We start from the raw sequence: 57,671 nt of genomic DNA, 5'->3' as shown, positions 1-57,671 counted from the left end.
AGCTCCTTTGATCCAGTCGTTAAAAACAAATGATGATTTTCTTCCTGCGTCTCATTCAATGCTTCTTTATAAGACAGGATTGTACTGACTTCACGGGCTGTTTCATCACCAGAGCTGATAATTTTCACCTTGGGTCCCATATAATCCTCAATTAACGTCTTTAAGACCGGATAATGCGTACATCCAAGAATAAGTGTATCAATCGGCTGATCTTTTAAAGGAAAAAGAGATTCACGTACGATGGATACAGCATAATCGTTTTCATAATCTCCGCTTTCTACAAGCGGAACAAATGCAGGGCATGCCAAGCTCTCGACTTCAACTGTCTTCTTAATCGTTTTAAGAGCCTTCTCATATGCACGGCTTGCAACTGTATTGACCGTTCCAATTACGCCGATATGATTGTTTCTGGTAACTTTAATCGCTGTTCTGGCTCCAGGGAAAACGACACCTACTACTGGGATATCAAGCTCTTCCTGGATTTCCTGCAAAGCAATGGCTGTTGCCGTATTGCAGGCGATCACAAGCATTTTTATATGGTGATTTGACAAGAGATAATTCGTCATTTGCCAAGTAAATAACCGAACCTCTTCAAGCGGTCTCGGTCCATATGGGCATCTCGCCGTATCACCTAAGTAGATGATGTCTTCGTTTGGTAGCTGCCTCATGATTTCGCGTGCAACGGTCAGCCCGCCTACACCGGAATCAATGACGCCAATTGCTCTGTTCAAAAAATCGCCTCATTCTTCTCTCATTTCTAGGTGTAATTTCAATAATGAGCTTTCAAGCTGGATGATTTCCTGCATATCATAATTTTTGATTACATTTTTTAAGTATTGTTGACGCTTTTGTATAACTTCTTCAATGATGCGCTGTCCTTCTTCAAGCAGATGCACTCTCACAACCCTTCGGTCATTCGGGTCTTTGATCCTTACCACCAGTTTGTTTTTTTCCATTCGGTCAACAAGATCTGTTGTGGTGCTGCATGCAAGGTACATTTTATTAGATAATTCACCGACTGTCATGTCGCCATGTTCGGAAAGCCATTGGAGCGCTACGAATTGAGGCGGTGTAATCGGAAATTGATTAAGGATCTCCCGTCCCTTCTGTTTGACCATTACAGAAATATGTCTCAGGGATTTCTCCATATCAGCGACCATTTTATCACTTACTACATCATTATGAACTGTCATCAGCAACCCTCACTCATTCAATCTGACCGCACAGAACGCAACTAAACAGTAAGAATGTGCGTATCATATCCATTTTCTATCTTTTCGCGGAAAATTGCAAGTTTCATATTTTAGATGTCCGATTTGATAAATAAGAAATGGCATAGTCAGATTGGCGCAGCCCCGATTTTTCTGCACAGAAATAATAACCGGCTACCCTTAAATCAAGGTCAGCCGGTACGTATTAGAGCTCAAGTTCACCCATACGAAGGAGCTCAACAACAGCTTGTGATCTCCCCTTAACACCAAGCTTTTGCATCGCATTGGAAATATGGTTCCGAACTGTCTTTTCACTAATAAAGAGCTCGCCCGCTATTTCTTTCGTTGTTTTGTCTTGAACTAATAATTCGAATACTTCTCTCTCTCTTTTTGTGAGTAATGGCTTTGATTGAAACTCTTTCTCTTTCAAGAATTGTAACCCTCCTTGCTAGGTGCGAGCCGATCTAACGAATGGGTATAAGATTAGTCAACATATAGTATGTGCACACTGTATTGGCGGTGACAGGAATCTTAGTTGAAAGCAAGAAATTCCGTGTCTATTTTTCAAGTGGCAAATATGGCAGTTTGAGCAAGCATCTTTTTCTCCACTTCCAGAAACGGTACACTTTTTCCATTGTATTTGGATATTTGCACAACGGTGCCTCGTCCTGTAAAACAAACTTCATTTTTTTCATTCACCGCACAATAATGCAGATCCATCGATGAATTCCCGATTGATGCTACTTTTACATAAAGGCGGATTTTCTCATCAAAAAAGACCTGTTTGACGTAATCACACTGAATATCTGCAACGACAGGAATCAGCTCTCCGTCTTTTTTCAGCCAATTATCCATAAGACCTGCGTGCTTAAAGAATTCAATTCGTGCTTCTTCAAAATAAGAAATTGGTGCGGTATTGTTCATATGCCCGAACATATCTGTTTCGGAAAAACGAACTTTTACCTGAAAATAAAAAGAAAAAGTATCCTTCCATTCCTTGAACGGCAGCTGTATGTATGAGATTTGTTTCATGTTTGTTTCCTCTTTTCATGTTTATGTGAAAAAACACCTCTTCATCGAAAGGAAGAGGTGTTTTCTTATTAAATGATATCCGCTGATTTCTGCCTGGATATCTTTGTTTTAAACTTGATCGCTTCCGAAGAAATTACGGAACGCCTGGAACGTTGTATCTCTGTTGAGTGCAGCAATAGAAGTCGTTAAAGGAATTCCTTTAGGACAAGACTGCACACAGTTTTGAGAGTTTCCGCAGTTTGCAAGGCCTCCGTCGCCCATAATGGACTCCAGACGTTCTGCTTTATTTAATGCACCTGTTGGATGTGCATTAAACAGACGAACTTGTGAAAGCGGAGCTGGGCCGATGAAATCTGAATTGCTGTTTACATTCGGACATGCCTCTAAGCAGACACCGCAAGTCATGCATTTTGATAATTCATATGCCCATTGACGTTTTTTCTCAGGCATACGCGGGCCAGGGCCTAAGTCATAGGTTCCATCAATCGGAATCCAGGCCTTTACTTTTTTCAGTGAGTCGAACATTCTGCTGCGGTCAACCTGAAGGTCGCGGACAACAGGAAATGTTCTCATCGGCTGAAGACGAATCGGCTGCTCAAGCTGGTCAACAAGGGCAGTACAGGACTGGCGCGGCTTGCCGTTGATGACCATAGAGCATGCTCCGCACACCTCTTCGAGACAGTTCATATCCCAAGTAATCGGAGTCGTTTCTTTCCCTTGTGAGTTAACAGGATTCCGTCTGATTTCCATCAATGCAGAAATCACGTTCATATTTGGACGATAAGGAATCTCAAATGTTTCATCATAAGGGGCAGCTCCAGGCTGGTCTTGACGAGTAATAATAAAACGAACTACTTTCTTTTCGCTGTTCATTTTTTATTCCCCCTTTTTCTTCTTCGAATAGTCGCGCTTACGCGGTTCAATTAAGCTAACGTCCACTTCTTCATAATGGAACTTAGGAGCAGCTTTTGGACCGGCAAATGTGGCCATTGTCGTTTTTAGGAATTCCTCGTCATTACGTTCAGGGAAGTCCGGTTTGTAATGAGCACCGCGGCTTTCATTGCGGTTATAGGCGCCAAGTGTAACAACACGGGACATTTGAAGCATGTTTTGAAGCTGACGTGTAAACGTCGCACCCTGGTTGCTCCATTTAGCTGTATCATTAATGTTGATATTTTCATATCTTTCAATTAGCTCTTGAATTTTTTCATCTGTTTTAAGCAATTTATCATTGTAGCGGACAACCGTTACATTGTCCGTCATCCATTCGCCAAGCTCTTTATGAAGAACATATGCATTTTCAGTTCCATTTAAGTTCATGATGTTCTGCCATTTTTCTTCTTCCTGTTTCACATGACCGTCAAATAATGAAGAAGAAAGATCTTCAGCAGATACATCAAGACCGCTCACATATTCGACTGCTTTCGGTCCTGCAACCATACCGCCATAGATGGCAGACAGCAATGAATTCGCTCCTAAACGGTTGGCTCCATGCATCGAGTAATCACACTCGCCTGCTGCAAATAGTCCAGGGATATTCGTCATTTGATCATAATCAACCCAAAGTCCGCCCATAGAATAATGAACAGCCGGGAAGATTTTCATTGGAAGCTTGCGGGGATCATCGCCCATGAATTTTTCATAGATTTCAATGATTCCGCCAAGTTTGATATCAAGCTCTTTCGGATCTTTATGAGAGAGATCAAGATAAACCATGTTTTCTCCATTGATTCCAAGCTTTTGTGATACACACACATCAAAAATTTCGCGTGTTGCAATATCACGAGGCACAAGGTTTCCGTATGCAGGATATTTTTCCTCAAGGAAGTACCAAGGCTTACCGTCTTTATACGTCCAGACACGACCGCCTTCTCCGCGTGCCGACTCACTCATCAGACGAAGTTTATCGTCTCCAGGAATTGCTGTTGGATGAATTTGAATGAATTCTCCATTTGCGTAATGCACACCCTGCTGATAGACGATTGAAGCAGCTGATCCTGTGTTAATGACAGAGTTTGTCGATTTTCCGAAAATGATTCCAGGTCCGCCTGTTGCCATAATAACGGCATCCGAACGGAATGCTTTCATTTCCATTGTCGTTAAGTCCTGACCAGTAATACCGCGGCATACGCCATCATCATCGATAACAGCCCCAAGAAATTCCCAGCCCTCATACTTCGTTACTAAACCGGCAACCTCATAGCGTCGCACCTGCTCATCAAGTGCATATAGCAGCTGCTGGCCAGTTGTTGCTCCGGCAAACGCTGTACGGTGATGCTGCGTTCCTCCAAAGCGGCGGAAGTCCAGAAGACCTTCAGGAGTACGGTTGAACATAACTCCCATCCGGTCAAGCAAATGGATAATGGAAGGCGCTGCTTCGCACATTGCCTTTACAGGAGGCTGGTTTGCGAGGAAGTCCCCGCCGTATACTGTATCATCGAAATGCTCCCAAGGAGAATCGCCTTCCCCTTTTGTGTTAACCGCTCCGTTTATTCCGCCCTGAGCACAAACTGAATGAGAGCGCTTAACTGGAACTAAAGAAAATAAATCTACATGAACGCCAGTTTCTGCAGCTTTGATCGTAGCCATTAGGCCCGCTAAGCCACCACCGACGACTATTATTCTACCTTTACTCATCTGGCCCACTCCCTTTGGTTCTATTACCTATTAAACAAATGCAAAAATAGTGCTGACTCCAACGTAAGATAATGCTAGGAAAAGTGCGATCGTCACATAAGTTGAGATCAGCTGAGATCTTGGTGTCACAGTAATTCCCCAGCTCACAGCAAATGACCACAGTCCGTTTGCAAAGTGGAAAATCGTTGAAACGACACCGACAACATAAAATACAATCATGAATGGATTACTGAAAATGGAGGCCATCATGTCAAAATTCACTTCAGCGCCAAATGCGGCTGCAATTCTTGTTTCCCATACATGCCAGGATACAAAGATAAGTGTAATCACGCCAGAAATCCTTTGAAGCATAAACATCCAGTTGCGGAAGTAGCCAAACTTGCTTACATTATTTTTAGCTGTAAACGCAATGTAAATTCCATAGATCGCATGGTACAAAAGCGGCAGGAATATAATAAAAGTTTCCAGAACAACTCTAAATGGCAAGCTTTCCATAAAATGTGCAGCATTATTAAATGCTTCTTCTCCTCTTGTTGCAAAGTTATTTACAACAAGATGCTGAATTAAGAAGACGCCAACCGGAATAACTCCAAGCAAAGAATGAAGTCTTCGGTTCAAATACTCTCTGTTTCCAGCCATCTCAACATAACCCCCTAGTAATCTTAAAATCTTTTTTTTAATGTTTCTCCTATTCCCGGCAATCTTTTAAAAAAATAAACATTGTATGATAAAATGTGACAAATTTATTGTACTCCCAACGAGTTACAGCGTCAAGAAAACGCGTTCATAAATTTTAATTTTGTGACAAATCTTATTTTCTCCCTATTTTTATTTTCCTGAAATACTTTCAAAGCGGTTTTAGAGCTTGTAATTTACTTTTATTGCATGTTCTTACCAGACCAACTTGATATATAATAAAGTCAGAAAGAGGGGAAGAATGTGAAAAAAACCAGCGAACAAATCGATATGACGCAGCTGAGGGACATGCAAGTGCCCGCATTCGCCTATGAGCTGCTGCGGGAAGTTCTTATTCCTGATATTCTTGGAAACGAGTCCGCATCTATGCTTTACTGGGCAGGCAAGAGCCTTGCGCGCAAATATCCTGCAGAATCAATTGAAGAGCTTATTGCTTTCTTTTCATTAGCCGGCTTTGGAACTCTTACATTGGTACATAAGAAAAAAGATGAAATGGAATTTCAGCTTGAGAGCGAACTGATCAAAACAAGATTCAAGACGATGAAAGAGCCTTCTTTTCAGCTTGAAGCGGGATTTCTCGCCCAGCAGGTGCAGCGGATGAACAAGCAGATTACAGAAACCTATGAACAAGTAAAAAAACGTGCAGATAAAGTGCATTTTACAGTGAAATGGGACTACAAAGACATGGAATTCGGCAACGATTAAAGGGATGGGTATCTATATACCCACCCCTTTTTTATATCGCTTACAGCACCTGTGCAGGCTGCTGTGATAATTCGAAAGCATCATGCAGCGCTTCAACCGCTTTTACCATGTCAGCATGGCTGATAACAGTTGACACTTTAATTTCAGATGTGCTGACCATTTTCACTTCAATTCCTTCTTGGGCAAGAACATCGAACATTTCTGCCGCTACACCAGGATTTGATACCATGCCGGATCCGACGATGGAGACTTTTGAAAGGCCGCCTTCTGATTCTATTTTTTCAAAGCCAAGCTCTGATTGATAGGTTTCAAGGACGTGAACTGTTTCTTCGACATCACCTGTTTTCACAGAAAAAGATAGAGAGGCGAGGCTGCTGTCTGTTGAACTTTGAATAATAATATCCACATTAATTCCGTGGCTTGCAAGCGTTTTGAAAATGGTTGACAGGGCGGAAAGGCCGCTCGGCAATCCGCAAACCGTTATTCTTGAAACTTGATCTTCAAACGCAATTCCTCTAACAACTAAATTCTGTTCCATTTTTGTTTCCTCCTCAATTAACGTGCCTCTTTCTTTTTCTGAGCTTGATCTGACTTCCAAGGGAACTCCGTAATTTTTTGCAAATTCAACAGCACGGGGGTGGAGAACGCCTGCTCCAAGATTAGCAAGCTCAAGCATTTCATCATAAGAGATGCCGTCTAGTTTTCTTGCACTTTTTACAAAGCGCGGATCTGTCGTAAAGACACCTGTTACGTCTGTATAAATATCACATTTATCAGCTTTTAGAGAAGCAGCAAGGGCAACAGCTGTCGTATCTGAACCGCCGCGGCCGAGCGTTGTTATTTCCTGTCCGTCTGCTAGTCCCTGAAAGCCTGCAACGACAACAATTTTTCCAGCTTGGAGCTGATTTTTGATTTTTTCCGAATCAATCCCTGAAATCCTCGCATTGCTGTGGACATTTTCAGTCTTAATGCCGGCCTGCCAGCCAGTGTAAGAAACAGCATCGCATCCTTGAGCCTGAAGAGCCATCGTCAAAAGAGAAATTGTCACTTGTTCACCAGTTGACAGAAGCATATCCATTTCGCGCTTGCTTGGTTTTTGAGTGATTTCAGCTGCCAGTGAAACTAAATGATCCGTTGTTTTCCCCATTGCCGAAACAACAACAACGACATCATTCCCGTTCATTTTTTCCTCGATTGTTCTTCTTGCAGCATTCATGATTTTTTCCGGAGATCCAACAGATGTGCCTCCAAATTTCTGTACAACTAAACCCATATCAGCCTCTCGCCTTTCAAGTTTATATTGATCGTCAGCAGGTAAAAGGGAGAATCTCAGAAAACGCAAAAAAGCAATGAGATTCTCTATCTCATTGCTTGCATAAACGAATAATGGAACTTCATTCATACAATGAGATAGCGCTCCAAGAAAAATACATCTTCTTGACAATTTTACGTCTATTAAACGTAAAACCAGCAAAAGAAAGAAATGGCTCTTTTTTTTGCTTCGGCGACTCTCCCCTTTCACCCATCTTCAAAGGATTCCATTTTCCTCGGAAGGGCTACTCTTGAAGTTCGCACCTCTACCATCATTTAACGAACTAAACGATCTGGTTATCAAATTAGTTAGAATTGTAGCAAAGAATTTGTCTTTGTGCAATCTATTCTTTCAATTTTTCTGCAATAAGCTGTGCCGTGTTTGCCGGAATCCCTGCCGCCATCAGCTCTTCGAGGCTTGCTTCTTTCATTTTTTTAACAGATCCGAAATGCTTGAGCAAAGTTTTGCGCCGCTTTTCCCCGACTCCTGGTATATCATCCAGGATCGATTGAAAGGCTGTTTTTCCTCTTGTCTGCCTGTGAAAAGTAATCGCAAATCGATGCACTTCATCCTGAATTCGCTGCAGCAGATAAAACTCCTGGCTGTTGCGTTCAAGTTCAATGACAGTCGGAGGGCTCCCGATCATTAAATTAGAAGTCCGATGCTTCTCATCCTTTACAAGCCCTGCGACAGGGATGGATAAACCGAGTTCATTTTCCAGTACATCCTGAGCTGCAGCCAGATGCCCTTTTCCTCCGTCAATGATAATCAAATCAGGAAGCGGCAGCTCCTCTTTTAGCACGCGCGTATACCTTCTGCGGACTACTTCACGCATAGACTCGTAATCATCTGGTCCTTGCACTGTTTTAATTTTGTACTTACGATACTCTTTTTTTGCAGGCTTGCCATCTATGAACACAATCATCGCAGATACAGGATCTGTCCCTTGTATGTTTGAATTATCAAATGCTTCAATTCTTGCCGGTGTATAGATTCCCATTTTTTCACCAAGCTGATCAATTGCTTTGATCGTTCTTTCTTCATCACGCTCAATGAGTGAAAATTTTTCTTTTAAAGCGATTTTGGCATTTTGATGGGCAAGCAATACGAGATCCTTTTTCTTTCCACGCTTTGGATGGATGGCTGAAACATGAAGGAGCTGTTCTGCCATTTCATGATCAACGCTTTCAGGCAGCAGTATTTCTTTAGGCAGAATATGATTGTTCTTGGAGTAAAACTGTCCAAGAAACGTTAAAAATTCTTCATCGGGTTCCTGGTACAGCGGGAACATGGCAATATCACGCTCGATCAATTTCCCCTGACGGATGAAGAAAACCTGAACACACATCCAGCCTTTATCATAGGAGTAGCCAAACACATCACGATCGACGAAATCATTCAGCGTCATTTTCTGTTTTTCCATGGTAGCATCAATATGGGCGATGGAATCACGGTATTCTTTTGCCCGTTCAAAATCCAGATTCTCAGCAGCAGCCAGCATCTTCTTTGAAAGTTCTTCTTTAATCTGCTTAAAACCGCCTTTTAAGAAACGGGACATTTCATCGACCATTTGCCGGTTTTGCTCTTGTGTTACTTTATAGACACAGGGGGCCAAACATTGTCCGATATGATAGTAAAGACAAACTTTATCAGGAAGCGTAGTACATTTTCTTAGTGGATAAAGACGGTCGAGCAGCTTTTTGGTCTCTCTCGCCGCCTGGACGTTTGGATATGGCCCGAAATACTTCCCATTATCTTTTTTGACATTTCTCGTAACAATCAGACGAGGGTGCCGTTCAGCTGTAATTTTAATAAAAGGATACGTTTTGTCATCCTTCAGCATGACATTGTATTTAGGATCATGCTTTTTTATTAAATTTAATTCTAAAATCAATGCTTCAATATTTGAAGACGTGATGATATATTCAAAATCCTTGATTTCATTTACGAGCCGTTGTGTCTTCCCGTCATGTGATCCGGTAAAGTAAGACCGCACCCGGTTTTTAAGAACTTTTGCTTTTCCAACATAAATAATCGTTCCGAAACGGTCTTTCATTAAATAACAGCCCGGCTGGTCTGGCAGAAGTGCCAGCTTTTCTTTAATTAGTTGCTCCATAGCGGACACTCCGTTTCCTTGAAGATTAGCGCAGAATAAGTATCGGTCATCAGCGGCAAGTTATACCCTTTATTGTACCATTTTAGAGAACTGGAGTCTTTTGTTTGCCTCCAAGGATTCTTTACCTTCGGCTTTTTTGCATAGATTGTTGTTTTTAATTATAAATGTTGCCCGCTGCTTTCCGCTTCAGGCACTTGCCTTCCTAAATTTTAGGTCTATTGCACCAAATCATTTCCTGAGCAATAATTGACAATTTTTTCGGCAGATGACCTGTTTTGCAGACATAAAAAAAGATCCGGAATACCGGATCTTCTCTCCATCATGATTATGCGTGTTTATTTAATAGATCAGCTAGAGCTTCTTTAGGCTGGAAGCCAACTGTTTTGTCTACAACTTCGCCGTTTTTGAAAACAAGCAATGTTGGAATACTCATAACACCATATTTGCCTGCAGTTTCTTGGTTTTCGTCAACATCAAGCTTAACGATTTTCACTTTATCGCCTAGTTCCTGATCAAGCTCTTCAAGTACCGGTGCAATCATTTTGCAAGGTCCGCACCAAGGAGCCCAAAAGTCTGCCAGTACGACGCCTTCGCTAGTTTCAGCTGTAAAAGTTTGGTCTGTTACATTAGTAATTGCCATTATATTTTCCTCCTAAATGTTCAAGTGATGCTTAAAGTATAGCATTAAAGAATGTGACCTGCTAATTTTTTGCTCACTATTCCTTTTCCCTTACTTTGTGATGAAAAACATATTTTCATTCAAATTAAAAACACGCCGCTAAGAGCGTGTTTTTAGGAATCAAGAATGAACTTTTAATTTCTTAAACTCTTCCGTCAGCATCGGTACAACTTCAAATAAATCTCCGACAATGCCATAATCGGCTACTTTGAAGATGTTTGCTTCAGGATCTTTGTTAATTGCAACAATAATCTTTGAGTTAGACATACCGGCTAAATGCTGGATTGCTCCAGAAATACCGCATGCAATGTACAAGTCAGGAGTGACAACTTTTCCTGTTTGGCCGATTTGCAGCGAGTAGTCGCAATAATCAGCATCACAGGCACCGCGGGAAGCTCCGACCGCTCCGCCGAGAACATCTGATAACTCCTTCAGCGGGTTAAAGCCGTCTGTGCTTTTTACTCCGCGTCCGCCGGCTACAATGACTTTAGCTTCAGAAAGATCAACACCTTCTGTTGCTTTGCGCACCACTTCTTTTACGATTGTGCGAAGATCTTTGATCTCCACTGAAACAGAAGAAACTTCACCCGTTCTTGTTTCATCCTTTTCAAGAGGAGCAATGTTATTTGGTCTGATTGTTGCGAAAATCGTTCCATCTGTCACAATCTTTTTCTCGAAAGCTTTTCCTGAATAGATCGGACGTGTGAATACGACATTTCCGCCTGCTACTTCTAAATCTGTAGCATCTGAAATTAATCCGGATCCAATCTTTGCAGCGATTTTGGGTGATAAGTCTTTTCCAAGAGCTGTATGCCCGAAAACAAGGCCTTCCGGTTTTTCAGCTTCGATAACGGCAAGCAATGCCTGTGAATAGCCGTCAGGTGTATACGTTTTCAATTTTTCGTCTTCAACTGTAATGACGCGGTCTGCACCATAATGAATCATTTCTTCAGCTAAAGCTGCTACACTGTCGCCAACTAAAACAGCTGTTACCTCGCCGCCTTCGGATATCGTTTTACCTGCTGCAATCGCCTCAAAAGACACGTTGCGCAAAGATTGATCGCGTACTTCTCCCAATACCAGTACTTTTCTTGCCATTATAAAGTCCCCCTGTTATACGTTTGATTGAAAAATCTGCTTTCAGGTAAATACTTAGATTACTTTTGCTTCGTTGCGAAGAAGAGATACCAATTCCTTCACTTGTGCATCTAAATCGCCTTGAAGTACTTTACCCGCTTCTTTTTTAGGCGGCATATAAATTTCGATTGTTTTCGTTTTAGGCTCAACTTCATCTTCTTCAAGATCAAGATCATCCAGTTCCAGTTCATCCAAAGGCTTTTTCTTTGCTTTCATGATACCCGGCAAAGAAGGATAGCGCGGTTCATTCAGACCCTGCTGTGCTGTAACAAGCAATGGCAATGTCGTTTCAATGACTTCTGAATCACCTTCAACATCGCGGACGACTGTCGCTTTGTTTCCATCAATCTCAAGCTTTGTAATCGTTGTTACATAAGGAATATCCAAAAGTTCAGCAAGACGAGGTCCTACTTGTCCAGATCCGCCGTCAATCGCAACATTTCCTCCTAAGATTAGATCTGCATCTTTATCTTTGAAGAATTCAGCAAGAATTTTTGAAGTTGTGAATTGATCTCCATCTTCAAGATCATCTTCCGTATTAATTAATACAGCCTTGTCACACCCCATTGCAAGAGCTGTACGCAATTCTTTTTCAGCTTCTTCCCCGCCGATTGTCACAACGGTTACTTCGCCGCTGTTTGCATCGCGTAGCTGAATCGCTTCTTCAATCGCATACTCATCATAAGGATTAATAATGAATTCTGCGCCATCTTCATTGATTTTGCCGTTTTGAAGCGTTATTTTTTCTTCTGTATCAAACGTTTTCTTCATGATTACATAAATGTTCATGTCCATCCCCCTATTTACGTTAAGCATTCAATTTAGTTGTATAGAAAAAACGTCAGGAACGTTTTATCACATCATTTATTCGCCTTTGAACTGCGGCTGCCTTTTCTCAAGAAAAGCACTGATTCCTTCTTTTGCATCTGCGCTTTCAAATACAGTCCCGAAATAGCCCGCTTCTTTTTTCACCCGATCATGATACGGAAGTGTTTTAGACGCATTGATTAAATCGATGGCTGCACTGACAGATATCGGGCTTTTTGCAGCAAATTTCTTCGCAAGCTTCATCGTCTCATCTAATAAGGCTTCTTCTGCAAAAGCATGGTTGGCAAGACCGTATTGGGCTGCCTCTGCTCCTCTGATCGGTTCACTTGTCAGCAGCATTTCAAGCGCTTTCGCTTCTCCTACATACTTAGGAAGACGCTGCGAGCCTGCGAAGCCTGGAATGAGTCCAAGCTGAAGCTCAGGCAGCCCGAGCTTTGCATTCTCGGTAACAAGCCTTACATGGCAGCTCATTGCAAGCTCAAGGCCCCCGCCTAAAGCAGCTCCATGAATCGACGCGATGACTGGTTTTCTGAATGTTTCGATTCTCTCAAAAAGTTCCTGTCCGTTTGCAGCAAGCTTAGAGAACTCTTCCCCGTTCGGCACTGAAACAAATTCCTTGATGTCAGCCCCTGCTGAGAAGAATCTTCCCTCTCCATTAATGACAATGACCCTGACGTCTTTATTTGTTTCAAACTCATCCATCAGGGATGAAAGCTCTTTCAAAACATAAGATGAAAGGGCGTTTGCGGGAGGTTGGTGAATGGTTACGACCGCAACATAATCTTCTACTTTAACATTTAAATAATTCACAGCTCAGGCCTCCTTATACATTTAAACAGTTACGTCAGGAAGGATTTTGTTAAACCCTTCCGCAGCCTTTGATCATAAGTTCATGAACGCTTCCTGCAAGTGCAGTCAGATCAAATTTCTGATCATTCATGACCCATGTTGTCACCGTTTCATCAATGGTTCCAAATATCATCTGCCTCGCCAGACGTGTATCCAGGGCTTCACTGAATTCGGATGTTTCTTTTCCTGTTTGAATAATCGAATCAAGAATGTTTAAATACCCTCTCAGAACCTCATTGATTCTCAGGCGAAGATCTTTATTTGACTGCCTGAGTTCAAGCTGGGTAACAATGGCAAGATGATGATCTTCGGCTAAAAGAGAAAAATGTTTTTCTATCAACATGTATAACTTCTCCGCCGCCGTGTCCTTTCCTGCTATTTCTTGTTGAATTTTTTCGATAAATACGCCCATTTTTTCCTGAAACAAGGAAATCAGGATATCTTCTTTATTTTTAAAATAAAGATAAATGGTTCCATCTGCGACTCCTGCCTGCTTGGCAATCTTCGAAACCTGTGCATGGTGATAGCCATTTTCAGCAATGACAATGACAGCCGCATCTATAATTTGGAGATATTTTGGTCTTTTCTGTTTCAATATGAATTCGTCCCTTCAAACTGAATGAATCATCATTCATATTTTAATCATAAAATTACATCATCCATCTGTCAAGAAAAAAGATTGATTTTATCTTTCATCATAATAGATGAAAAGAACCCTCTCAGCAATAGAAAGAGATGGTTCTTTATCATTTTTCTATTCTTATTGCTTTCTATTTTATCTAATACGGCGTTTTAAGAGAAATGGCTTTCCTGATTAATTGGCATTTTTCAATTTTTCTTTTTCTTCTTCTACAAGTGAGCGCCTTAAAATTTTCCCGACTGCTGTTTTGGGAAGCTCTTTGCGGAATTCATAGATTCTCGGGATCTTGTATGCTGCCATATGCTTGCGGGCGAATTCGTCAAATTCCTGTGCAGTCGCTTCCGCCCCTTCTTTTAAAACGATATATGCCTTCACCGTTTCACCTCGGTAAGGGTCCGGTATACCGGCTACTACTGCTTCCTGCACTTTTTCATGCTCATATAAAACCTCTTCAATTTCACGCGGATAAATGTTAAATCCCCCAGCGATAATCATATCTTTTTTCCGGTCTACGATATAAAAATATCCTTCTTCATCCATATAGCCAATGTCACCGGTTAATAGCCATCCTTCCTTCAATACTGCTTCTGTTTCCTCTGGTTTTTTCCAGTACCCTTTCATAATCTGCGGACCTCTCACAGCAATTTCTCCAAGCTCATTGTATTCTGCCTGCTTGCCCGTTTCAAATGAGAGAATAATAGATTCTGTATTAGGCCATGGCACACCTATACTTCCTTTTTTCCGGTGTGACCAGAGGAAGTTTGAGTGCGTAACAGGAGATGCTTCTGACAAGCCGTAGCCTTCCACAAGCTTTCCGCCAGTCTCGCGCTCGAATTTCTCCTGGACTTCTACCGGAAGCGGAGCTGATCCGCTAATACATGATTCAACAGATGAAAGATCATAGTTTTTCAAATCAGGATGGTTTAATAATGCAATATAAATAGTAGGTGCTCCAGGGAACAGCGTAGGCTTTAATTTATCAATGGCTTTAAGCGTATCTGTCGCATCGAATTTGGGAAGCAGGATCATTTTAAAGCCTTGCATAATCGATAGATTCATAACAGCTGTCATCCCGTAAACATGGAAGAACGGCAGTATGCCAAGCACTGATTCCTCTCCGCGTCTGCATTTATACATCCAGGATGAGCACATGGACGTATTTGCAACCAGGTTTTCATGCGTCAGCATAACTCCCTTTGGAAAACCGGTTGTTCCTCCTGTATACTGCAGCAAGGCAATATCTTCTTTAGGATTTGTCTCTATTTCCTCAATAGATGTGCTTTCCCGTTTCATGATTTCCTTGAATAAATGCGTGTGGCCGCTGTGCTCAATTTTTACAACGATTTGATTCTGCTTTTTCTGCACAAAAGGATATAAAAGGTTTTTCGGGAAAGGCAGATAATCTTTTATACTTGTCGCAATGATATGCTCAATGCTTGTCAGCGCTTTCATTTTTGAGACTCTTGGATAAAGGAGATCAAGCGTAATAATGTATTTCGCATCAGAATCATTCAGCTGATACTCAAGCTCCCTTTCCATATAAAGAGGATTCGTTTGAACGACAATTCCTCCGGCAAATAAAATTCCATAATAAGCAATGACTGCCTGCGGGCAATTCGGCAGCATAATAGATACTCTTTCGTCTTTCTTTAACCCAAGATCCTGGAGGTAGCCGGCAAATTTTAAAGATTGTTCATAAACCTCTGTAAAAGTCAGTTCCTTGCCTAAAAAATGAATAGCTGTCTTTGCCGGAAATTCTTGTGCTGCCTGCGCGAGATAAGATTGAAGAGGCTTGTTGTCAATTTCAGCATTATGAGGTATTTCTTCAGGATATAGATGAAGCCAAGGTTTTTGAACTTCCATTTTATTTCCTCCCTTTGTTGCCATCATGACTTTTGGCTTATAAAGAAAGTATACCAAAGTTATATTCAGAATATAAAATACTTTTAATTATTTTAATTGTATTAAAAAAATCCGGATTCATGTCATGAAATCCGGATTTTCTTCATAATATTCATTTTTTCAAGCGAAAAAAACCATAAAAATAATGCCTACTACAATAAACAAACCGCATATGCCAAGCAGTACTTTCGCTAATGTTTCCACTGTTTTCTCCCCTTATATGCCTGCGCCGATCACGTAGGACAGACCAATTGAAATGACCATGGAAATAAAGCCTACCGCACGATTGTCATTTTGAATTTCATCATCGATTCTGAATTTAGGCGTTAAAAATTCATAGATAAAATAGCCTAAAAGCAATAATACGAAACCAAACATTCCCCAGCCGACCATCTCAAATAGCGTATCATGCTGTCCGATTGAAAAACGGAACACGTTGGCAATTCCAAATATCTTGCCGCCCGTCGTCATCGCAACTGCAAGATTGCCTTTTTGAATTTCTTCCCAGTTATTATATTTGGTCACAAGTTCAAAAATGGTCAGAAACACAACGATACATAAGATGACGACGCTATAATAAGCTGCAGTCTGAACGAATTCATTCTCCCAAAATTGATTCATTTCATATCTCCCATATTTCGATTATTTTAATTCAACAATCGTAACGCCTGAACCGCCTTCTCCTGATTCCCCGTAGCGGGTGCTCTTAACGTTTCTGTGCTTTTTCAAATATTCCTGCACACCTGTCCGAAGTGCTCCTGTCCCCTTTCCGTGAATGATGGAAATTCGCGGATAGCCGGCAAGTACGGCATCGTCCATATATTTTTCTACTCTAAGGAGGGCATTTTCATACCGTTCGCCTCTTAAATCAAGTTCAAGGGAGACATGATAATCTTTTCCTTTTACCATTGCAAGAGGTTTCGTTTCGACAGGCTTAGGTCTGCTGATGTACTGCAGATCATCTTCTTTTACCTTCATTTTCAGAATGCCTATCTGCACCTGCCATTCCTTATCGCCTACTTTAGAGAGCAAGTGGCCTTTTTGATTGAAGCTGATGACCTTCACTTCGTCGCCTTCTGCATACTGATGCTTCTGCGTCTTCGTTTTCGGCTGTTTGCTGCTTTTTTCAAATTCAGGCACCGCTTCTTCAAGACGTTTTTTAGCATCGATTAATTCATGTTCTTTAATACCAGTTCGGTGTTCTTTTTGCATCTTTCTTAATTCGCGGATAATGGACTCTGCTTCCGCTTTTGCCGCTTCAACTTTTTCTGCCGCCTTTTTTTCTGCCTGTTCGTAAAGTTTGTCGCGTTCTTCGTTGAATGAAAGAATTTGATTTTGCAGCTCTGAATGAAGCTTTTCTGCGTCTTTGCGCAATTCTTCTGCTTCAGTAAGCTCTGAGTCTGAGCGTTTTTTGCTCTCTTCAAGCGACGCAATCATTGAATCTACTTCATTGCTCTCAGCACTCATATGGGATTTTGCACGGTCAATGACTGTTTGCATAAGGCCAAGCCGCTTTGAAATTTCAAATGCGTTGCTTCGGCCGGGAACGCCGATTAAAAGCTTATAAGTAGGGCTTAATGTTTCAATATTGAATTCAACGCTTGCATTAACAACACCTTCACGATTATATCCGTATGCTTTTAGTTCAGGATAATGCGTTGTGGCGATCACTCTAGCACCGCGATGATGAACTTCATCCAAAATGGAGATGGCAAGTGCTGCTCCCTCCTGCGGGTCTGTTCCTGCACCAAGCTCATCAAACAATACCAGGCTGTTATCGTCAACACGCTTTAAAATATCCACAATGTTTACCATGTGAGAAGAAAATGTACTTAAGCTTTGCTCTATCGACTGTTCGTCTCCGATATCCGCATATACATTTTCAAACACTGCCATTTCGGAGCCGTCAAGAGATGGAATCTGCAGTCCGGATTGCGCCATCAATGTAAATAGACCGACTGTTTTCAGGGTTACTGTTTTTCCGCCTGTATTCGGCCCTGTTATAACAATTGTCGTAAACTCAGCGCCAAGTTCAATGTCATTTGCGACAACTTCTTCCGCGTTCAAAAGCGGATGTCTTGCTTTGAAAAGTTTAATTCTTCCGCTGTTATTCATTTCAGGCTTTGAAGCTTTTATTTTTTCCGCGTACGCTGCTTTCGTAAACATAAAATCCATTTCGCTGAGCGCTTCTACGTTAACCAAGAGAGGCTCGGCTTCTTCAGCCACTTTCACCGTAATTTCTGTTAAAATGCGGTCAATTTCAATCTTCTCTTTCATGCGCGCCTGCTGAAGCGTGTTATTTAAGTCAACTACTGCCTGAGGCTCGATAAATAACGTTGCTCCTGATGAAGACTGATCATGGACAATTCCGCCGTATGCTGAACGGTATTCCTGCTTAACAGGAATCACATACCTGTCATTACGTATAGTAATAATAGCGTCAGAAAGCATTTTTTGAGCAGAAGAAGATCGGATCAGCGACTCAAGCTTTTCTCGCACCCTTGACTCTGTTGTTCTTAATGATGTCCGAATCGAACGAAGAGCATCGCTTGCTCCGTCGAGAACTTCTCCATTATCGCCAATACAGTGAATAATGAGCTGCTCCAGCTCCTGCAGGGGCTGAATCTCGGCTGCAAATCCGTCCAGATGAGGAATATCGATTCCATTTTCCACCATGTCCTCAATAAACCGCTTCATATGCTTGCCTGCATAAAGAGTTCCCGCAATCTCCATCAGCTCGTGAGGATTCAGCATACCGCCGATTTTAGACCGTTTAATGCTCTTTCGAATATCAACGAGACCGCCAAAAGGAGCATTTCCTTTCAGCCTAAGGACTTTTGCAGCTTCATCTGTCTGTTCCTGCCATTTTCTTACCTCGTCATAATCAGTGGATGGAACAAGCCTCTCCACTTTTTCCTTTGCTAATGAAGAAGATATATGCTTTAAAAGCTGTTCTTTAACTTTATTGAATTCTAATACTTTTAACACACGCTGCTGCACGATATACAGCCTCCTTGCTGTCTTTTAGGCTACTTATTATGCCTGTTAAAAAAGGATTGCAGCTGATTCAGATCCCACGTATTGATTACGTTTTCTGCTTTCACCCATCCTTTTATTGCTGTTGAAACACCTGTTTTCATATCTTCAAGCATGTCTATATTATGTGCATCTGTATTGATTGCAAGTTTTACACCTGATTCATGCGCTTTTTTAATATGCTCAGCACTCAAATCCAGTCTGTTCGGATTTGCATTCAGCTCTAAAACAGTATTTGTTTCTTTTGCAAGCTGAATCAGCATGTCAACATCCGGCTCATATCCGCTTCTTCTGCCGATCAGTCTGCCTGTAGGATGTGCAATCATATCTACATGATGATTTTCAAGAGCCGTTTTCAGGCGCTGCATGATGATATCCTGTGATTGAGAAAAGCTGGAATGAATCGACGCGATGACAAAGTCCATTCCTTCTAATACTTCATCATCATAATCAAGTGAGCCATCCGGCAAGATGTCCATTTCAACTCCTGCAAAAATTTTAAAATCCTTATACTGTTCATTTAATTTGTCAATTTCATTCCGCTGTGCTTTTAATCGTTCAGGAGTCAGGCCATTTGCAACTTTAAGATATTGTGAGTGATCTGTAATGGCCATATACTGATACCCTCGCATTCTGCACGCCTCTGCCATTTCACTGATTGTAAAGGCTCCATCACTCCAAGTCGAGTGCATATGAAGATCTCCTTTTATATCATCAGCAGATATCAGCTTGGTATCCTTCAGATATTTTTCTACTTCCGTCCCGTCTTCGCGGATTTCAGGAGGGAAGAAAGGCAGATCAAAGTGAGCGTAAAATTCTTCTTCCGTTGAAAATGTTGTCATTTCACCTGTCTCACTATTTTCAACCCCATATTCACTGATTTTTTCTCCGCGTTCTTTTGCCAGCTGCCGCATTTTTACGTTGTGATCCTTTGAACCAGTGAAATGATGAAGTGTCGTGGCAAATTCATTAAGAGTCACTAACCGGAAATCCACTCCGATTTCATATTCATACTGCAGCTGTACAGAGACCTTTGTGTCTCCATTTGCAATGATTTCTGAGATATTCGGGATTTTTACGAGCTGATCTCTGACATATTGGGGATGCTCAGTTGCGATAATAAAATCCAGATCTTTGACGGTTTCTCTCATTCGTCTGAGACTGCCTGCTCTGCTGTATTTTTGAACCTCTTCACAAGTTTCTAAATACGTCTCAATTTCCTCTGCAATCGGCAGTGCAAATGATAACGGCAGCCTCTCAGGACGGGTTCCAATTTCACCAATCGCAGCGAGGATTTTTTCTTCTGTTTTTTTCCCGAACCCGGCAAGACTCTGTACCTTCTCTTCAAGACAAGCTTTTTTAAGAGAATCAACGTCCGTTACCCCAAGCTCTTTATATAGCTTTGCAATTTTTTTACCGCCAAGTCCAGGCAGCTTCAGGAGCGGAATAAGCCCCTGAGGAACTTCTGACTGAAGCTGTTCCAGTGTTTTTGATTTTCCTTCTTGGATATACTCAGTAATGACCGCAGCTGTTCCTTTTCCGATTCCTGCGATTTTTGTAAAATCCTCGATTGAAGACAAGCTTCTTTCATCTGTTTCGAGGGCATTGGCAGCTTTCCGGAAAGCTGCGATCTTAAACGGATTTTCTCCTTTCAGTTCCATGTGTACAGCTATATATTCAAGTAATTTAATGACATCTTTTTTATGTACGCTCATTGTTCCTTCACCTCGGGTCAAGTCGTTTTTCCATCTATTGGGGCTCATTTAAAATGATACAAATATTTTCTTCAAAAGTACAACAAAGGGATAAAAGACCTTTTACCAAAAAAACTTCTCCTAATTGGAGGAGAAGTTAATTCGGTGCATATTGCAGCCATAATTCCTGAACTTTATCAGAAAAATACGGCGTGTGATGAACGATAACCTTCGCAAGTCCTGAATTCCCCATTGCTGACTGGACTTCCGGAATAGGAAGAAGCCCCCCAATAAACAGCATGATGAAAAGGATTAAATAGATTTCGAGAAATCCTAAGATGGCGCCAGCCCATTTATTCAGCTGTTTAAGAACTGGAAGGTATGTAACAAAATCAAGCATAGATCCTACTACCTGCAGCAAGATCTTTGTGCCGATAAATAAAATGACAAACGCTACTGCTCTATAGTAAGCATCTTCAAGATTTCCGCCTGTAAAAAAGGAAATAGCGGATCCGCTCTCGCCAAACGATGGGTAAGGAACCCACAGCTCTAACTTTGGCGCTAAAACACCAAAGTATTTGTATGCTACAATATAGGCGATGATAAACCCTGTAAGATGTATGAATTGAAGAATAAAGCCGCGTTTTAATCCGACTAATAGGCCCATGGCCAAAATGATGAAAAGTGCAATATCAAGCATTTACCGCGTCAATCCTTTTCTATGATTTGTTTCTCTAGTTTTTCAAATTCGTCTCTTAATTTTAAATAGTCATGCACAACATTCACTGCAGTTAAAACTGCCAGCTTATTAATATCCAGATTAGGACTTTTGCTGCTGATTTCACGCATTTTATCATCAACAATAGAAGCCACCAGGCGCACATGACTTGTGCTCTCCGTGCCTACTATTGAAAATTGCTGTCCATATATATCAACTGTCGTTTTCTTTTTTGAGTGGTTATCCAACGAAAAATCCTCCATTCTTGAGAATCCTAATCTTTATCATAACATGATATCTAGTATAATGGAAAGATAATGCCAATCAATATCCAGTATCAATCATATTTTAAAAGAGGTGTCATCTCTTGTCCAATGCCGTTATTAAAATTGATCAGCCGACCATCCTGAAAATGAAATCCTACTACTCTTCGGATCTAGGCTCAAAGCTCCCGCCGGGTGCTGTATTTACTGCTAAATCAAACGGGTGTACCATTACTGCCTACAAATCAGGCAAAGTTCTGTTTCAGGGCAATCTGGCCGCAGAAGAAGCAGAAAAGTGGTCAAAGCCTGAACAAAAGACTACTAAGAAACCTTCGAAGCCTCTTACTGTTTTTAGTCCGCCGGCGAACATATCAACTCTCTCCATTATAGGATCGGATGAAGTTGGAACAGGCGATTTCTTTGGGCCGATTACTGTTGTAGCAGCCTATGTGAAAAAAGAGCAGATTCCCCTGCTTCAGGAATTGGGAGTGAAAGATTCAAAGCATCTGAATGATAGACAAATTACGGCCATTGCCAAAGATCTTCTTTCTATCATTCCTTACAGCCTGCTGGTTCTGCATAATGAAAAATACAATCAGCTGCAGAGTACAGGAATGTCACAGGGGAAAATGAAGGCCATCCTTCATAATCAGGCGATCAACAAACTTTACGATAAGATCGCACCTGAAATTCCTGAAGGTGTTTTAATCGATCAGTTTGCAGAGCCTTCCATCTATTTCAAGCATCTTAGCGGAAATTCCTACCGTAAAGAAAATACTTTTTTCAGTACAAAAGCAGAAGGAATCCACCTGGCGGTTGCAGCAGCTTCCATTTTGGCAAGATATGCTTTCCTCAAGGAAATGGATCGTCTGTCTGAAAAAGCCGGGATGATACTCCCTAAAGGTGCTGGAGCAAAGGTTGACGAAGCGGCAGCAGCCATTATTATAAAAAAAGGTGAAGACATATTGAAAAACTTAACAAAGTTTCATTTTGCCAATACTGATAAAGCAAAAAAATTGGCTGCCAAGAAAAAAAGATAGATTAAACCTAATAAAAACAGCGGCAAAATCTCATTGATTTTACCGCTGTTTTTTTAATATTTGATCGATGGGAATAAGAGGCTCACGATTTAATAAACTTTCATATTTCCCCTTCGAGTATGGAATTTTCCCAATTACAGGAACGCCGCTCAAAATCTCAATCATCCTAACATTGTCCTGCTCCATCAGAGACTCTTCCTGAGACATGTTGTTGAGGATAAATCCAAGAACGGCTATCCCGTTTTTCTTTGCATATTCTGCTGTCAGCAAGGAGTGATTAATCGTTCCAAGTGCGGGATGAGTAACAATCAGGACAGGAATGTTCAGCTCATTAATAAGATCTTTCGTTAAATAGAATCCATCTTCATTTTCAGCAAGAGGCACTGCCAGCCCGCCTGCCCCTTCTACGATCACAATATCGTTTTCCTTTTGAAGCTTGAGATATTGATTGACCAGTCGATCCTTATCAATTTTAGTGCCTGATATTTTCGCGGCTAAATGAGGGGACAGTGGTTCTTCCAGACAGTAAGTACATAGGTCATCTTGCTGATAGGGCAAATTTGCGGCAAGGCGATATTCTTCAATATCCTCTGCAACCAGACAGCCTGCTTCCCGCCTTCCGCCGCTTTGAATAGGTTTGTACGGAACGGCTTTTATCCCGGAACGCTGAAGCATTCCGATTAAATATGCGGTTACAAACGTTTTTCCGATGCCTGTGTCAGTGCCAGTAATAAATATCCCGCTCATCCCTTCGCTTCCCCTGAATAGGAGACATTGACCAATGGCCTGGGCACGGATTTATACAATCTTAGTGATAATAGAGAAGCTCCGAAACACAGAAGCAAATCGCCGAATACACTCAGCAGAAAACCGCTGTAAAATGCTGCGCTAAATGAAATCCCTGTTCCAATCCAGGTGTTTAGCGAGAGATATAAATAGCCTACGCCAAATAAATATACAATGATAAGACCAGTAAAATGAGCAAATAGAAAATGCTTCAGCTTTGGCTGATTGCATCTTTCAAGTATATAGCCGATGACAAAACTTGCAGCAGCAAATCCGATTAAATAACCGAATGTCGGCTGAAAAATATAGGAAAGTCCTCCTCCGCTTGAAAATACCGGAAGCCCGGCAAGTCCGATCCCAATATACAGCATTTGACTCATTGCACCAAGCTTGCTCCCCAAAAGGGCACCTGCAAGGTAGACAAATAGAATCTGCAAAGTAAATGGAATAACCGGCATCGGTATTTTAATAAAGGCTCCTACTGCTGTTAGAGCAGCAAACATTGATACAACTGAAATGGAATAGACCGACAGCGAACGCTTCATCCTTTTTCTTCCTCTCTTTCTATTTTTCTTCATTTTATCTACATCAAAACATATATGTCAACTTAATTATTTTTTTGGTTGACATATAGTGTTTTCTGTTTATACGATAGAGTTATAAAAAATTCTTACAGGGGGCTCACCATGTACAAAAGTCCGGCACTCACTGATATCAGCTACGAAGAACTGGCAGCAAAAAACAAGCAATATATTTGGCATCCTTTTACCCAAATGAAAGATTACATAGAAGATCAGCCTGTTATTATCGCTGAAGGGAAAGGGCGAAAACTGATAGATGTAAACGGCAAAGAATATTGGGATGGCGTCTCTTCCATCTGGTTAAATGTACACGGTCACAATGTAGAAGAATTAAATGAGGCAATCAAACAGCAGCTGGAAAAAGTAGCACACTCCACCCTGCTTGGCATGGCAAATGTTCCTGCCATTCTTTTGGCCGAAAAAGTCATTAACCTTATGCCAGAGGGACTCACAAAGGTGTTTTATTCAGACTCAGGGGCAACTTCTGTAGAGATTGCTGTTAAAATGGCCTTTCAATATTGGCAACATAAAGGAAAAGGGAATAAGAAACAATTTATTACGATGAAGGAAGCTTATCACGGAGATACGATAGGTGCGGTTTCAGTAGGAGCCATCGACCTGTTTCATAAAGCCTATTCATCACTCCTTTTTGACTGCATTAAAATTCCATACCCTGCAGTATACCGTTCACCATTCGGCAATTCTGAAACTGTCATCGTTCGTGAATCGTTAAAAGAATTAGAGAAGCTATTAGCAGAACGTTCTGATGAAATTGCTGCTCTGATTATTGAACCGATTGTTCAAGGTGCAAGCGGTATTATTGTGATGCCGGAAGGTTACCTGAGGGGCGTGAGAGAGCTTTGTACAAAATATGAGGTCCTTATGATTGCGGATGAAGTCGCTACGGGGTTTGGCAGAACAGGGAAAATGTTTGCATGTGAGCACGAGCATGTAACTCCTGATCTTTTAACCGCTGGAAAAGGACTGACAGGCGGATATCTTCCTGTCGCTATAACTGTTGCTTCTGAAGAGATTTACAATGCATTTTTAGGGGACTATGAGGAGCAAAAAACGTTTTTCCATGGTCACAGTTACACAGGAAACCCTCTAGGCTGTGCTGTTGCCATTGCAAATCTTGAATTAATAGAGAAGCGGAATCTCATACAAGAAGTGGAGATCATGTCAGAATATCTGGCAGCTCAATTATCAGCTTTTTCACAGTTGGACCACGTGGGTGATATTCGGCAAAAAGGCTTTATGATCGGGATTGAATTAGTGAGAAATAAGGACACAGCCGAGCCGTTTGATTGGAAGGACAGGGTGGGAGTTAAAGTCTGCAGACGGGCAAGAGAACTCGGCATGCTCCTCAGACCACTCGGAAATGTCATTGTATTTATGCCGCCGCTTGCAGCTGCAAAAGAGGAATTGGATGAGATGGCTGACATTCTTTATCAGTCTATCAGAGACATTACAGAGAAAAACTGAACAGAAAAAAGCAGTGATATCTAATGAGATTTCACTGCTTTTCATGTCAATCATTAACCTCTCAGCACCGCTGCATATTTCTCTTCAACAGCACGAAGCACTTTTTCATGAGCCTTCGCTACTTCTTCATCTGTTAATGTGCGCTCAGGATCGAAATAGCGCAGAGAGAAGGCAAGCGACTTCTTATTTTCTTCGAGTCTATCGCCTTCATATAAGTCGAATACAGACACTTCTTTTAGAAGCTTGCCGCCTGCTTCAGAAATCGTTTCTTTAAGATCGCCTGCAACAATTCCTCTGTCAACAACAAGGGCAATATCCCGTGTCATTGAAGGGAAACGAGGAATCACAGAAAACTTTAATTCTTCAAGATTCGTTTCCAAAAGCTGCTGTAAGGCAAGTTCAAATACATATGTTTCAGTCAGGTCCATTTGTTTTTGAAGTTTTGGATGAACTTGGCCTATGAATCCGGCAGTCTGGCCATTAAGCAAGATTTCAGCCGTACGTCCCGGGTGAAGCCCATCGCGCTTAGCCTGTTTGTATGTGATCTGCTCTTTCAATCCAAGGACATCAAACAATCCATCAAGAATTCCTTTTACTACATAGAAATCTACCGGCTTCTTTTCGCCCTGCCATTGATTTAAATGCCACAAACCAGTAACAGCACCGCTTAACCGTTCTTTTTCAACAGGCTGTTCGCCTGCTCCCTTTGAAATGAAAACCGAGCTCATTTCATAAAGTGCCACTTGGTCATTTTGACGAGCAAGATTGTATTTCAGTGTTTCCAGCAAATGCGGAACCAAGCTTAAGCGGAGCACGCTGCGCTCTTCGCTCATCGGCATAGCAAGACGAGTATAGTCTGATGCTTCAAGAGCAAATTGAGATGCTTTTTCTTCGCTTGTTAATGAATAGGTAATCGCCTGGTACAAGCCTGCTCCTTCTAAGTAACGGCGTGCTTTGCGGCGGTTAGACTGATATTCAGTCAGCCTGCCTGGTGAAGATGCACTGACCGGGAATGTGGAAGGAATATTATCATACCCATACAGTCTGGCTACTTCTTCAATTAAATCTTCTTCAATCGCAATATCCCCGCGTCTTGTCGGAACAGTAACCGTAAATAATCCGTTATCTTCCTTGACTTCAAAACCAAGTCGAGTGAAAATCGACTGAATTTCATTAACTGAAATGTTCATTCCAAGCACTTTGTTGATTTTATCTGCATGAATGCCGACTACAGCCGGTTCTGCCTCTAAGTAATTTACTTCTGCAGATCCATTAAGAACCTCGCCGCCTGCAAGCTCAATCATTAATTGTGCTGCACGTTCTGCTGCAGCGCGCACACGGTTTGGATCAACGCCTTTTTCGAAACGCGCGCTTGCTTCACTGCGGAGTCCATGATCTTTAGAAGCTTTTCGGACAGTTTGACCATTAAAGTACGCAGACTCAAGCAGGATCGTTGTTGTATCTGAATGAACTTCAGAATTTTCTCCGCCCATCACGCCTGCAAGAGCAACTGGCTCTTTTCCATTTGTAATAACAAGATGTTCAGAAGTCAGGATACGTTTCTGGCCATCCAGTGTGACGATTTCTTCAGAAGCTTCAGCTAGACGGACAAGAATTTCTTTTGAACCTAAGCGGTCATAGTCAAAGGCATGCAAAGGCTGACCGTATTCAATTAATACATAGTTGGTAATATCCACAACATTATTATGCGGGCGAATTCCTGCAGCCATTAACCGCGTTTGAAGCCATAGAGGTGATGGTGCAATACGCACATTGCGGATCACTTTCGCTACATATAAAGGATTCTCTTCTTTAGCCTCGACTGATACTGAAATATAATCTGCAGCCTTTTCAGAAGCTTCCACATGTGTAAGGTCAGGATATGTGACACTTCTTCCTAAAATCGCAGCTACTTCGTGTGCTACACCAAGCATGCTTAAGCAATCTGAACGGTTAGGTGTTAATCCAAGCTCAAGAATCTGATCATCACGGCTCAGCTCAGCAAGAGCATCTGCACCTGGCTGAACGTCATTCGGGAAAACAAAAATCCCTTCAGAAAATTCTTTTGCCACAAGCTTTGACTCAATTCCGAGCTCCTGCAGAGAACAGATCATTCCGTTTGATTCTTCGCCGCGCAGCTTAGCTTTTTTAATCTTAAAGTTTCCAGGAAGAACGGCACCCACAGTTGCTACCGCTACTTTTTGGCCTTTATCAACATTTGCAGCACCGCATATTATTTGTACAGGCAGTTCTCCTCCGACATCTACTAAGCATTTGTTCAGCTTATCAGCATTCGGATGCTGTTCTTTTTCAAGCACATGACCAATTACAACACCGCTCATGCCTTCGTTCAGTGTTTCAACACCTTCTACTTCAATCCCGCTTCTAGTGATTTTTTCTGCCAGTTCTTCTGCTGATATTCCGCTGAGATCAACGTAATTCTGCAGCCATTTATATGAAACAAACATCGGTAAACCTCCTTTTATGCTCTTTTAAATTGTTTTAAGAAACGAACATCATTTGTGTAATAGTGTCGAATATCGTCAATGCCGTATTTCAGCATGGCAATGCGCTCAGGGCCCATTCCAAATGCAAATCCGCTGTATTTTTTCGAGTCAAATCCAGCCATTTCTAGAACGTTCGGATGAACCATTCCTGCACCTAAAATTTCAATCCAGCCAGTGCCTTTACATACATTGCACCCATGTCCTCCACACGCAAAGCATGAAACATCTATCTCTACTGAAGGCTCTGTAAATGGGAAGAAGCTTGGACGCAAACGAATTTCGCGGTCTTCTCCAAACATCTTTTTAGCAAAGGCTTCCAGTGTTCCTTTTAGATCGCTCATGCTGATGTTTTCATCGATTACTAACCCTTCAATTTGAGTGAATTGATGGGAATGTGTCGCATCATCGTTATCGCGGCGGTACACTTTACCCGGACAAATGATTTTAACAGGTCCTTGCCCTTTGTACTTTTGCATCGTTCTGGCCTGAACAGGAGATGTATGTGTGCGCAGCAGCGTTTCATCTGTAATATAGAACGAATCCTGCATATCCCGCGCAGGATGCCCTTTTGGAAGATTCAATGCTTCAAAGTTAAAATAATCCGTTTCAACTTCAGGGCCCTCTTCAACTGAATAACCCATGCCAAGAAACAGATCTTCAATTTCCTCAATAACTGCTGTAATAGGATGATGATTACCAGCTCGGACCGGACGTCCAGGAAGAGTCACATCGATTGTTTCTGCAGCCAGTTTTTCCTCAACTGCAGCTTCCTCAAGGCTTTCGTGTTTTGCTGCAATGCTCGTCGCAATGCTTTCACGGACCTCATTTGCAAGGGCCCCCATTAACGGACGCTCTTCTGCAGATAATTTTCCCATACCGCGCAGCGCTTCTGTGATCGGTCCTTTTTTGCCTAAGTATGAGACACGGATGTCATTCAGGCTTTTTAAATCATTTGCTGTTTGTATTTTTTCAAGTGCTTCTAACTGAAGCTGTTTCAGTTGTTCCTGCATGCTGTTTCCTCCTTTATTTCAAATGAATATTCATTTTTTTCCAAAATAAAAAACCCGCCCAAAAAAGGGACGAGTTGAATATCGCGGTACCACCCTTGTTAACAGCAAAAAAACATAAGCTGTTCACTTCGTTCTAAGATAACGGAATTGATCCGGAACATCTTTACATTCAAAAGCCGAATGGTCCTGATGCCAGCTAAAGAGGTGAATTCATTTACCGCAGTCAAAAAAATGCTCTCAGTCACCGGCATTTTCTCCCTGATTGACGCTCCCGTAAACTACTCTTCTCTATCATCGCTGTTAGAGTATGTAACTGTATCTTATTATAATGAAAAGAAATTGTTCATGCAAGACTAGAAAAGCGGAATCGCCCGGTTAGCGCAGACAGACAGATAAGGATCCGACAGAAAAGGCGCTTTTTGCCAATACTGAGCCGTTCTGGCCGAGGAGTTGGGCGATGGAGCTAGACAACACCGAAAAGCGGAGCCGACTGGTCAGGCCCGACAGACAGATAAGAATTCCCCCGAAAAGTCCGGGTTTGACTTTTTGGGGGAATTTGTTCTGGCCGAGGGACTAGGAGGCGGAGCTAGACAACACCGAAAAGCAGAGCCGACTGTTCAGACTAAGGCAGACAGATAAGAAATCACCGGAATAGGCCGGTTTTGCCTTTTTCGGGGATTTTGTTCTGACCGAGGGGCTGGGAGGCGGAGCTAGACACCGCCGAAAAGCAGATTGAAAGCTAAAATCCCCATAAAACTAGGAATCTGCCTCCGCTCAGAATCAACATCTAGCGGAAATTGATCTCTTTTAGCAAAACTCTTAATTTATTTTCCAGACACACCGGAATAAATCAGGAGCTGCGAAAATTCCGTTCTTATTGATCCCCTATACAGTGATACATAAGAATTCCCGCTGCAATTCCTGCATTAAGGGATTCTGCTTTTCCGAGGATTGGAATGTACAGATTTTGATCAGTGAGCTGTAAATATTCTTTATTTACTCCGCTTCCCTCATTGCCAATGAGCAGGCCAAACGAAGATGCTGCTTCCGTTTTGCGGTAATCAACACCATTTTGGAGCGAGGTTCCGTATATGGAGACATTTTGCTGTTTAAGCTCTGAGATTGCCTCATTCAATTTCCTTTTTACAATTGGAATGTGAAAGATTGATCCCTGACTTGAACGGACTACTTTAGAATTGTATGCATCAACGGTCCCGTCACCAAGAATGACTCCATCCATGCCCGCAGCATCTGCAGTCCGGATGATTGTCCCTAAATTACCAGGGTCCTGGATTGCATCTATCAGCACAACCTTTTTCCAGGCAGTGATTTCGTGCTTTTCTGATTGAATACAGACTGCCGCTGCGCCCTGAGGCGATTCCGTTTCAGAGATAGCTTTCATGATTTCTTTTGTGACATATGTAATTGACAGGTCATCCGCATTCCAGTGGGTTGGGATGGACGCTTCTTCTGAAATAATCAATTCTTTAATCACCGATTTATCCTTTAAAGCTTCTTCTACTAAATGCAAGCCTTCAATTAAAAATGTATTTGTTATGTCACGTTCTTTTTTTGTATGTAATTTACGCCACTGCTTAACCTTCTGATTTTGTACAGATTCAATTCGTTTCACGAGTATACTGCTCCTTTACTGCTGCATTTCTTCTATATAATTAGGTGATTCTGAAGTCACTTTTTTCACTTGTTCAGCTTTTCTATATTATATCTTATAAAACATACATAAAAAACACAAAATAACACAGGATATGGATAGGTAAATATTATAAGATATGGAGTGAAAATGATGGATTTAAATTTAAGAAATGCCATTATCTCAAATGTATCAGGCAATGATCAAGGTCAGCTGGAGGATACAATTGTAGATGCCATTCAAAACGGAGAAGAAAAAATGCTTCCTGGCTTAGGCGTTCTGTTCGAGGTAATCTGGCAGAATTCAAGCGAGGATGAGAAGAATGAAATGCTGACAATTCTTGAAGAAGGATTAAAGAAGAAATAAATGCTGGGCAATCTGCCCAGCATTTTTTATGATTAATCGAAGGTAATTGTTTTAACAGTTTCTTCGTCTAGACGTTTAATAACCTCAGTAATCAGTTTTACTGCATTTTCATAATCATCGCGATGAAGCATAGCTGCATGAGAGTGAATGTATCTCGTTGCAATTGTAATGGAAAGCGCTGGCACACCATTTGCTGTCATATGAATGGCTCCTGAGTCCGTTCCGCCGCCAGCAATCGCGTCAAATTGGTATGGAATGCTGAGTTCATCGGCAACCCCGACAACAAAGTCACGCAGTCCTTTATGAGATACCATGGATGCATCATAAAGAATAATCTGCGGGCCTTCCCCCATTTTGCTTGAAGCTTCTTTCTCTGTAATCCCAGGTGTATCGCCTGCAATCCCGACATCGACACCAAAACCGATATCAGGCTGGATCACGTGTGCTGAAGTACGCGCTCCGCGAAGGCCTACTTCCTCCTGAATTGTTCCGACACCATAAACAACATTTGGATGATCGGCGTCTTTCAGCCCTTTAAGGACATCAATTGCTATTGCACAGCCGATGCGGTTATCCCACGCTTTCGCGAGGAGCATCTTATCATTGTTCATAACTGTGAATTCAAAATAAGGAACGATCTGATCTCCAGGCAAGACCCCGAACTCCAACGCTTCCTCACGGCTCGAGGCACCGATATCAATAAACATATCTTTAATATCGACCGGTTTTTTTCTTGCTTCAGGAGGAAGAATGTGCGGCGGTTTAGATCCGATCACACCAGTCACGTCCCCTTTTTTGGTGCTGATCGTCACACGCTGTGCGAGCATGACCTGCGACCACCATCCGCCTACCGGCTGAAAACGGAGAAATCCTTTATCATCTATTTTTGTAACCATAAAACCTACTTCATCTAAATGTCCAGCAACCATAATTTTTGGGCCGCCTTCTTTGCCTGTTTTTTTGGCTATTAAGCTCCCAAGACCGTCTGTTGTTACCTCATCGGCATATGCCGTTATGTATTTCTTCATGACTTCTCTCGGCTCTCTTTCGTTGCCGGGAATGCCTTTTGCATCTGTTAAATCTTTCAGCATCTGCAGTGTTTCGTCTAATTTCACCATCAGTTTACCCCCCTCTTTTACTAATTACTATTATACTAGACGCTGGAAAGTAATTCAAAAATTCTCAATACCCTTGTTTTTGCCGATCGTGGTTGACTTCATTTTTTTTAACATAAGCAGCCTCAATCTCTTCAGGTGAAAATCCAAGAGCTTCTCCGAGCAAAAGATACTGCCGAAACAGTTCTAGATAGTGTACTTCTGAACGGCTTTTTTCAAACTGCGCAATTTTTTCATAGACAAGCACAAAATGGGCTGTTAAGGAATTCTCATCAGCTGCCAGGTCAAACTCAACACCATCTGTCACGCCTATCTCAATTCCAAGCGATAGAATGAAATGTATGCCATCCACATACTCCTCAAGAATAACGCTTGCTTCAGCCGGAGGCTTTAAACTCCAAAATTTAAAGCATCTTGTTTCATTGGCAAGTTCGCCTACCTCAACAAGCAAAGCTAAAATTTTCTTTTCAAGCAGCGGTTCTTCTTCCAAACCGTGCTGTTTTTCAATTTTCGAATCAAGATCATTCTGCATCTCAAACAGCTTCAAAAAATTCATTGTAATCACTCCTATACTCGCCAAGTTTAACACTTGCACCTTTTTTCTTCAAAATAAATCTGAACTTACATAAAAAAAACTGAAACTTTATGAATGCTTCAATCGTATTGTAACAAAATACGTTTGGGAGGCACTACCATGATAGTAATCCTGTTACGATTACTTTTGCTTGCTCTTATTGTCTTTGTCCTTTATTCTCTTGTAAAATATGTGCTGAATCCCAAGCGGAAGCTTGAGCTTGCACAGGAGCAAAAGGAGTATTTCCTGCTTGATGACCGTGACAACGTGCGCAAAAACTTTTTGTTAACCTACAAGGGTGTTTTGTTCGAAGGCGAGAAATACCTTGGAACAACAGATCAGGCGTTTGAGGTTGTATCCATCTTTATGTGGACCGGCAGTCCAAGTAAACTCCAAGGACTTTCTCTCTCTGATTTTGAATTTGTTGAAGAAAAAGTGAGGGAACAATATCCTCATGCGGCACTCGATTGGAAAAGTCCAGTAAAAGAATTATTATTAAAAAGCAAAAAGCCGTGACAGAGGTCACGGCTTTTCCATTGATTTTATAAAGAAATCGTTCCATTTTATGACCACTCTTTTTTCCCTCAGCAAATAAACAAATAAAATCAGCGTTCCAATTAATACAATTGTTGTAATAAGCGAGAATTTTCCAAAGTAAGCCCCAAAGGATGTAAAACAAAAGGCTGCAGGGATATGAGTCCAAAAAGAAAGCTTTGCGTAATCTTTAAATGATGTCGACCGGTCAAGAATGCATAATGATAAAATGGAAAAGTTAACGAACGGGATCATTCTGAGAACAATTATTTGTCCTACAGAAAGTCTCGTGTATTTACCAAGCCATTTTTTCCTTAATCCTGAAAACCGCTCCAAAAAAGAAGGGAATTGTTTTGATAGGATATAAAAACTTATGCTTGCGACAGTCAGCCCGATAATCGAATAAAAGGTCCCAAATTGAGTTCCAAATAGTATTCCTCCAATGATACAGATGACAACCACAGGAATGAATAAAAACTGTCTTAAGATGTGCATAAAGATAAAAAAGAGCGGTGCCAGAAAGCCTGTTGACTGAACCGTTGAAACGACTGCTGAAGTTGCAAGATCGATTGTCCTCACCTCTTTCATGCAGTTCATAAGATGACTTTTTGTGAGCAACGTGTGTACTAAATTGTATCTGTTTTATAGCGGCATTATGACATCTTATATAAAAAATAGCTGATCAGAACGAGATGAATCACCATCAAAACAGGCAGACCGACAACAAACGATTGATGCTTCGTTTTATGCCTGAATGCATTCATTCCAATTGTCAGCCCGATCGCACCCCCAATGAAGCCAATAAGCCAAAGAGTGTTTTCTTTAATTCTCCATTGTCCTTTTTTGGCTTTATTTTTATCTGCTCCCATTAAATAAAAGCCGTAAATATTCAGTATTATGTAATATCCAATCAGAAGCGCCATCAACTTGCACCCTTTCTATAAATAAATGTGAAAAAAGGCCATTCTCGGGACGGTGAGAATGACCTTTTCAGCAATGATTAGCTGTTTAATTTAGCTTTAGCAGCGTCTGCTAATTGAGCAAATGCTTGAGCATCTGTTACAGCAAGCTCAGCAAGCATTTTGCGGTTTACTTCGATGCCAGCAAGCTTTAAGCCATGCATTAAACGGCTGTAAGAAAGACCATTCAAGCGAGCAGCTGCGTTGATACGAGTAATCCAAAGCTGACGGAAATCGCGTTTTTTCTGACGGCGATCGCGGTAAGCATACATTAATGATTTCATTACTTGCTGATTAGCAACTTTGTATAATGTATGTTTTGAACCGTAATAACCTTTAGCTAATTTAATAACTTTTTTACGTCTTTGACGTGAGACAGTACCGCCTTTTACTCTTGGCATGTCAATTCCCTCCTATGTGAAAACGAATTATTTAATATTATCTAATAAATGACGGATGCGTTTGAAGTCGCCTTTGCTTACTAAAGTGCCTTTGCGAAGTTTGCGTTTTGCTTTTGTAGATTTGTTAGCAAATAAATGGCTAGTGTAAGCGTGTGAACGTTTTAATTTACCTGATCCAGTCTTTTTGAAACGCTTTGCAGCGCCGCGATGAGTTTTCATTTTTGGCATAAGGTATTCCTCCTCGTATCTTTACTTTTCTACTTTAGGTGCTAGAACCAAGAACATGCTTCGTCCATCCATTTTTGGATGAGACTCAATTGTACTTAAATCTTCACAAGCTTTAGAAAAACGGTCTAAAACACGTTGACCAATTTCTTTATGAGTGATTGCACGGCCTTTAAAACGGATAGAAGCTTTCACTTTATCGCCTTTTTCAAGGAACTTGCGTGCATTCTTAAGTTTTGTGTTAAAATCATGCTCATCAATTGTCGGGCTGAAGCGAACCTCTTTAATACTGATGATCTTTTGATTTTTACGTGCTTCTTTTTCTTTCTTTTGCTGCTCAAAACGGAATTTGCCGTAGTCCATTATGCGACATACAGGTGGTTTCGCATTTGCAGCAACTAAAACTAAATCAAGATTCGATCTGGCAGCAATCTCAAGCGCCTCTTGGCGAGATTTAATTCCAAGCTGGTCGCCATTTGCACCAATCAGACGAACCTCACGGGCGCGAATTCCATCGTTTACCATCATGTCTTTGCTAATAATTAGCCACCTCCAAGGATTTTTAACTGAACAGATGAATTGTTTGTGCTACACTTTCTTGAAAAACAAAAAAGTGTGGGCGCACAAAACACCCACACTACGATTTAGTATACTAAGTATATATAGTCGTAAACCTGCAGACTGCAATGATGCGTCGATCAGGTGAGAAGCGGGTGCTTCTGCTTGCAAGACAAACTTCTATTCAATTACCCTGCAAATTATATCACGAAAAAATTTCCGCTGTCAAGTCATGCTGGTTTTATTGCAACAAAATGAATTGTATCAAACATTTACTGGATGTGCAATAGTTTTTTTCGAGAAGATTTTACCTCTTCACTTCTTTAACAATTCCATCGATAAATTCTTTAAGAGCAATTGTCTCTGATTTTTGTTCTCCATATTTGCGGACATTAACAGCAGTCTCCGCCGCTTCATTGTCACCGACAACAAGCATATAAGGAGTTTTCTGTATTTGCGCCTCACGGATTTTATAGCCGATTTTTTCATCGCGTGCATCAAGCTCTACGCGGATTCCTTCAGCCTGCAGCAGTTCTTGAACTTTTTTCGCATAGTCAAGATGTACAGAAGGCGAAACCGGAATAACCTGCACTTGAGTCGGAGCGAGCCAAGTCGGGAAAGCTCCTTTGTATTCTTCAATCAAGAAGGCTACAAAGCGTTCCATTGTTGATACGACCCCGCGGTGAATAACAACCGGGCGATGCTGTTTGCCGTCCTCGCCGACATAATTTAAATCAAAACGCTCCGGCAATAAGAAGTCAAGCTGAACTGTAGACAGTGTTTCATCTTTTCCAAGTGCTGTGCGGACCTGCACATCAAGCTTTGGACCGTAGAACGCTGCTTCGCCATCTGCTTCAAAATAATCAAGCTCGAGCTCATCCATTGCTGACTTCAGCATGCTTTGAGCTTTTTCCCACATTGCATCATCATCAAAGTATTTTTCCTTATCCTCTGGATCGCGGTAAGAAAGACGGAATGAATAATCGTTGATTCCAAAATCTTTATAGACTTCTTCAATCAATCTCACCACTCGGATAAACTCATCTTTAATTTGATCAGGGCGGACAAAAATATGTGCATCATTAAGTGTCATTGCACGCACGCGCTGAAGGCCGCTCAGTGCACCAGACATTTCATAGCGGTGCATCGTTCCAAGCTCAGCTACACGAATCGGAAGTTCGCGGTAACTGTGAATATCGTGTTTATAAACCATCATGTGATGCGGGCAGTTCATTGGACGAAGAACTAAATCCTCATTGTCCATAGACATAGCAGGGAACATGTCATCCTGGTAATGGTCCCAGTGACCTGATGTTTTGTAGAGCTCCACACTTCCCAGAACAGGAGTGTAAACGTGCTGGTAGCCCAGGCGCTCTTCTTTATCCACAATGTAGCGCTCAACGATACGGCGGATTGTCGCACCTTTTGGAAGCCAGATTGGAAGACCCTGACCTACTTTCTGGGACGTAGTGAATAAGCTCAGCTCTTTACCCAGCTTGCGGTGATCGCGCTCTTTCGCTTCTTCTAATAAACGAAGATGCTCATCTAAGTCTGCTTTTTTAATAAAAGCTGTGCCATAAATGCGCTGCAGCATTTTATTGTTGCTGTCTCCGCGCCAGTATGCACCTGCTACACTTAAAAGTTTAAATTCTTTTAATTTTCCAGTTGAAGGAACATGTATGCCGCGGCAAAGGTCGAAAAATTCACCCTGCTCGTAGATTGTTACTTTTTCGCCTTCAGGAATAGCATCCAGAAGTTCAAGTTTCAGATTATCGCCAATCTCTTCATAGATGGCTTTTGCTTCTTCCCTTGTAACGATTTTGCGGACAACTTCGATGTTTTCATTGATGATTTTTTTCATTTCTTTTTCAATAGCCGGAAGATCTTCAACAGAAATCGATTGTTCCATATCAATGTCATAATAGAATCCATTCTCGATGACCGGTCCAATTCCAAGCTTCACATCTTTGTAAATCCTTTTTATAGCCTGCGCGAGCACGTGTGCAGAACTATGCCTTATAATCTCCAATGCGTCAGGACTGTCAAGTGTGACAATTTCAATGCTTCCATCTTGATCGATCGGTGTTTTCAAATCAATCAATTCACCATTGAATTTTCCTGCTAATGATTTTTTTCTAAGCCCCGGGCTGATGGATGCCGCAATATCTTCAGTTGTTGTGCCTGCCTGATATTCCTTTACAGCTCCGTCCGGAAATGAAATTTTTACAGCGTCTGACATCCTTGTCACTCCTTTAATAATTTTTGAATAAGAAAAGCGCAAGCGCCCGTTTAGCTCCGACAGACAGATAAGGATTCGCCAGTAAAGGCGCTTTTTGCCAATACTTTCGGAGCCGTTCTGGCCGAGGAGTTGGGCGTTGGAGCTAGACACCAATGCGCAAAGTTTTATACTTTCTTATCTCTAAATAAAAAACTCGTCCCTAAAGTAAGGGACGAGTGATTATTCGCCGTGGTTCCACCCTTGTTTCCATTCACGTCGTAAAGTGAATGGCTCAAAAAAATCTGTAACGGGAATACCCGTCAGCAATTACTCGGCATCATGCCTTTCACAGCTGAAGTTTAGAGGTGGTAAGCGGGTTATTCATGCCAGGAAGCTCTCAGCCGTGACTTCCCTCTCTTTGCGCCGTGATAACACTCTCATGTCCTCATCATAACTTATCATGTATTTATTACGTATTATAAAATCATTTCCAGGGGAAATCAAGATTATTCAGCTTTTTTTTAAATACCCGCCATTTTTCTCGGATAAATGTTTACTCTCTCTAAAAAAATATTCTGTATGGTTCTAACCATGCCAAAGTCTGGAGAATCGGTATATAAATGAATTTTGTTAGGAGCAATTGACACCAGCGGCGCCAAAAGCGAGGCGTCAATGTACATAGGATGCTGATGAATAAAGGACCTGTCAATATACTTCATCAGCTCATCCTGGCTCAGTTTTGCAAACTGTTCATTGTAAACTGTCAGCTCTTTTTCATGCACGATATGAAGCACGTTCACTTTCGTTTCTCTGTTCATGGCATAATCTCTTAAACTCTGAATAAATGTCTGGTATTCCTGTTCGAGCTTGTACTCTTCAATGGCAATCTCAATATATTTATTTAAACGCTCCACATACTGGTGAAGACGGAATTTTATAAAGGATGGAAGCGCAAAAGACAGATTAGGCCTGATAAATTCAGCCAGAGCTTCATAGATCGGAGTTTCCCTTAATGGAAGCTGATCAACTTTCGGAATCTCGCTGCGTTCTCCTTCAATAATCGCCTCGGCAATATGTATGATTTGCTGCTGTTCCTCTGGCTCTTGGAAATAGAATCTGTCTTTAATGATGGACAGCATCAGGTGAGATTCTTTGTACTTCAGGATGTAGCGGACGATCACCGGAATCAGAAGGACGTTAATCATCTCAATTGGATCATTGCTCATAATCTGAATTCCATGTTCCTTTATTCTAACAATCTCAGCTTTCCATTTATCGCGTTCATGATCAAGCATATTGTGGACTGTTTCTGCTTCATGCGGAGAATTGAAAAATATTTCGATCATGGTTGTCCCCCCTTTTTAGCCAATACCTGATTTCATGTATATGGCGGACAACCGTAAAATAGAATCGTTTTTTAAGGGAAAATAAAAAACACAGTCCTTTTAGAACTGTGTCCTGCTGCGCCTATTATCTCTCCCGCCAATTTCGGCCTTTTAATTCATAAGGATCGGCAAGATATTTAATTCTCTCCATGATCCGTGCGGATTTGACAGGTTCTTCCTCCCCGCGCTGTGTAACACTTAAATGGCTCTGCAGATCTTTCATGCTGAAGTTTGATGTGAAAAATGTCGGCAGATTTTCAAGCATGCGGTATTGAAGAATAGAGCCTAATATATCATCCCGAATCCAGCTGGACATCGCTTCTGCACCAATGTCATCGAGCATAAGCACTTTCACTTTTTTAACGGCATCAATCTTGTTTTCAAGTGAATTGTCATGGAGTGAGCTTTTCAGTTCTCTCATAAATTCGGGAACATAGACGAGCATGGAAGGAATTTTTTTCTTGGCGAGCTCATTTGCAATGGCTCCAAGTATATAGGTCTTGCCCACTCCAAACGAACCGTACAGATACATTCCCTTCACATTCTTTCCTGCTTCATATTCTTCGCTGAAGCTGAGAACCGTATTGACAACTCTTATTCTGCTGTCTTCTTTTAAATCAATATCTTCAAGCTTCGCATTTAAAATATCACGGGGAATAAACATGGATTTAATTAAAGCCTGATGTTTCTTACGCTCATCCTCCGCTTCCTTCATTGGGCAAACCTCATATTTTAAATCTATCGTTTTTCCCTGAAGAATAAGCTTGGGATGATATCCTTCAACTAGGTTCTTACATTCTGAGAGGCTCGGACAATCTGCACACCGCTTGCTTTGGCCAATGTATTCATACAGCTTGATTAGACTTCTGTTAATCATCGCATCATCAATTTCCAAACGATGTTCACTCAGAAATTTTTGAATGTCTGGATTCTTCATAATTTGTGCTTTCATCGCACTCATCCGTTTTTGAAAATCTTCACGGTTAGCAAGTCCGCTTAACGTTTTATTAATCGATTCCAATTGATTTCACCTCCACAGGTTATTCTGACTGCTGCTGTCTGTATTGTTTTATTTTTTCTTCAAGCCTTTTTCGCTCGAGATCCACTTCTGTTTGGTTGATTTCTTCTTTTGTTTCAGGTTTTTCCAGATCTTCTTTAAGCCATTGAGGCAGCTTCTCTTTTCTTATCAGCTTTCTGCCAGTTTTAGAAACAGTTTTCTTTTCTGCCCACTCCTGGTATTGCCTGTGCTCCTGCTTTGCAAGCTCCATTGCAGATCTGACAGTGGCTACTTGTTTTCTGGCCCAATGACTTGCAATTTTCTGCACATATGATTTCGATAGCTTCATATCTGTTTTTAACATAACATAGTAAATTAAAACATTAACGACGCCTGGGTGAAGCTTCTGCTTAAACATGACTTCTTCAACAATCTGCAAATCAGCTGCCGCTGGCTCAATTCCATCTGCGAGATCCATTAAAAACTGCTTTGGCGAAATCGAATCAAGCTGTCTGATCAGCATTTCCTCCTGAGACAGTTCTTTTTTAGGGGAAGTTTCAGACCTTAGAAAAGCAGGCTGGATTTTATCGGCAAGTGCAGGCAATTTTTCGCCGTGCTCAAATTGATACCAGTCTCTTGCAGCTTTTCTCAAGCTGTCAATTTGAATCATTTCATTTGCGTCAATGGCATTCATCACGACATTTTTCATTTCCATTGCATTAATCCCATACAAGTATGAAAGCTTTTTAATAGTTTCTTTTACTTTCTTCGTAATCGATTTTCTAGGAATGACCGCTTCTGACAAACCTGCAAAAAATAAATCAAAATCAAACACATCATCTGTCATTAAAGGAGATGCCGCTTCTCCAGAATGATAAAATTCTGTTCCTTTTTCAGGTTCAAGGTCTTCCTGCACTTCATCTGTGAGTCTCGAAATCATTTCACTCGGCTGCAGAGATTTAAACACCTCATTAAACGGGCGCGTAATTTGAACGAGATCCGAAGACAGGCTGCTGTCGGCAAAAAACTTCTTCAGCTGATTGTATTTGTTTTTCCCGACGCGATTATATAAATAGATGTTCAGTACCCCATCCTGAAAAAAGTCAGCAGGCTTCAGGGGAGGCATCAATTCATAGATATACAGCTTTGTGTCACTTTGTTCTTTTTGAAACGTCTTTAATAATCCGATCCCCTCAAGCTTAATCCGTTCTTCATAGATTTCTCTCAGGTTGCTCTGCATAAGGGACATCAGACCATGATGTGTCGTTTCCTCGCTCCACATCCGGTCCTGTTCAAGCTCCGCCCAAAGCGTCATATAAAGACCATAGCATTTTGCACCTAATAGCGGCTGATAGAGCAGCGTCAAAACTTTCCTGTCAAAATCCTGCAGGACACCATTCATTTTGACCAAATACCGATCAACAGGCAATAACTGATTCCAATGCTTGTCCATTACTTTCCCTCTATTTCATAAGTTAAAAAAAGAGCCTGAAGCGATTCCTTCACGAGCTCTTTATTTCACCTTTTTAATCAGTTCTGATAACTCTTGAATGAAAACATTAATATCTTTAAATTGACGGTAAACAGAAGCGAACCGGACGTATGCAACTTCATCAACATGCGCAAGTCTGTCCATGACCATCTCGCCGATATCTTCACTGTTTACTTCTGAGATTCCTTGATTTCTTAATTCCTTTTCAATATCCTGGACGATTTCCTCTAATTTCGGAAGAGGCACAGGACGTTTTTCACATGCTTTAATCAAGCCCCGCAGGATTTTGTCCTTGCTGAACTCTTCTCTAACGCCTTCTTTTTTCACAACAATCAGCGGAATTTCTTCTACTTTTTCAAAGGTTGTGAATCGGTATTGGCATTCCTCGCATTCACGTCGTCTTCTAATTGATTTCCCTTCATCAACAGGCCGAGAGTCAAGCACTCTTGTTCCATTATGCTGACATGTTGGACATTTCATACTACCAGCTCCAATCCAAAAGCATCAGGGTTGTATCTTTATTTTATGAAAATAAAAAATATGCAGCAAGAATCACATTGAGTGCAGTCCTGTTCCTATAAAAGGCAGTGCCTTGTTCAGCTTTTCATAGGAATCAATAATCAGCTTACGGCTGAATCCGAAATCACTTGCTAATTTAGTATCTGTTGATACATTAAAATCAATGGCTGTTTCATAAGGTCTTACCGAAACGATCGTGATAATCATCAGCGCTTTTTTCGGTTTGTCAATTACAACGCTGATTTCGCCGCGGTCTTCTGATACAGACGTAACCGCCGCACCGGGCTGTTTGCTGAATGAATTTTCAACTGCTTCAATTGCCTTTTTCGCAGTTGTTTTATAATAATGGCTTTTTAAATCGTCGTCATAATGATTTTCGGATGTTTCCTGACCTGTAGAAAGAAAAACCTTCATTTTTCGCAGCATGCTCATAGTCGAAGTAAAGCTCCTTTTATTGTTTTCTGTATGTAAATTTGTCATTCTTAATCAATTGTGCAGTCAGCACTGAGTTTTTTATCATTTCAAAAAATAAATATGAAGCATAAGAAAAAGAGGTGCAGTTCGCACCTCTTTTATTTTACATTAAAATCATTCATCATTAAAGAGCTTTTACTTGAGCTTGTTTAACTTGTACAGGACCCATGCCGCGCGGAATTTCGATATTCTCGCGAGTTTGTGCTCCAAGAGCTTCCGCAATATAGTCTGCAGCAATATTCGGATTTAAGTCACCGCATGTGTATACATCGATGCTTGCATATCCGTGTTCAGGAAAGCTGTGGATGGTTAAATGTGATTCAGAGATGATAACAACTCCGCTTACACCTTGTGGAGCAAATTTATGAAAGGCAACCTCGCGTACTTCGGCACCTGATTTTAAAGCAGCATTTACAAAAGTCTTTTCAATGTATTCCATATCGTTCAGCTTATCAAAGTCGCATCCCCATAATTCTGAGATAACGTGTCTTCCCATTGTTTCCATTTTTAATGGATCCCCCTTTAGCAAAATTAGTTTACATGAATTCTTCGCAAATGGATTGTTCAACTACCACGGGGGAAAGTTAGTCCAAAGAGGTCCTAACCCTTTAAGTAGCCACAAGGCCGCGCTTAGTAAGAAGTTCACGAAAAATAGTATACTTCCTTTAGTTTGTTTTTGCAACAAACTTTTTTTGAAAAAATACAGCACCTTTTCTTACATGAACCGCAGAGCCCGTCAAAACTGATTTTTTAAGCAGCCCATTTTTTTGATTACGATACTAAGGTGGCGATAACCTGTTAAAGCTGATTGACTGGCAATATCCAGACATTTACATAACTCATGCGTAACTAATCATCATTCTAAGGAACAAAAGCTCAGAGCGCCTTTGTCAGATCCGACAGACGGATTCGTTCTGACCGGAGACCTAAGCGCTACTAGCGCTTGCCGTAAATAACTTTATTTTATTAAGCACAGCCTATTAAACAGCAAAAAAACAGGCTGCAAGCGCAGCCTGTTTTCATTTTATTATCCTATTAAACTGCAGACAGCTTCTTCATTTTTGAAGCAACGAACTGGACTAAGTCAACGACTCTGCAAGAATAACCCCATTCATTGTCATACCACGCAAGCACTTTTATCTTGCGGCCCGCCATCACAATTGTTGATAAACCATCAATGATTGCAGAATGAGGGTTTGTGTTGAAATCGATGGAAACAAGCGGTTCTGTCGTGAAGTCAAGCACTCCTTGTAAAGGTCCGCTTGCAGCAGTCACAAATGCGGAACTTACTTCCTCAACCGTTACATCCCTCTTCACATCCACTACAAGATCTACCAGTGAAACATTTGGTGTCGGCACTCTGAGCGCCATGCCATGCAGTTTCCCTTGAAGATGCGGCAATACAAGCGACAGCGCCTTTGCGGCTCCTGTCGTTGTAGGAATAATGGACTGTCCGCAGGCTCTTGCTCTGCGAAGGTCTTTATGTGGATTATCTATGTTTTTTTGATCATTTGTGTAGGCATGCACTGTCGTCATTAATCCGTTTTCAATTCCGAATTGCTCATCGAGAACTTTCACAACTGGAGCGAGACAGTTAGTTGTGCAGGAAGCATTTGAAATAATAACGTGCTGCTCATTATTGTAAGCCCCTTCATTTACGCCCATCACAATTGTTACGTCCTCGTTTTTGCCTGGTGCCGTCAAGACAACTTTTTTGGCCCCTGCCTGTACATGGTACATGGCTTTTTCGCCGTCATTGAACTTACCCGTTGCTTCAATGACGATATCGATATCCATCAATCCCCAAGGCAGATCCCTTGGATCTCTGAAATTCAGCAGCTGAATTTTTTGTCCATTTACAAGTAAATAATCATCGAATGGAATAACTTCTCCCTCGAATTTCCCGTGATTTGTATCATATTTTATCATGTGCGCCAACGTCTCAGCCGGATAGCTTGCGTTAATCGCTACAATCGATAAATTCTCTTCAAAGATTGCTTTTCTAAATACCATTCTCCCAATGCGACCAAAACCGTTAATGGCAATCTTCGCTTTCATACCATTACCCCTTCCGGATTATGTGATATACTAATATATGCTTAATTTCATAAATAGTATATCACATTTAACCACTATTAGGATGATTAAATTCGTTTTTTTTCAAAAAAAAAGAATCAAGCTTCATTCAGAAGCAAGATTCCATTTTTTCATCAGATCTTCGAATTGTTTTTTTGTTGACTGAAGCGAGCCGTTGTTATCAATTACTTCGTCTGCTTTCTCTTTTTTATCCTTCAAAGGCAGCTGAGACTGAATCCGCCATTCAGCTTCCTGCTTAGTCAATTGATTCCGGTTCATCAGCCGCTCGAGCTGCACATTGGGGTCTACATAAACAACAACCGTAAGGTCTGCCATATGTGATAACTTGCTTTCAAATAAGAGAGGAATATCCAGCACTACTGCAGGTTCATTTCTTTTTTCAGCATCCTCTTTTTGCTGCAGCATTTCCCTGCGGACTGCAGGATGAACGATGCCGTTCAGTTTTTCTCTCTCTGTTTCATTTTGAAAAACGATGCTGCCTAACTTTTCACGGTCAATTGAGCCATCATCTTTTAAGATGTTCGGGCCAAATGTTTCCACCACTAAATGATAAGCAGGTTCTCCCGCTTCCACTACTTGTTTGGCGATTACATCTGCATCAATTACCGGGATATTTGCTTCCTTAAACATGTTTGAGACTGTGCTTTTACCGCTTGCTATGCCTCCTGTTAATCCAATCGCCAATGTCACTTTGAATCCCCCTTGCCTAAAGCTTCCAGATGCCTAAAATAATGAGCAGGACACCTGGTAAAAAAGTGAGTTTATCCATCCAGGCAAACCGTGAAAACAGATGGCCCGATTTGATTCCAAACGCCACAAACAATGAGCTCATAACAGCTACCAGCAAACTGGTCATTATTGGTGAATAACCTAATAGAGCAGCGCCGATACCCGCTCCAAATGCATCCAGTGATAACGCAAAACCAAGCAGCAGTGCCTCTATTCCTGTAATGGTTCCGGATTTATCTATATCTGCCGCAGTTGGCCTGCTCAATATATTTATCACGATGCCAAACGATTTAATCTCTAAGTTGAGCAGAGTTTTCTCCGATTCTTCCTGAGTCATTTCCTTTACCGGACGAAAAAACTGATAAAGAACCCAGGCTCCAATAGCAATTAAGATGATGCCTCCAAGTTTTGCAGTCAGACTATGAGGAAGAAAGGACGTGAGCAGATGCCCAACTCCCATCGCTAAAAGCAAAGTCACTGCTGAACAGCAGGCAATAATAATAATTGACTTAAACGGCATGCTCATTTTTCTTAATCCATAGGTAAACCCGACTGAAAAACTATCCAAACTTACTGCAAATGCTAATATAAAGAGTGATGCAGCTGCAACCATAAACCATGCCCCTTCCGCAAAAGCTACGGTAGTATATGACAATGGCCTATGAGTTGTTAAAGTCTTATCGCTGGCAGTTTTCACAGTAGTGTGTTCCTCTGCCCCCTACAGCTATTTTGATTAGTGTTTTTCCGCAAACTTTACACGGTTCATTCGTTCTTCCGTAAACAAACAATTCAAGCTGGAACATACCAATCTGTCCTTGCGTGTTGACGTAAGATCTTATGGTGCTTCCGCCTTTTTCAACCGCTTCGCTTAAAGTAAGAATAATCTCATGGTGCAGCTTTATCAGTTCCTCATCCGACAATTCGTTTGAAGGGCGTTCAGGGTGAATGCCCGCACGGAATAAAGCCTCATCAACATATATATTCCCAAGCCCGACCATCACTTTTTGATCCAGCAGGACAACTTTTATTTTACGATTTGTTTTTTGGAGCTTTTTGCTTAGATAACTCACTGTAAAATGCTCAGAAAAAGGCTCAGGTCCTAAATGAGATAAAGGAAGATCGAGTTCTTCCTCTCCCTTTTTAAAAAGATGCATTGTTCCAAACTTGCGTACATCTTTATACCTCAGTTCTGTGCCGTCTGTCATTACAAATACAACATGTGTATGCTTATCAATCGGGTCTGAGTCCTTGTAAAGGCCGTATCTTCCTTCCATTCTCAGATGTGAAACGAGCACATAGTCATCAAGGAAAAATTTAAGAAACTTTCCCCGTCTCCCTACATCATGGATTGTCTGGCCAATTACAGCATCCTGAAATTGCTCGGTCACTTCGGGTCTTTTTATTATTTTAGGCCAATGGATATAAACCGCGGCGATTGTTTTTCCTTTTACAAGTTCAATAAGTGTCCGTCTGACGGTTTCAACCTCTGGCAATTCAGGCATCCTATCACTTCCTTATTTTGCGTCATACCAAGATGATCCGAATGAATAATCAACTTTAAGCGGCACCTTCAGTTCAACTGCATGCTCCATTACTTGCGGAACCAGTTTTTCAAGAATTTCAATTTCATCTTTAGGAGCTTCAAAGATCAATTCATCATGCACCTGCAGCAATAATCGCGTTTTCAGTTTTTTCTCTTTCAGCTGTGCAGCCATATCAATCATCGCTTTTTTAATGATGTCAGCGGCGCTTCCCTGTATCGGAGTATTCATAGCCGTTCTCTCGGCAAAGCTGCGCACATTAAAATTCCTGCTTGTAATCTCAGGAATATAGCGGCGGCGCTGAAGCAGCGTTTTTACATAGCCATTTTGCTTTGCTTCCTGAATGATTTCCTCCATGTACTCTTTAACGCCTTCGAAGCTTTCGAGGTAACGCTTAATAAATTCCCCCGCTTCTTTTCGGGTAATATTTAAGCTTTGAGATAAACCATAATCACTGATTCCGTAGACGATTCCAAAGTTTACGGCTTTTGCCTGTCTTCTCATATTGGAAGTCACGGCGTCAGCTTCAACATGGAAGACATCCATTGCTGTTTTTGTATGAATGTCCAGATCATTTTGAAAGGCTTCAATCAAATTGCTGTCTCCTGCTATATGGGCAAGAACTCTGAGCTCAATTTGAGAATAGTCAGCAGCGAACATTACCCAGTCTGATTCAGATGGAACAAAGGCCTGACGAATTTTCCGCCCTTCTTCTAATCGGATTGGAATGTTCTGCAGGTTCGGGTCTGTTGAGCTTAACCGCCCAGTCTGCGTTAATGTCTGAACGTATCTTGTATGAACTTTATTTGTGTCGCGGTGAACAACTTTAAGCAATCCTTCAATATAGGTTGACTGCAGCTTCCCAAGCTGACGGTAGTGAAGAATTTCCTGAACGATTTCATGCTTATCCGCAAGTTTTTCCAGGACATCAGCCGATGTAGAATAGCCGGTTTTCGTCTTTTTAACTGCAGGAAGCTGAAGCTTATCAAATAAAATGACTCCAAGCTGCTTCGGAGAATTAATATTGAACGCCTCACCGGCTAAGCGATGGATATTCTCTTCAAGAGTTTTTAACCGTTCAGTCAGCTGCTGCCCCATATCGTTTAAACGGTTCACATCCACCGTTACACCAGTTGCTTCCATCTCAGCCAAAATGATTGAAAGCGGCATTTCAAGATCCTGATAAAGCTCAAGCTGTTCATTCTCTTCCAGCTCAAGCTGCAGTTTTTCTCTGACTGTCTGCAGAGCAATGCCTTTGCGCACTAAGTGTTCCGCAAGTTTTTCTGTGTCAGGAATTCCCCTCTTGGCTCCTTTTCCATAAACAGCCTCATTTGACTGAACAATATGTATGCCTTTATGGCGGGCAACACTTGCCGCATCATCAAACGTTTGTGAAGGGTCGAGGATGTATGCAGCAAGCAAAACATCAAATTCAACCGCATTCAGATCAATCCCCTGCCAATGAAGAGCCACAATCGATTGTTTAGCATCATACACAGTTTTGCGCTTCGTATGATCTGATGCCCACTTTGAAAACTTTTCAGAGGTTAAAGCCAGATCAGTCGGAACGTAAAAGTTTCCGTTCTCATTTATGATCGCAAGACCGATAATGTCGCTGTTATGATAATTTTCATCCAATACTTCAACGATTAAAACAGCTTCATCTGTAAGCAAATCATCTGTTATGTTTTCTGCGATTTCATATTGGACATCCTCAATTGGCTGTTCCTCAATCTCTGCTTCCGCTCCAAGCTTATCCAGCAATGAATTGAACCCTAGTTCTTTGTAGATCCCTGCAACATTCTTTACATCGTAGCCTCCGTACTGCACATCAGCTAATGTTATTTCTAGAGGTGCAGCACAGTTGATTGTTGCAAGCTCCTTGCTCATGATGGCCTGATCCTTGTTTTCTTCAAGCTTCTCTTTTAACTTCTTACCGGTCACCTGATCCAGAGATTCGAGGAGACGTTCAAGCGTTTCGTGCTCCTTCAGCAGCTTAATCGCTGTCTTCTCTCCAACACCGGGTACACCTGGGATATTATCCGAGCTGTCACCCATTAATCCTTTCATATCCACAATCTGAGCCGGAACAAGTCCATATTTCTCCTGAACAAACTCAGGTGTATAGGAATCCACGTCTGTAATTCCTTTTCTCGTTATATCAACCGTGATATGCTCTGAAACAAGCTGGGTTAAATCTTTATCACCAGAGATGACCTTCACTTCAAATCCATCCCGTTCAGCTTGCTTTGATAGAGTTCCGATAATGTCATCCGCTTCAAAATTCGGAAGTTCATAGCGTGATATGCTGTAGGCATCCAGCAGCTCGCGGATAAATGGAAACTGCTCCGAGAGCTCAGGCGGGGTCTTCTGTCTTCCGCCTTTATATTCTTTATACGTTTCATGTCTGAAAGTAGTTTTCCCTGCATCAAATGCAACAAGAAGGTGTGAAGGTTTTTCATCCTCAAGTATTTTCATAAGTATCATAGTAAATCCATATATAGCATTCGTATGTACGCCTTTATCGTTATTCAGCAATGGCAAGGCAAAAAAAGCGCGATAGGCAATGCTGTTCCCGTCAATGAGAACGAGTTTTTTTGTCATTCAACCGAACCTCCTGTATGTAAGAAATACACCTTATTCATACGTTTTTCATAAGAAAAAACCCATGATTTATCTTTCTCTATTCTACCATGAGAGGCAGAAAGAAAGAAAATCAAGGGCTTATTATTTCTGTTTAGCTGATTAGGTTTATTCCGTCTCACCCATCAATGTTTTGGCATATTCGGAGTCAAACGGCATGATGATGACTGTTTCATTGCCGATTGTTTTCTTATAGGATTCGAGTGTTCGATACAGCTCATAGAATGCTGGGTCTTTTGAATAAGAGCTATTGTAAACTTTACCTGCTTCCTTTTCACCCTGGCTTCGGATGACGTCTGCGTCTGCAGCTGCTTTAGCAAGCATTTCTTTTACAGCCCTGTCTGTCTCTGCAATGATCGTATTTTTTCGTGCATCTCCCATGGATAAATACTCCTGTGCCGTTGACTGTCGCTCTGAAATCATTCTGGTGTAAACCGATTCCTCATTATCTTCCGGCAAATCTGTCCGTTTAATCCGCACGTCCGTTACACTGATGCCGTATCCGTCTTTTTCAAGAAGAGAATTCACAATCTCCGTTACTTTATCGTTAATGCTTCCCCTGGATGATTTTTCATCGTTGATGATCTCATCATAGTTTAATTTACCAAGCTCAGAACGAACGGTTGAGAACGTAAATTCTGCCATCTTTGTTTCAGCGTTTACAAGCGTTCTTGCATTGGCAATCAATTTTTTCGGGTCATCTACCTTCCACACAGCATAGTTGTCTATCAAGATCCGCTTTTTATCTTTTGTGTTTATTTCTGCCTCTTCTACATCAAAAGTCATTTGGTATTTTGGAATGGAAGATACCGTTTGGACAAATGGTATTTTAATATGCAGACCAGGTTTTTCAATAATTTTAACAACTTCCCCAAACTGGCGGATTACTTTGTACTCATTTTCTTTCACGACAAACAGATTTGTAAGCAGGACCATGGCAAGGATGAGCGTTAAAATAAGCCAGATCCCAGTGCGGATATATTTTCGGTATCCGCTGAAATCTTTGCGCTGATCTTTCATTTTGACTAGATTATCATTGGCCATTTTTATCACTTCCTTCTTCATCTGCTGCTTTTGGCTTTGCCTCTGCTTTCTTTTGCATTTCGCCAATTGGGAAATACTTCATTGTGCTGCCGTCATCTTTCATGAAATAAATAGTTGCTCCCGGCAGCACTTGATCGATGGTTTCAAGAATCAAACGTTTCTCCGTAATCCCTTTAGCATTTTGATATTCTCCCAGAACAGCATTGAATGTAGCAACCTCACCGCGTGCTTTCTCAATTCTTGCCGTTTTATCCCCTTCAGCTTTTGACATTAATGCATTTTTTTCTCCCTCTGCCTCTTGAGTCCGCTGATTTGAATATTTTTTTGCTTCATTTATTTTAGTGTTCATTGTTTCACGTGCACTTGTTACATCTGTAAAGGCTTTGCGGACCTCATCATTCGGCAGATCAACATCCTGAAGCTTTACTGCAAGTATAGAGATGCCGATATCGTATTTTTCAACAAGGGAGATTAACAGTTCCTGTACATCTTCCTCAATTTCTACCTTTCCGGATGTAAGTGCATCATCAATAATTGAACTTCCGATAATACTTCTTAAAGATGCAGATGTTGCATCATATAATATTTCCTGAGGATCCTCCGAGTTAAATAAATATTTTTCAGGATTGGTTATTTTCCATTGCACAACCATATCAGCTAAAACAATATTTTCATCACCAGTGATCATTTTTGTGTCTTTTGGAAATGATTTTACATCTCCATCCTTTTCTGTATAGCCAAACTGAAGACTGAATGTTTCTTTTGACAGTTTTTCTACAGATTGAATTGGCCATGGCATTTTAAAGTGAAGCCCGGGTTCACTGATGCCTTCTTCCACTTCGCCAAATGTGATAATTACAGCCTGATCTGATTCATCCACCGTATACCAGGTTGTAAATGCTAGAATAGCTAGAACAATAACTAATAAGACAGCTCCGATTATTGTATAAATGCGCTTGATGCTGATCATTTCTATGCCCCCTTTTTCCCTTCACAAATATTTACGCAGCTCCGGTGAAAAGGTTTCATTTTTTTGGAAGTATTTTAAACATTAGAACAAAAAAAGGGACGAGAACAGGGAATGTTCTCGTCCAAAAGATTGGCTCCTTGGATGAAGGGGTTTTCACTTATTATATTATCAGCACTTTATTAAGCAAAATTAAATGTGATGTAAATATAATGTAAACCTACTCCAAATGATGATTTTTCTTCAGCTTTACTGTGAAAGTGGTTCCTTCACCTACTGTGCTGTTTACAAAAATCTGCCCCTTATGCGCTTCAACCAAATGCTTAACAATAGCAAGTCCTAGCCCCGTTCCGCCCGAATTTCGGCTTCTCGCTTTATCTACTCTGTAAAAACGTTCAAAAATCCTTGGAATTTCTTCTTTTTCAATTCCAATTCCTGTATCACTGACAATAAATGCTGCGTGACTTTCACCGTCTTTTAGAAACACCTGGACTTTACCGCCTTTAGGCGTATAGTTCAAGGCATTGCTAATAAGATTAATAAAGATTTGCTTTAGACGATAAACATCCCCAAACACATACAGTTCATCGGAATTTACATGAAGTGATAACTCTATTTCTTTCTCATCTGCTTTGCTTCTAAGAATGATAATGACTTCTTCAAGGATTTCCTTTGCATTGCAGTTTTGAAGATTGAGCTTAAAGCCCTGCTGTTCTATTTTTGATAAGTCAAGCAAGTCCTGAATCAAGGTTTGCAGTCTGTCACTTTCTTTAAGAATAATGGATAAGAAATACTCCAGGGTCTGCCTGTCCTCGAGTGCACCGTCAAGCAGCGTTTCTGTAAAGCCTTTAATGGATGTAATTGGCGTTTTCAGCTCATGAGATACATTTGCAACGAAGTCTTTTCTCATTTGCTCAAGCTTTTTCAGTTCCGTAATATCATGAAAAACAAGAACGATGCCCTTCCATTCATCATTGGTGCCAATAATCGGCGCACCGTATACTTCAAAATGCCTGCGCTCTATTTTAAGAGGAAGATGCAGCTGTTTTCTCGCCTTGATTTCGGTCATAAAGATGTGCTCGACCAGATCAACAATTTCTTTATGCTGAAATGCTTCATAATAAAGCTTATATAAAAAGTCGGTGGATTCAATATTGAATAATTCTTTGTAGGCGCGATTGACTAGATTAATATATCCTCTGCCATCAATCAAAATCAAGCCGCTGCCCATGTTTTCTATTAGTGTCTGAAGACGATCCTGCTGCATTTCCTGAGCACGGTTCATATCCTGAAGATTTCTTGCCAGAACATTGATGGATTGACTGAGCATGCCGGTTTCATCAAGATGATCTTCATACGTTCTCGCTTTATAGTTGCCTTTTGCAAGCTCCATAGCCACATTTGTGGCGGATTCAATCGGTTTTGTATAACGGGAAGTAATCCTTACAGCAAGCAGGAGAATAACGAGAAGAGCCAAACCAAGGCTCGCAATAAGAAGCCCCCATATTTGCTGATTGATTTTCTTTAAGGAGTTTTCTGTTGAGCTAAGGATAATATAGCCCTGCTTCACATCATTCTCAATGTAAGGCAAACCATAGAAATATAGATTTTCTTCTTCGATATTGAGTTTGAATCCTTTATTGGAATTGCGGTGTTTTATGAGAATTTCTTTCGCAATTGCCTCATGATCCTGCTGAAAAGGCCCGGCATCCTTTAATACATTTCCGTTTCGATCATAAATTGTAATATGAGATTTGATTGTTTCACTGTAGTTTTTAAGAAACGAATCGAAATTAGGTGAAGTAAATCCCTTTTCCTGAATCAAAAGTTCCGTTATTTTTGCCTCTTCTTTTATCCGCTCTTGAAAGGAATTCATATAATAACTGCCGAATATTTGTCCAAGAAGCAGCCCAAGGCCAATTAAAACCGCAATGATCAGCGTGATAAGAGCAAAGATCAGGCGTGAACGAAACCTATTCATCCATTCTAGGCTCCTCGAGCTTGTATCCCAGTCCCCTTATCGTTTTTATGTAGAGCGGCTTTTTTGTGTTTCGCTCAATTTTTTCACGCAAGTGGCTGATATGTACATCGACTATTCGTGTATCTCCGGCAAAGTCATAGTTCCAGACAGCGCTCAGCAGCTGGTCCCTTGTCAGCACGCGGCCCTTATGTCTGGCTAAATAAACAAGAAGTTCGAATTCTTTAGGAGTCAGCTCAAGACGTTCATCCCCGTAATAGGCTTCGTAATGTTCCGGAAGGATTTTCAGATCTCCAATCATCATTCTTTCAGAAGTATCAAGCTCTTTAATTTCTGGATCAGATGAAGTCTGTGTTCTTCTTAAAATTGCTTTTACCCTCGCAACAACTTCTCTTGGACTAAAAGGCTTTGTCATATAATCATCTGCGCCAAGTTCTAAGCCAAGAACTTTATCAAATTCATCATCTTTAGCTGTTAGCATGAGAATCGGCACCATGATTTTCTTTTGTCTAAGCTGTTTGCATACTTCTATGCCGTCCATTTTTGGAAGCATGAGATCGAGCACCATTAGATCTGGTGACTCATTCAGCCCCTTTTCAAGACCTTCTTCTCCATCAATTGCTGTAATTACTTCAAAACCCGCTTGAATAAGATTGTATTGAAGCAAGGTTAAAATTGATTGTTCGTCATCTACGACCAGAATTTTCTTACTCATATAAGCCTCCACCAAATAGTTTTACCCCAAACAATCCAAATCGCTTATCTCTTTTTATATCTCCATTATAGAGGATAGATGCAATTGAACAAATGTTTTCTTTCAGATCATACAAATCCTCCTCTAATCAGGCAGGTTACTATTCTTTAGAATGACCAATAAAAGCAGACAAATTCCTATCGTATTCTTAGCAGAACAAAAGGAACCGCTCCTAAAAAAAAAATACCAGCATCCGCTGTAGGACACTGGTATGACAGGTTTAAAAATTTTCAAGAGCATGCCCGTCCATTGAAGAAAGCTGAACAGGCGGTACAACAATGATCGATCCTTCGATAACAGTCACTTCTTTTTCATTCTGTGCTTCTACACGCAAGGTAATCTGATTCTCTGCTTTATTAACATCTGTGACTTCAAAGAAAAATTGAATCATGCTGTAATGATAAACTGGCAGAGGAAACGAAAGATTCTGCTGCAGAATGTGACTTCCTGGTCCCGGTAAATATTTAGAAACAGCAGAAGTAATAATTCCTGTAAGCATGATACTTGGTACAATCGGTTTTTCATAAGGTGTTAATGAGGCATAGTCATGCTGAATGTACAGCGGGTTTGCATCATTTGTCAGACCAAGATACAGGAGCAGATCTTTATCTTCAATCTTCTCAGTAAGTGTTAATTTTTCTCCTGTAGTGATTTCATCGATTTGTCTCCCAAGTTTTCTTTTTTTGCCAAGCAGCATTTTCGGTCACCTCCAAAAGTGAAAACGTTTACAATTTCTTTCGCAAAGAAGCTGGAGATCTCTCTCCAACTCCAGAGTTATTAAGTAAGAACTTTCATGACGCTTTTTACAGATTCTGCAGACTTTGTTAAAGCTTCTTTTTCGTCAGTTGTTAATTCAAGCTCAATAATTTGCTCAAGCCCGTTTCCTCCAAGGATCGTTGGAACGCCTAAGTAAATTCCTTTATAGCCATATTCGCCTTCGAGGTAAACAATCGCTGGGATTACGCGGCGCTGATCTTTAAGGATCGCTTCTGACATTTCAACTAATGAAGCTGCTGGAGCATAATACGCGCTGCCATTGCCTAATAAGTTAACAATCTCTCCGCCGCCTTTGCGTGTTCTCTCAACTATTGCTTCTAAACGGTCTTTCGGGATTAATGTTTCAAGGGGAATACCGCCTGCATATGAGTAGCGCACGAGCGGCACCATATCGTCTCCGTGTCCGCCCAGTACAAAACCTGTTACATCTTTCACTGAAAGATTCAGCTCTTGTGCTACGAATGTACGGAAACGGGCTGTATCAAGTACGCCTGATTGTCCGATGACACGGCTTTTCGGGAATCCTGATTCTTTATACACAGTGTATGTCATAGCATCGACAGGATTTGTTAAAACAATGATGATTGTATTTGGAGAGTATTTCACAATTTCCTTTGTAACGTTTTTCATAATTTTTTGGTTTGTTTGAACTAAGTCATCCCGGCTCATACCAGGTTTGCGGGCGATGCCTGCTGTAATGATGACAATATCAGAATCAGCTGTATCTGCATAATCGCTTGTTCCAATTATATTAGCATCAAATCCTTGAACAGGGCTTGCTTCTAACATATCTAAAGCTTTCCCTTTAGTAGGATTCTCAAGCTGCGGAATATCTACTAATACGACATCTGAGAGTTCTTTTTGAGCTAACAAAAATGCAGTTGTCGCACCAGTAAAGCCTGCACCGATTACTGAAACCTTTTTGCGTTTCATTCCCATTCAAAACATCCCCTTTACTATGTATGATAAGGCTATTTTTCAAAGAAGAAAAATAGCCTTACTGGTTTCCTTACATTTTGCTGATTAACGCATCAGCGAACTCAGAGCATTTTACTTCTTTAGCGCCGTCCATTAAACGGGCAAAGTCATACGTAACTACTTTGTCTGAGATTGATTGTTCCATTGCATCAACAACTAACTTAGCTGCTTCATTCCATCCTAAGTGCTCAAGCATTAACACACCGGAAAGAATTACAGATGATGGATTTACTTTATCAAGTCCTGCATATTTAGGAGCTGTGCCATGCGTAGCTTCGAAGATAGCATGTCCAGTTTCATAGTTGATATTTGCTCCAGGAGCAATACCGATTCCGCCTACTTGAGCAGCAAGGGCATCAGAAATGTAGTCTCCGTTTAAGTTCATTGTTGCAACTACGTCAAATTCACGCGGACGAGTTAAGATCTGCTGAAGGAAGATATCTGCGATCGAATCTTTTACAATGATTTTGCCGGCAGCTTCTGCATCCTGCTGTGCTTTGTTTGCAGCATCCTTACCGTCTTTTTCAACGATGCGGTCATATTCAGCCCAAGTAAATACTTGATCTCCAAATTCTTTTTCTGCCAGTTCATAGCCCCAGTTCTTGAAAGCACCTTCAGTATACTTCATGATGTTTCCTTTGTGAACGAGAGTAACTGATTTGCGGCCTTCTTTAATTGCATAATTGATTGCAGCACGCACTAAACGCTGAGTTCCCTCTTCAGAAACAGGCTTAATACCGATGCCTGAAGTTTCAGGGAAGCGGATTTTATTAACGCCTAACTCATTTTTAAGGAATGAAATCAATTTTTCTACTTCCTCAGATCCTTTAGCATACTCAATTCCAGCATAGATATCTTCCGTATTTTCGCGGAAAATGACCATGTCTGTATCTTCAGGACGCTTAATTGGAGAAGGAACTCCATTAAAATAGCGTACAGGACGAAGGCAAGTGAACAAATCGAGCTCTTGACGAAGAGCAACATTCAATGAGCGAATTCCTCCGCCTACTGGAGTCGTCAAAGGTCCTTTAATCGCGATGAAGTATTCGCGGATCACTTCAAGTGTTTCTTCAGGAAGCCATTCTCCAGTTTTGTTAAATGCTTTTTCTCCTGCTAAAACTTCTTTCCACTCAATTTTCTTTTCGCTATTATATGCTTTATCAACTGCTGCTTCTAAAACGCGTGAAGCTGCTGCCCAGATATCTGGACCAATTCCGTCCCCTTCGATAAATGGAATGATTGGATTGTTAGGTACGTTTAATACTCCATCTGTTACTGTAATCTTTTGTCCTTGTGTCAAAATAATTACCTCCTGTTATGTATGATAGTTAGAAAAGCGGAACCGCCTGGTTAGCTCCGACAGACAGATAAGAAATCACCCGAAAAGTCCGGTTTTGACTTTTTGGGGGATTTTGTTCTGGCCGAGGAGTTAGGCGGTGGAGCTAGACAGCTTAGAAAAGCGGAATCGCCTGGTTTCTGATTCTTCAATAAGAGGCCGGTCCAGTTTTCACTGTAAAAGGCCTCTAATCTTTAAAAGAGATCAGCCGCGCTGTTCGATTGGGACATATTTCTGCATGTCTGGACCTGTATAATCTGCACGCGGGCGGATCAGACGGTTGTTCTCATATTGCTCAAGAATATGAGCGAGCCATCCGGATACACGGCTGACTGCAAAGATAGGCGTGAACAAATCATGATCGATTCCTAAGCTGTGGTACATAGATGCTGAATAAAAATCTACGTTTGGCGGAATGGATTTTTCACTTGTTACGACTTCTTCAATTTTTGTAGAAATTTCAAACCATTTTGGCTCACCAGTCAGGTTCGTCAA

General features: G+C 41.2%; 57 protein-coding genes, 1 riboswitch and 2 other annotated features (2 of these 60 running past the window's edge). Of the genes, 5 read left to right on the top strand and 52 right to left on the bottom strand.

The window, feature by feature from the left end; translation table 11 throughout:
- The 7 genes from racE to GJU41_RS15995 form a co-directional block, all read right to left on the bottom strand.
- Positions 1 to 731, bottom strand: partial view of a glutamate racemase gene (gene racE, locus GJU41_RS16025; RefSeq protein ID WP_070876376.1) — the 5' portion only. 67 nt of this gene lie to the left of the window's left edge; the window shows 731 of its 798 coding nt (coding positions 1-731); the start codon lies at positions 729 to 731; the stop codon falls past the left edge of the window.
- Between the two features lie 9 nt (positions 732 to 740).
- Complete coding sequence (locus tag GJU41_RS16020) at positions 741 to 1,193, bottom strand: MarR family winged helix-turn-helix transcriptional regulator (RefSeq protein ID WP_154319093.1); 453 nt, start codon at positions 1,191 to 1,193, stop codon at positions 741 to 743.
- Between the two features lie 223 nt (positions 1,194 to 1,416).
- Positions 1,417 to 1,641 carry a spore germination transcription factor GerE gene (gene gerE / locus GJU41_RS16015; RefSeq protein ID WP_029279253.1) on the bottom strand — a complete coding sequence of 75 codons (225 nt, stop codon included), beginning with the start codon at positions 1,639 to 1,641 and terminating at the stop codon, positions 1,417 to 1,419.
- Between the two features lie 134 nt (positions 1,642 to 1,775).
- Positions 1,776 to 2,243 carry an acyl-CoA thioesterase gene (locus GJU41_RS16010; protein ID WP_070876372.1) on the bottom strand — a complete coding sequence of 156 codons (468 nt, stop codon included), beginning with the start codon at positions 2,241 to 2,243 and terminating at the stop codon, positions 1,776 to 1,778.
- 108 nt (positions 2,244 to 2,351) lie between these two features.
- A complete protein-coding gene (sdhB, locus tag GJU41_RS16005; protein WP_070876370.1) occupies positions 2,352 to 3,116 on the bottom strand; it encodes a succinate dehydrogenase iron-sulfur subunit in 765 nt (254 codons plus the stop codon).
- Between the two features lie 3 nt (positions 3,117 to 3,119).
- Positions 3,120 to 4,880, bottom strand: a complete 1,761-nt coding sequence (gene sdhA / locus GJU41_RS16000) for a succinate dehydrogenase flavoprotein subunit (RefSeq protein ID WP_070876368.1) — start codon at positions 4,878 to 4,880, stop codon at positions 3,120 to 3,122.
- Between the two features lie 30 nt (positions 4,881 to 4,910).
- The gene (locus GJU41_RS15995; RefSeq protein WP_070876365.1) at positions 4,911 to 5,519 is read right to left on the bottom strand and encodes a succinate dehydrogenase cytochrome b558 subunit; all 609 of its coding nucleotides are present in this window, start codon (positions 5,517 to 5,519) and stop codon (positions 4,911 to 4,913) included.
- Between the two features lie 327 nt (positions 5,520 to 5,846).
- On the opposite strand from GJU41_RS15995, the gene GJU41_RS15990 reads away from it, so the two are divergent.
- Positions 5,847 to 6,281 (top strand): YslB family protein, encoded by a 435-nt coding sequence (locus GJU41_RS15990; protein ID WP_070876426.1) that lies wholly within the window; start codon positions 5,847 to 5,849, stop codon positions 6,279 to 6,281.
- A gap of 40 nt (positions 6,282 to 6,321) precedes the next feature.
- On the opposite strand, the gene GJU41_RS15985 is transcribed toward GJU41_RS15990, so the two are convergent.
- The 13 genes from GJU41_RS15985 to zapA form a co-directional block, all read right to left on the bottom strand.
- Entirely contained in the window at positions 6,322 to 7,554 is a 1,233-nt protein-coding gene (locus GJU41_RS15985; RefSeq protein WP_070876424.1) for an aspartate kinase, read from the bottom strand.
- Between the two features lie 130 nt (positions 7,555 to 7,684).
- Positions 7,685 to 7,869: riboswitch (Lysine riboswitch) on the bottom strand.
- 67 nt (positions 7,870 to 7,936) lie between these two features.
- Entirely contained in the window at positions 7,937 to 9,709 is a 1,773-nt protein-coding gene (uvrC, locus tag GJU41_RS15980) for an excinuclease ABC subunit UvrC (protein ID WP_070876363.1), read from the bottom strand.
- A 325-nt stretch (positions 9,710 to 10,034) separates the two neighbouring features.
- On the bottom strand, positions 10,035 to 10,349 hold the full coding sequence (gene trxA, locus GJU41_RS15975; protein ID WP_070876361.1) for a thioredoxin: 315 nt from the start codon (positions 10,347 to 10,349) through the stop codon (positions 10,035 to 10,037).
- Between the two features lie 159 nt (positions 10,350 to 10,508).
- Positions 10,509 to 11,486 (bottom strand): electron transfer flavoprotein subunit alpha/FixB family protein, encoded by a 978-nt coding sequence (locus GJU41_RS15970; RefSeq protein ID WP_070876359.1) that lies wholly within the window; start codon positions 11,484 to 11,486, stop codon positions 10,509 to 10,511.
- A 54-nt stretch (positions 11,487 to 11,540) separates the two neighbouring features.
- Positions 11,541 to 12,314: an electron transfer flavoprotein subunit beta/FixA family protein gene (locus tag GJU41_RS15965; RefSeq protein WP_070876357.1), complete on the bottom strand. Its 774-nt coding sequence runs from the start codon at positions 12,312 to 12,314 to the stop codon at positions 11,541 to 11,543.
- Between the two features lie 75 nt (positions 12,315 to 12,389).
- Positions 12,390 to 13,163, bottom strand: coding sequence for an enoyl-CoA hydratase (locus GJU41_RS15960; RefSeq protein ID WP_070876354.1), 774 nt, complete (start codon positions 13,161 to 13,163; stop codon positions 12,390 to 12,392).
- A gap of 49 nt (positions 13,164 to 13,212) precedes the next feature.
- Entirely contained in the window at positions 13,213 to 13,797 is a 585-nt protein-coding gene (gene fadR / locus GJU41_RS15955; RefSeq protein WP_070876352.1) for a fatty acid metabolism transcriptional regulator FadR, read from the bottom strand.
- A gap of 219 nt (positions 13,798 to 14,016) precedes the next feature.
- Positions 14,017 to 15,705, bottom strand: coding sequence for an AMP-binding protein (locus GJU41_RS15950; RefSeq protein ID WP_070876350.1), 1,689 nt, complete (start codon positions 15,703 to 15,705; stop codon positions 14,017 to 14,019).
- Between the two features lie 255 nt (positions 15,706 to 15,960).
- On the bottom strand, positions 15,961 to 16,365 hold the full coding sequence (locus GJU41_RS15945) for a DUF350 domain-containing protein (protein ID WP_070876348.1): 405 nt from the start codon (positions 16,363 to 16,365) through the stop codon (positions 15,961 to 15,963).
- Between the two features lie 21 nt (positions 16,366 to 16,386).
- Positions 16,387 to 18,744 (bottom strand): endonuclease MutS2, encoded by a 2,358-nt coding sequence (locus tag GJU41_RS15940; protein ID WP_070876346.1) that lies wholly within the window; start codon positions 18,742 to 18,744, stop codon positions 16,387 to 16,389.
- Positions 18,745 to 18,773: 29 nt separating this feature from the next.
- Positions 18,774 to 20,495 (bottom strand): DNA polymerase/3'-5' exonuclease PolX, encoded by a 1,722-nt coding sequence (gene polX, locus GJU41_RS15935; protein WP_154319091.1) that lies wholly within the window; start codon positions 20,493 to 20,495, stop codon positions 18,774 to 18,776.
- 136 nt (positions 20,496 to 20,631) lie between these two features.
- Complete coding sequence (locus GJU41_RS15930; RefSeq protein WP_154319090.1) at positions 20,632 to 21,174, bottom strand: CvpA family protein; 543 nt, start codon at positions 21,172 to 21,174, stop codon at positions 20,632 to 20,634.
- 8 nt (positions 21,175 to 21,182) lie between these two features.
- Entirely contained in the window at positions 21,183 to 21,455 is a 273-nt protein-coding gene (gene zapA, locus GJU41_RS15925) for a cell division protein ZapA (protein ID WP_070876341.1), read from the bottom strand.
- Positions 21,456 to 21,559: 104 nt separating this feature from the next.
- Here zapA and rnhC point away from each other — a divergent pair, with 104 nt between their 5' ends.
- Complete coding sequence (gene rnhC, locus GJU41_RS15920; protein ID WP_154319089.1) at positions 21,560 to 22,495, top strand: ribonuclease HIII; 936 nt, start codon at positions 21,560 to 21,562, stop codon at positions 22,493 to 22,495.
- Between the two features lie 39 nt (positions 22,496 to 22,534).
- Here the strand turns inward: rnhC and bioD are convergent, their stop codons facing one another.
- A complete protein-coding gene (bioD, locus tag GJU41_RS15915) occupies positions 22,535 to 23,242 on the bottom strand; it encodes a dethiobiotin synthase (protein ID WP_070876337.1) in 708 nt (235 codons plus the stop codon).
- Complete coding sequence (locus tag GJU41_RS15910) at positions 23,239 to 23,826, bottom strand: biotin transporter BioY (protein WP_070876335.1); 588 nt, start codon at positions 23,824 to 23,826, stop codon at positions 23,239 to 23,241. The genes bioD and GJU41_RS15910 overlap by 4 nt, the downstream gene beginning before the upstream one ends.
- Before the next feature lie 141 nt (positions 23,827 to 23,967).
- Here GJU41_RS15910 and bioA point away from each other — a divergent pair, with 141 nt between their 5' ends.
- Positions 23,968 to 25,347, top strand: a complete 1,380-nt coding sequence (bioA, locus tag GJU41_RS15905; RefSeq protein ID WP_070876333.1) for an adenosylmethionine--8-amino-7-oxononanoate transaminase — start codon at positions 23,968 to 23,970, stop codon at positions 25,345 to 25,347.
- Between the two features lie 53 nt (positions 25,348 to 25,400).
- Here the strand turns inward: bioA and pheT are convergent, their stop codons facing one another.
- The 3 genes from pheT to GJU41_RS15890 form a co-directional block, all read right to left on the bottom strand.
- Positions 25,401 to 27,815 (bottom strand): phenylalanine--tRNA ligase subunit beta, encoded by a 2,415-nt coding sequence (gene pheT / locus GJU41_RS15900; RefSeq protein ID WP_070876331.1) that lies wholly within the window; start codon positions 27,813 to 27,815, stop codon positions 25,401 to 25,403.
- A gap of 14 nt (positions 27,816 to 27,829) precedes the next feature.
- Complete coding sequence (pheS, locus tag GJU41_RS15895) at positions 27,830 to 28,864, bottom strand: phenylalanine--tRNA ligase subunit alpha (RefSeq protein ID WP_070876329.1); 1,035 nt, start codon at positions 28,862 to 28,864, stop codon at positions 27,830 to 27,832.
- A 62-nt stretch (positions 28,865 to 28,926) separates the two neighbouring features.
- Positions 28,927 to 29,168, bottom strand: a binding site (T-box leader).
- A 570-nt stretch (positions 29,169 to 29,738) separates the two neighbouring features.
- A complete protein-coding gene (locus GJU41_RS15890; protein WP_070877696.1) occupies positions 29,739 to 30,497 on the bottom strand; it encodes a TrmH family RNA methyltransferase in 759 nt (252 codons plus the stop codon).
- Positions 30,498 to 30,668: 171 nt separating this feature from the next.
- Between GJU41_RS15890 and sspI the strand changes: the two genes are divergently transcribed.
- Positions 30,669 to 30,881 (top strand): small acid-soluble spore protein SspI, encoded by a 213-nt coding sequence (gene sspI / locus GJU41_RS15885; protein ID WP_029279208.1) that lies wholly within the window; start codon positions 30,669 to 30,671, stop codon positions 30,879 to 30,881.
- Positions 30,882 to 30,913: 32 nt separating this feature from the next.
- Here the strand turns inward: sspI and GJU41_RS15880 are convergent, their stop codons facing one another.
- Together GJU41_RS15880 and GJU41_RS15875 are read right to left on the bottom strand one after the other, a co-directional pair.
- The gene (locus GJU41_RS15880; protein WP_154319088.1) at positions 30,914 to 31,999 is read right to left on the bottom strand and encodes a M42 family metallopeptidase; all 1,086 of its coding nucleotides are present in this window, start codon (positions 31,997 to 31,999) and stop codon (positions 30,914 to 30,916) included.
- A 64-nt stretch (positions 32,000 to 32,063) separates the two neighbouring features.
- Entirely contained in the window at positions 32,064 to 32,552 is a 489-nt protein-coding gene (locus GJU41_RS15875; protein WP_070877698.1) for a dUTP diphosphatase, read from the bottom strand.
- A gap of 138 nt (positions 32,553 to 32,690) precedes the next feature.
- Between GJU41_RS15875 and GJU41_RS15870 the strand changes: the two genes are divergently transcribed.
- The gene (locus tag GJU41_RS15870) at positions 32,691 to 33,086 is read left to right on the top strand and encodes a sigma-w pathway protein ysdB (protein WP_070877699.1); all 396 of its coding nucleotides are present in this window, start codon (positions 32,691 to 32,693) and stop codon (positions 33,084 to 33,086) included.
- Positions 33,087 to 33,092: 6 nt separating this feature from the next.
- Here the strand turns inward: GJU41_RS15870 and GJU41_RS15865 are convergent, their stop codons facing one another.
- From GJU41_RS15865 to citZ, 25 genes are all read right to left on the bottom strand, one after another.
- Complete coding sequence (locus GJU41_RS15865; protein WP_224771107.1) at positions 33,093 to 33,701, bottom strand: TVP38/TMEM64 family protein; 609 nt, start codon at positions 33,699 to 33,701, stop codon at positions 33,093 to 33,095.
- A 56-nt stretch (positions 33,702 to 33,757) separates the two neighbouring features.
- Positions 33,758 to 34,027 (bottom strand): DUF1294 domain-containing protein, encoded by a 270-nt coding sequence (locus GJU41_RS15860; RefSeq protein ID WP_070877700.1) that lies wholly within the window; start codon positions 34,025 to 34,027, stop codon positions 33,758 to 33,760.
- Between the two features lie 77 nt (positions 34,028 to 34,104).
- Positions 34,105 to 34,464, bottom strand: coding sequence for a 50S ribosomal protein L20 (gene rplT, locus GJU41_RS15855; RefSeq protein ID WP_070877701.1), 360 nt, complete (start codon positions 34,462 to 34,464; stop codon positions 34,105 to 34,107).
- A gap of 27 nt (positions 34,465 to 34,491) precedes the next feature.
- Positions 34,492 to 34,692, bottom strand: coding sequence for a 50S ribosomal protein L35 (gene rpmI, locus GJU41_RS15850; protein WP_029279195.1), 201 nt, complete (start codon positions 34,690 to 34,692; stop codon positions 34,492 to 34,494).
- A 21-nt stretch (positions 34,693 to 34,713) separates the two neighbouring features.
- A complete protein-coding gene (gene infC, locus GJU41_RS15845; protein WP_165970920.1) occupies positions 34,714 to 35,232 on the bottom strand; it encodes a translation initiation factor IF-3 in 519 nt (172 codons plus the stop codon).
- Between the two features lie 58 nt (positions 35,233 to 35,290).
- Positions 35,291 to 35,420, bottom strand: a sequence feature (ribosomal protein L20 leader region).
- A gap of 134 nt (positions 35,421 to 35,554) precedes the next feature.
- Complete coding sequence (thrS, locus tag GJU41_RS15840; protein WP_154319087.1) at positions 35,555 to 37,486, bottom strand: threonine--tRNA ligase; 1,932 nt, start codon at positions 37,484 to 37,486, stop codon at positions 35,555 to 35,557.
- Between the two features lie 500 nt (positions 37,487 to 37,986).
- Entirely contained in the window at positions 37,987 to 38,811 is an 825-nt protein-coding gene (ytxC, locus tag GJU41_RS15835; protein ID WP_154319086.1) for a putative sporulation protein YtxC, read from the bottom strand.
- A 124-nt stretch (positions 38,812 to 38,935) separates the two neighbouring features.
- A complete protein-coding gene (dnaI, locus tag GJU41_RS15830) occupies positions 38,936 to 39,871 on the bottom strand; it encodes a primosomal protein DnaI (protein WP_070877705.1) in 936 nt (311 codons plus the stop codon).
- 19 nt (positions 39,872 to 39,890) lie between these two features.
- The gene (locus GJU41_RS15825) at positions 39,891 to 41,300 is read right to left on the bottom strand and encodes a replication initiation and membrane attachment family protein (protein ID WP_070877706.1); all 1,410 of its coding nucleotides are present in this window, start codon (positions 41,298 to 41,300) and stop codon (positions 39,891 to 39,893) included.
- A 60-nt stretch (positions 41,301 to 41,360) separates the two neighbouring features.
- Positions 41,361 to 41,819, bottom strand: a complete 459-nt coding sequence (gene nrdR / locus GJU41_RS15820) for a transcriptional regulator NrdR (protein ID WP_070877707.1) — start codon at positions 41,817 to 41,819, stop codon at positions 41,361 to 41,363.
- 72 nt (positions 41,820 to 41,891) lie between these two features.
- Positions 41,892 to 42,290 carry a cytosolic protein gene (locus GJU41_RS15815; RefSeq protein ID WP_224771423.1) on the bottom strand — a complete coding sequence of 133 codons (399 nt, stop codon included), beginning with the start codon at positions 42,288 to 42,290 and terminating at the stop codon, positions 41,892 to 41,894.
- Between the two features lie 166 nt (positions 42,291 to 42,456).
- The gene (gene speD, locus GJU41_RS15810; protein ID WP_070877709.1) at positions 42,457 to 42,837 is read right to left on the bottom strand and encodes an adenosylmethionine decarboxylase; all 381 of its coding nucleotides are present in this window, start codon (positions 42,835 to 42,837) and stop codon (positions 42,457 to 42,459) included.
- Positions 42,838 to 43,367: 530 nt separating this feature from the next.
- On the bottom strand, positions 43,368 to 44,390 hold the full coding sequence (locus tag GJU41_RS15805) for a glyceraldehyde-3-phosphate dehydrogenase (RefSeq protein WP_070877710.1): 1,023 nt from the start codon (positions 44,388 to 44,390) through the stop codon (positions 43,368 to 43,370).
- A gap of 123 nt (positions 44,391 to 44,513) precedes the next feature.
- Entirely contained in the window at positions 44,514 to 45,119 is a 606-nt protein-coding gene (gene coaE, locus GJU41_RS15800; protein WP_070877711.1) for a dephospho-CoA kinase, read from the bottom strand.
- Positions 45,120 to 45,135: 16 nt separating this feature from the next.
- On the bottom strand, positions 45,136 to 45,771 hold the full coding sequence (ytaF, locus tag GJU41_RS15795; RefSeq protein ID WP_070877712.1) for a sporulation membrane protein YtaF: 636 nt from the start codon (positions 45,769 to 45,771) through the stop codon (positions 45,136 to 45,138).
- Positions 45,772 to 45,835: 64 nt separating this feature from the next.
- Positions 45,836 to 46,660, bottom strand: a complete 825-nt coding sequence (gene mutM, locus GJU41_RS15790) for a DNA-formamidopyrimidine glycosylase (protein ID WP_070877713.1) — start codon at positions 46,658 to 46,660, stop codon at positions 45,836 to 45,838.
- Positions 46,661 to 46,672: 12 nt separating this feature from the next.
- On the bottom strand, positions 46,673 to 49,303 hold the full coding sequence (polA, locus tag GJU41_RS15785) for a DNA polymerase I (RefSeq protein ID WP_070877714.1): 2,631 nt from the start codon (positions 49,301 to 49,303) through the stop codon (positions 46,673 to 46,675).
- A 147-nt stretch (positions 49,304 to 49,450) separates the two neighbouring features.
- Positions 49,451 to 50,386 (bottom strand): protease modulator HflC, encoded by a 936-nt coding sequence (gene hflC, locus GJU41_RS15780; RefSeq protein ID WP_154319085.1) that lies wholly within the window; start codon positions 50,384 to 50,386, stop codon positions 49,451 to 49,453.
- The gene (gene hflK, locus GJU41_RS15775) at positions 50,376 to 51,356 is read right to left on the bottom strand and encodes an FtsH protease activity modulator HflK (RefSeq protein ID WP_070877716.1); all 981 of its coding nucleotides are present in this window, start codon (positions 51,354 to 51,356) and stop codon (positions 50,376 to 50,378) included. The genes hflC and hflK overlap by 11 nt, the downstream gene beginning before the upstream one ends.
- A 217-nt stretch (positions 51,357 to 51,573) precedes the next feature.
- Positions 51,574 to 53,334 (bottom strand): two-component system histidine kinase PnpS, encoded by a 1,761-nt coding sequence (gene pnpS / locus GJU41_RS15770; protein ID WP_070877717.1) that lies wholly within the window; start codon positions 53,332 to 53,334, stop codon positions 51,574 to 51,576.
- On the bottom strand, positions 53,327 to 54,046 hold the full coding sequence (locus tag GJU41_RS15765) for a response regulator transcription factor (protein ID WP_070877718.1): 720 nt from the start codon (positions 54,044 to 54,046) through the stop codon (positions 53,327 to 53,329). The genes pnpS and GJU41_RS15765 overlap by 8 nt, the downstream gene beginning before the upstream one ends.
- 259 nt (positions 54,047 to 54,305) lie before the next feature.
- Positions 54,306 to 54,782, bottom strand: coding sequence for a MaoC/PaaZ C-terminal domain-containing protein (locus tag GJU41_RS15760; RefSeq protein WP_070877719.1), 477 nt, complete (start codon positions 54,780 to 54,782; stop codon positions 54,306 to 54,308).
- 80 nt (positions 54,783 to 54,862) lie between these two features.
- Entirely contained in the window at positions 54,863 to 55,801 is a 939-nt protein-coding gene (mdh, locus tag GJU41_RS15755) for a malate dehydrogenase (RefSeq protein ID WP_154319084.1), read from the bottom strand.
- Positions 55,802 to 55,871: 70 nt separating this feature from the next.
- Positions 55,872 to 57,140 carry an NADP-dependent isocitrate dehydrogenase gene (icd, locus tag GJU41_RS15750; RefSeq protein ID WP_070877721.1) on the bottom strand — a complete coding sequence of 423 codons (1,269 nt, stop codon included), beginning with the start codon at positions 57,138 to 57,140 and terminating at the stop codon, positions 55,872 to 55,874.
- A 240-nt stretch (positions 57,141 to 57,380) separates the two neighbouring features.
- Positions 57,381 to 57,671, bottom strand: the 3' portion of a protein-coding gene (gene citZ / locus GJU41_RS15745) for a citrate synthase (protein WP_070877722.1). The gene runs 828 nt beyond the window's last position; 291 of the gene's 1,119 nt are visible here — the last part of the coding sequence; the start codon falls outside the window, past its right edge; it ends in the stop codon at positions 57,381 to 57,383.

Origin of the sequence: Metabacillus idriensis, from assembly GCF_009674765.1 — a bacterium.
In the GTDB taxonomy this organism is placed as follows: Bacteria; Bacillota; Bacilli; order Bacillales; family Bacillaceae; genus Bacillus_P; species Bacillus_P idriensis.
The sequence above is the reverse complement of the archived record's forward strand: the minus strand, read 5'-3'. Positions and strand labels throughout refer to the sequence as shown.

Bases quoted from the DNA above. Each gene is read 5' to 3' on its own strand.
- ytxC (WP_154319086.1), bottom strand. From the start codon at position 38,811: ATGATCGAAATATTTTTCAATTCTCCGCATGAAGCAGAAACAGTCCAC.
- pheT (WP_070876331.1), bottom strand. From the start codon at position 27,815: ATGTTTGTTTCATATAAATGGCTGCAGAATTACGTTGATCTCAGCGGA.
- GJU41_RS15995 (WP_070876365.1), bottom strand. From the start codon at position 5,519: ATGGCTGGAAACAGAGAGTATTTGAACCGAAGACTTCATTCTTTGCTT.
- polA (WP_070877714.1), bottom strand. From the start codon at position 49,303: ATGACAAAAAAACTCGTTCTCATTGACGGGAACAGCATTGCCTATCGC.
- GJU41_RS15930 (WP_154319090.1), bottom strand. From the start codon at position 21,174: ATGCTTGATATTGCACTTTTCATCATTTTGGCCATGGGCCTATTAGTC.
- GJU41_RS15910 (WP_070876335.1), bottom strand. From the start codon at position 23,826: ATGAAGCGTTCGCTGTCGGTCTATTCCATTTCAGTTGTATCAATGTTT.
- hflK (WP_070877716.1), bottom strand. From the start codon at position 51,356: ATGATCAGCATCAAGCGCATTTATACAATAATCGGAGCTGTCTTATTA.
- GJU41_RS15880 (WP_154319088.1), bottom strand. From the start codon at position 31,999: ATGGTGAAATTAGACGAAACACTGCAGATGCTGAAAGATTTAACAGAT.
- sdhA (WP_070876368.1), bottom strand. From the start codon at position 4,880: ATGAGTAAAGGTAGAATAATAGTCGTCGGTGGTGGCTTAGCGGGCCTA.
- GJU41_RS16010 (WP_070876372.1), bottom strand. From the start codon at position 2,243: ATGAAACAAATCTCATACATACAGCTGCCGTTCAAGGAATGGAAGGAT.
- thrS (WP_154319087.1), bottom strand. From the start codon at position 37,486: ATGTCAGACGCTGTAAAAATTTCATTTCCGGACGGAGCTGTAAAGGAA.
- nrdR (WP_070877707.1), bottom strand. From the start codon at position 41,819: ATGAAATGTCCAACATGTCAGCATAATGGAACAAGAGTGCTTGACTCT.
- GJU41_RS15970 (WP_070876359.1), bottom strand. From the start codon at position 11,486: ATGGCAAGAAAAGTACTGGTATTGGGAGAAGTACGCGATCAATCTTTG.
- bioA (WP_070876333.1), top strand. From the start codon at position 23,968: ATGTACAAAAGTCCGGCACTCACTGATATCAGCTACGAAGAACTGGCA.
- GJU41_RS15825 (WP_070877706.1), bottom strand. From the start codon at position 41,300: ATGGACAAGCATTGGAATCAGTTATTGCCTGTTGATCGGTATTTGGTC.
- rplT (WP_070877701.1), bottom strand. From the start codon at position 34,464: ATGCCAAGAGTAAAAGGCGGTACTGTCTCACGTCAAAGACGTAAAAAA.
- bioD (WP_070876337.1), bottom strand. From the start codon at position 23,242: ATGAGCGGGATATTTATTACTGGCACTGACACAGGCATCGGAAAAACG.
- GJU41_RS15805 (WP_070877710.1), bottom strand. From the start codon at position 44,390: ATGAAAGCGAAGATTGCCATTAACGGTTTTGGTCGCATTGGGAGAATG.
- GJU41_RS15945 (WP_070876348.1), bottom strand. From the start codon at position 16,365: ATGAATCAATTTTGGGAGAATGAATTCGTTCAGACTGCAGCTTATTAT.
- polX (WP_154319091.1), bottom strand. From the start codon at position 20,495: ATGAGCGTACATAAAAAAGATGTCATTAAATTACTTGAATATATAGCT.
- sspI (WP_029279208.1), top strand. From the start codon at position 30,669: ATGGATTTAAATTTAAGAAATGCCATTATCTCAAATGTATCAGGCAAT.
- mdh (WP_154319084.1), bottom strand. From the start codon at position 55,801: ATGGGAATGAAACGCAAAAAGGTTTCAGTAATCGGTGCAGGCTTTACT.
- mutM (WP_070877713.1), bottom strand. From the start codon at position 46,660: ATGCCTGAATTGCCAGAGGTTGAAACCGTCAGACGGACACTTATTGAA.
- GJU41_RS15865 (WP_224771107.1), bottom strand. From the start codon at position 33,701: ATGAACTGCATGAAAGAGGTGAGGACAATCGATCTTGCAACTTCAGCA.
- GJU41_RS15815 (WP_224771423.1), bottom strand. From the start codon at position 42,290: ATGAGCATGCTGCGAAAAATGAAGGTTTTTCTTTCTACAGGTCAGGAA.
- sdhB (WP_070876370.1), bottom strand. From the start codon at position 3,116: ATGAACAGCGAAAAGAAAGTAGTTCGTTTTATTATTACTCGTCAAGAC.
- GJU41_RS15950 (WP_070876350.1), bottom strand. From the start codon at position 15,705: ATGGAAGTTCAAAAACCTTGGCTTCATCTATATCCTGAAGAAATACCT.
- GJU41_RS15875 (WP_070877698.1), bottom strand. From the start codon at position 32,552: ATGAATTTTTTGAAGCTGTTTGAGATGCAGAATGATCTTGATTCGAAA.
- hflC (WP_154319085.1), bottom strand. From the start codon at position 50,386: ATGGCCAATGATAATCTAGTCAAAATGAAAGATCAGCGCAAAGATTTC.
- GJU41_RS15870 (WP_070877699.1), top strand. From the start codon at position 32,691: ATGATAGTAATCCTGTTACGATTACTTTTGCTTGCTCTTATTGTCTTT.
- speD (WP_070877709.1), bottom strand. From the start codon at position 42,837: ATGGAAACAATGGGAAGACACGTTATCTCAGAATTATGGGGATGCGAC.
- trxA (WP_070876361.1), bottom strand. From the start codon at position 10,349: ATGGCAATTACTAATGTAACAGACCAAACTTTTACAGCTGAAACTAGC.
- GJU41_RS15765 (WP_070877718.1), bottom strand. From the start codon at position 54,046: ATGAGTAAGAAAATTCTGGTCGTAGATGACGAACAATCAATTTTAACC.
- rpmI (WP_029279195.1), bottom strand. From the start codon at position 34,692: ATGCCAAAAATGAAAACTCATCGCGGCGCTGCAAAGCGTTTCAAAAAG.
- GJU41_RS15965 (WP_070876357.1), bottom strand. From the start codon at position 12,314: ATGAACATTTATGTAATCATGAAGAAAACGTTTGATACAGAAGAAAAA.
- zapA (WP_070876341.1), bottom strand. From the start codon at position 21,455: ATGGAGGATTTTTCGTTGGATAACCACTCAAAAAAGAAAACGACAGTT.
- GJU41_RS15985 (WP_070876424.1), bottom strand. From the start codon at position 7,554: ATGGGTTTAGTTGTACAGAAATTTGGAGGCACATCTGTTGGATCTCCG.
- pnpS (WP_070877717.1), bottom strand. From the start codon at position 53,334: ATGAATAGGTTTCGTTCACGCCTGATCTTTGCTCTTATCACGCTGATC.
- GJU41_RS15860 (WP_070877700.1), bottom strand. From the start codon at position 34,027: ATGGCGCTTCTGATTGGATATTACATAATACTGAATATTTACGGCTTT.
- ytaF (WP_070877712.1), bottom strand. From the start codon at position 45,771: ATGGTTGCAGCTGCATCACTCTTTATATTAGCATTTGCAGTAAGTTTG.
- GJU41_RS15760 (WP_070877719.1), bottom strand. From the start codon at position 54,782: ATGCTGCTTGGCAAAAAAAGAAAACTTGGGAGACAAATCGATGAAATC.
- uvrC (WP_070876363.1), bottom strand. From the start codon at position 9,709: ATGGAGCAACTAATTAAAGAAAAGCTGGCACTTCTGCCAGACCAGCCG.
- GJU41_RS16020 (WP_154319093.1), bottom strand. From the start codon at position 1,193: ATGACAGTTCATAATGATGTAGTAAGTGATAAAATGGTCGCTGATATG.
- GJU41_RS15990 (WP_070876426.1), top strand. From the start codon at position 5,847: ATGACGCAGCTGAGGGACATGCAAGTGCCCGCATTCGCCTATGAGCTG.
- pheS (WP_070876329.1), bottom strand. From the start codon at position 28,864: ATGCAGGAACAACTGAAACAGCTTCAGTTAGAAGCACTTGAAAAAATA.